The 57671-nt window shown below is 73.8% G+C and carries 50 protein-coding genes and 1 tRNA gene (2 of these 51 only partly in view); 39 read left to right on the forward strand and 12 right to left on the reverse strand.

Going from position 1 to position 57671, the window contains the following annotated elements; translation table 11 throughout:
* From F1C76_18665 to F1C76_18680, 4 genes are all read left to right on the forward strand, one after another.
* Positions 1 to 259: the 3' portion of a cell division protein SepF gene (locus F1C76_18665; GenBank protein ID QNG38321.1), read on the forward strand. Its footprint begins 470 nt before the window's first position; the window shows 259 of its 729 coding nt (coding positions 471-729); the start codon falls outside the window, past its left edge; it ends in the stop codon at positions 257 to 259.
* A 56-nt stretch (positions 260 to 315) separates the two neighbouring features.
* Entirely contained in the window at positions 316 to 615 is a 300-nt protein-coding gene (locus F1C76_18670) for a YggT family protein (GenBank protein QNG38322.1), read from the forward strand.
* A gap of 99 nt (positions 616 to 714) precedes the next feature.
* Positions 715 to 1452, forward strand: a complete 738-nt coding sequence (locus F1C76_18675) for a DivIVA domain-containing protein (protein QNG38323.1) — start codon at positions 715 to 717, stop codon at positions 1450 to 1452.
* A gap of 84 nt (positions 1453 to 1536) precedes the next feature.
* A complete protein-coding gene (locus tag F1C76_18680) occupies positions 1537 to 2148 on the forward strand; it encodes a hypothetical protein (protein ID QNG38324.1) in 612 nt (203 codons plus the stop codon).
* Here the strand turns inward: F1C76_18680 and F1C76_18685 are convergent.
* Positions 2145 to 5315, reverse strand: coding sequence for an isoleucine--tRNA ligase (locus F1C76_18685; protein QNG38325.1), 3171 nt, complete (start codon positions 5313 to 5315; stop codon positions 2145 to 2147). The genes F1C76_18680 and F1C76_18685 overlap by 4 nt on opposite strands.
* Before the next feature lie 77 nt (positions 5316 to 5392).
* On the opposite strand from F1C76_18685, the gene F1C76_18690 reads away from it, so the two are divergent.
* Positions 5393 to 6904 carry a potassium/proton antiporter gene (locus tag F1C76_18690; protein QNG38326.1) on the forward strand — a complete coding sequence of 504 codons (1512 nt, stop codon included), beginning with the start codon at positions 5393 to 5395 and terminating at the stop codon, positions 6902 to 6904.
* Here the strand turns inward: F1C76_18690 and F1C76_18695 are convergent.
* Entirely contained in the window at positions 6892 to 7755 is an 864-nt protein-coding gene (locus F1C76_18695; GenBank protein ID QNG38327.1) for a class I SAM-dependent methyltransferase, read from the reverse strand. The genes F1C76_18690 and F1C76_18695 overlap by 13 nt on opposite strands.
* A 68-nt stretch (positions 7756 to 7823) precedes the next feature.
* Between F1C76_18695 and F1C76_18700 the strand changes: the two genes are divergently transcribed.
* Both F1C76_18700 and F1C76_18705 read left to right on the forward strand, forming a co-directional pair.
* Complete coding sequence (locus F1C76_18700) at positions 7824 to 8705, forward strand: class I SAM-dependent methyltransferase (protein ID QNG38328.1); 882 nt, start codon at positions 7824 to 7826, stop codon at positions 8703 to 8705.
* Positions 8702 to 9661, forward strand: a complete 960-nt coding sequence (locus F1C76_18705; protein QNG38329.1) for a phytanoyl-CoA dioxygenase family protein — start codon at positions 8702 to 8704, stop codon at positions 9659 to 9661. The genes F1C76_18700 and F1C76_18705 overlap by 4 nt, the downstream gene beginning before the upstream one ends.
* Before the next feature lie 68 nt (positions 9662 to 9729).
* On the opposite strand, the gene F1C76_18710 is transcribed toward F1C76_18705, so the two are convergent.
* Positions 9730 to 11367, reverse strand: a complete 1638-nt coding sequence (locus F1C76_18710) for a malate:quinone oxidoreductase (protein ID QNG38330.1) — start codon at positions 11365 to 11367, stop codon at positions 9730 to 9732.
* A 181-nt stretch (positions 11368 to 11548) separates the two neighbouring features.
* On the opposite strand from F1C76_18710, the gene lspA reads away from it, so the two are divergent.
* The 6 genes from lspA (at position 11549) to F1C76_18740 (ending at position 18636) form a co-directional block, all read left to right on the forward strand.
* Positions 11549 to 12064 (forward strand): signal peptidase II, encoded by a 516-nt coding sequence (gene lspA, locus F1C76_18715; GenBank protein ID QNG39366.1) that lies wholly within the window; start codon positions 11549 to 11551, stop codon positions 12062 to 12064.
* Between the two features lie 32 nt (positions 12065 to 12096).
* Positions 12097 to 13017 (forward strand): RluA family pseudouridine synthase, encoded by a 921-nt coding sequence (locus F1C76_18720; protein ID QNG39367.1) that lies wholly within the window; start codon positions 12097 to 12099, stop codon positions 13015 to 13017.
* 16 nt (positions 13018 to 13033) lie between these two features.
* A complete protein-coding gene (locus F1C76_18725; protein QNG38331.1) occupies positions 13034 to 13819 on the forward strand; it encodes a CPBP family intramembrane metalloprotease in 786 nt (261 codons plus the stop codon).
* Complete coding sequence (locus F1C76_18730) at positions 13816 to 14241, forward strand: GNAT family N-acetyltransferase (GenBank protein ID QNG38332.1); 426 nt, start codon at positions 13816 to 13818, stop codon at positions 14239 to 14241. Before F1C76_18725 ends, F1C76_18730 begins: the two co-directional genes overlap by 4 nt.
* 241 nt (positions 14242 to 14482) lie before the next feature.
* Positions 14483 to 18013: a DNA polymerase III subunit alpha gene (dnaE, locus tag F1C76_18735; GenBank protein ID QNG39368.1), complete on the forward strand. Its 3531-nt coding sequence runs from the start codon at positions 14483 to 14485 to the stop codon at positions 18011 to 18013.
* Positions 18010 to 18636 carry a DUF2567 domain-containing protein gene (locus F1C76_18740; GenBank protein ID QNG38333.1) on the forward strand — a complete coding sequence of 209 codons (627 nt, stop codon included), beginning with the start codon at positions 18010 to 18012 and terminating at the stop codon, positions 18634 to 18636. Before dnaE ends, F1C76_18740 begins: the two co-directional genes overlap by 4 nt.
* Positions 18637 to 18704: 68 nt before the next feature.
* Here F1C76_18740 and F1C76_18745 read toward each other — a convergent pair whose 3' ends face one another.
* Positions 18705 to 19547, reverse strand: coding sequence for a peptidase S16 (locus tag F1C76_18745; protein QNG38334.1), 843 nt, complete (start codon positions 19545 to 19547; stop codon positions 18705 to 18707).
* A gap of 102 nt (positions 19548 to 19649) precedes the next feature.
* Here F1C76_18745 and hisD point away from each other — a divergent pair, with 102 nt between their 5' ends.
* The 5 genes from hisD (at position 19650) to F1C76_18770 (ending at position 25789) form a co-directional block, all read left to right on the forward strand.
* A complete protein-coding gene (gene hisD / locus F1C76_18750; GenBank protein ID QNG38335.1) occupies positions 19650 to 20951 on the forward strand; it encodes a histidinol dehydrogenase in 1302 nt (433 codons plus the stop codon).
* On the forward strand, positions 20948 to 22069 hold the full coding sequence (locus tag F1C76_18755; GenBank protein ID QNG38336.1) for a histidinol-phosphate transaminase: 1122 nt from the start codon (positions 20948 to 20950) through the stop codon (positions 22067 to 22069). The genes hisD and F1C76_18755 overlap by 4 nt, the downstream gene beginning before the upstream one ends.
* Entirely contained in the window at positions 22066 to 22662 is a 597-nt protein-coding gene (hisB, locus tag F1C76_18760; protein QNG38337.1) for an imidazoleglycerol-phosphate dehydratase HisB, read from the forward strand. The genes F1C76_18755 and hisB overlap by 4 nt, the downstream gene beginning before the upstream one ends.
* A gap of 195 nt (positions 22663 to 22857) precedes the next feature.
* Entirely contained in the window at positions 22858 to 23493 is a 636-nt protein-coding gene (gene hisH / locus F1C76_18765) for an imidazole glycerol phosphate synthase subunit HisH (GenBank protein ID QNG38338.1), read from the forward strand.
* Between the two features lie 10 nt (positions 23494 to 23503).
* Positions 23504 to 25789: a M28 family peptidase gene (locus F1C76_18770; protein QNG38339.1), complete on the forward strand. Its 2286-nt coding sequence runs from the start codon at positions 23504 to 23506 to the stop codon at positions 25787 to 25789.
* A gap of 3 nt (positions 25790 to 25792) precedes the next feature.
* Here F1C76_18770 and F1C76_18775 read toward each other — a convergent pair whose 3' ends face one another.
* Positions 25793 to 26872 (reverse strand): molybdopterin-dependent oxidoreductase, encoded by a 1080-nt coding sequence (locus F1C76_18775; GenBank protein QNG38340.1) that lies wholly within the window; start codon positions 26870 to 26872, stop codon positions 25793 to 25795.
* A gap of 20 nt (positions 26873 to 26892) precedes the next feature.
* The gene (locus F1C76_18780; protein QNG38341.1) at positions 26893 to 27492 is read right to left on the reverse strand and encodes a nitroreductase family protein; all 600 of its coding nucleotides are present in this window, start codon (positions 27490 to 27492) and stop codon (positions 26893 to 26895) included.
* Positions 27493 to 27532: 40 nt separating this feature from the next.
* Here F1C76_18780 and priA point away from each other — a divergent pair, with 40 nt between their 5' ends.
* Genes priA through hisF form a run of 3 tightly spaced genes read left to right on the forward strand, consistent with a single transcriptional unit; the run spans position 27533 to position 29441 of the window.
* Positions 27533 to 28267 carry a bifunctional 1-(5-phosphoribosyl)-5-((5-phosphoribosylamino)methylideneamino)imidazole-4-carboxamide isomerase/phosphoribosylanthranilate isomerase PriA gene (priA, locus tag F1C76_18785; GenBank protein QNG38342.1) on the forward strand — a complete coding sequence of 245 codons (735 nt, stop codon included), beginning with the start codon at positions 27533 to 27535 and terminating at the stop codon, positions 28265 to 28267.
* Complete coding sequence (locus tag F1C76_18790) at positions 28264 to 28647, forward strand: RidA family protein (GenBank protein ID QNG38343.1); 384 nt, start codon at positions 28264 to 28266, stop codon at positions 28645 to 28647. The genes priA and F1C76_18790 overlap by 4 nt, the downstream gene beginning before the upstream one ends.
* Positions 28644 to 29441 (forward strand): imidazole glycerol phosphate synthase subunit HisF, encoded by a 798-nt coding sequence (gene hisF, locus F1C76_18795; GenBank protein ID QNG38344.1) that lies wholly within the window; start codon positions 28644 to 28646, stop codon positions 29439 to 29441. Before F1C76_18790 ends, hisF begins: the two co-directional genes overlap by 4 nt.
* 10 nt (positions 29442 to 29451) lie before the next feature.
* Here hisF and F1C76_18800 read toward each other — a convergent pair whose 3' ends face one another.
* A complete protein-coding gene (locus tag F1C76_18800) occupies positions 29452 to 30066 on the reverse strand; it encodes a TIGR03085 family protein (protein QNG38345.1) in 615 nt (204 codons plus the stop codon).
* Between the two features lie 219 nt (positions 30067 to 30285).
* Here F1C76_18800 and F1C76_18805 point away from each other — a divergent pair, with 219 nt between their 5' ends.
* From F1C76_18805 to F1C76_18815, 3 genes are read left to right on the forward strand one after another with little or no spacing between them, the layout of a single operon-like run.
* Positions 30286 to 32079, forward strand: a complete 1794-nt coding sequence (locus F1C76_18805; protein ID QNG39369.1) for an ABC transporter ATP-binding protein — start codon at positions 30286 to 30288, stop codon at positions 32077 to 32079.
* Positions 32080 to 32111: 32 nt separating this feature from the next.
* Positions 32112 to 33902, forward strand: coding sequence for an ABC transporter ATP-binding protein (locus F1C76_18810; protein ID QNG39370.1), 1791 nt, complete (start codon positions 32112 to 32114; stop codon positions 33900 to 33902).
* Positions 33899 to 34309 (forward strand): hypothetical protein, encoded by a 411-nt coding sequence (locus F1C76_18815; GenBank protein ID QNG38346.1) that lies wholly within the window; start codon positions 33899 to 33901, stop codon positions 34307 to 34309. The genes F1C76_18810 and F1C76_18815 overlap by 4 nt, the downstream gene beginning before the upstream one ends.
* Positions 34310 to 34345: 36 nt before the next feature.
* On the opposite strand, the gene F1C76_18820 is transcribed toward F1C76_18815, so the two are convergent.
* On the reverse strand, positions 34346 to 34738 hold the full coding sequence (locus tag F1C76_18820) for a cupin domain-containing protein (GenBank protein ID QNG39371.1): 393 nt from the start codon (positions 34736 to 34738) through the stop codon (positions 34346 to 34348).
* 115 nt (positions 34739 to 34853) lie between these two features.
* On the opposite strand from F1C76_18820, the gene F1C76_18825 reads away from it, so the two are divergent.
* On the forward strand, positions 34854 to 35324 hold the full coding sequence (locus F1C76_18825) for a hypothetical protein (GenBank protein ID QNG38347.1): 471 nt from the start codon (positions 34854 to 34856) through the stop codon (positions 35322 to 35324).
* A 9-nt stretch (positions 35325 to 35333) separates the two neighbouring features.
* On the forward strand, positions 35334 to 36998 hold the full coding sequence (locus F1C76_18830; protein QNG38348.1) for an FAD-binding dehydrogenase: 1665 nt from the start codon (positions 35334 to 35336) through the stop codon (positions 36996 to 36998).
* A 7-nt stretch (positions 36999 to 37005) separates the two neighbouring features.
* Here F1C76_18830 and F1C76_18835 read toward each other — a convergent pair whose 3' ends face one another.
* Positions 37006 to 38118, reverse strand: coding sequence for a GGDEF domain-containing protein (locus F1C76_18835; protein ID QNG38349.1), 1113 nt, complete (start codon positions 38116 to 38118; stop codon positions 37006 to 37008).
* Positions 38119 to 38158: 40 nt separating this feature from the next.
* Between F1C76_18835 and hisI the strand changes: the two genes are divergently transcribed.
* From hisI to F1C76_18890, 11 genes are all read left to right on the forward strand, one after another.
* Positions 38159 to 38542, forward strand: coding sequence for a phosphoribosyl-AMP cyclohydrolase (gene hisI, locus F1C76_18840; protein QNG38350.1), 384 nt, complete (start codon positions 38159 to 38161; stop codon positions 38540 to 38542).
* Positions 38529 to 40028: an anthranilate synthase component I gene (locus F1C76_18845; protein ID QNG38351.1), complete on the forward strand. Its 1500-nt coding sequence runs from the start codon at positions 38529 to 38531 to the stop codon at positions 40026 to 40028. Before hisI ends, F1C76_18845 begins: the two co-directional genes overlap by 14 nt.
* Positions 40025 to 40675, forward strand: a complete 651-nt coding sequence (locus F1C76_18850) for a TIGR02234 family membrane protein (protein ID QNG38352.1) — start codon at positions 40025 to 40027, stop codon at positions 40673 to 40675. The genes F1C76_18845 and F1C76_18850 overlap by 4 nt, the downstream gene beginning before the upstream one ends.
* Positions 40676 to 40791: 116 nt before the next feature.
* The gene (gene trpC / locus F1C76_18855) at positions 40792 to 41601 is read left to right on the forward strand and encodes an indole-3-glycerol phosphate synthase TrpC (protein QNG38353.1); all 810 of its coding nucleotides are present in this window, start codon (positions 40792 to 40794) and stop codon (positions 41599 to 41601) included.
* A gap of 22 nt (positions 41602 to 41623) precedes the next feature.
* Positions 41624 to 42985, forward strand: a complete 1362-nt coding sequence (gene trpB / locus F1C76_18860; GenBank protein QNG38354.1) for a tryptophan synthase subunit beta — start codon at positions 41624 to 41626, stop codon at positions 42983 to 42985.
* The gene (locus F1C76_18865; protein ID QNG38355.1) at positions 42982 to 43776 is read left to right on the forward strand and encodes a tryptophan synthase subunit alpha; all 795 of its coding nucleotides are present in this window, start codon (positions 42982 to 42984) and stop codon (positions 43774 to 43776) included. The genes trpB and F1C76_18865 overlap by 4 nt, the downstream gene beginning before the upstream one ends.
* On the forward strand, positions 43773 to 44765 hold the full coding sequence (locus tag F1C76_18870) for a prolipoprotein diacylglyceryl transferase (protein ID QNG38356.1): 993 nt from the start codon (positions 43773 to 43775) through the stop codon (positions 44763 to 44765). Before F1C76_18865 ends, F1C76_18870 begins: the two co-directional genes overlap by 4 nt.
* A gap of 299 nt (positions 44766 to 45064) precedes the next feature.
* Positions 45065 to 49729 carry a glutamate synthase large subunit gene (gene gltB / locus F1C76_18875; protein ID QNG38357.1) on the forward strand — a complete coding sequence of 1555 codons (4665 nt, stop codon included), beginning with the start codon at positions 45065 to 45067 and terminating at the stop codon, positions 49727 to 49729.
* 35 nt (positions 49730 to 49764) lie between these two features.
* Positions 49765 to 51249, forward strand: a complete 1485-nt coding sequence (locus tag F1C76_18880) for a glutamate synthase subunit beta (protein ID QNG38358.1) — start codon at positions 49765 to 49767, stop codon at positions 51247 to 51249.
* Positions 51250 to 51371: 122 nt separating this feature from the next.
* A complete protein-coding gene (gene pyk, locus F1C76_18885; protein QNG38359.1) occupies positions 51372 to 52787 on the forward strand; it encodes a pyruvate kinase in 1416 nt (471 codons plus the stop codon).
* 30 nt (positions 52788 to 52817) lie between these two features.
* Entirely contained in the window at positions 52818 to 53687 is an 870-nt protein-coding gene (locus tag F1C76_18890) for an acyl-CoA thioesterase II (protein ID QNG38360.1), read from the forward strand.
* Here the strand turns inward: F1C76_18890 and F1C76_18895 are convergent.
* Positions 53676 to 55256 (reverse strand): aminotransferase class V-fold PLP-dependent enzyme, encoded by a 1581-nt coding sequence (locus F1C76_18895; GenBank protein ID QNG38361.1) that lies wholly within the window; start codon positions 55254 to 55256, stop codon positions 53676 to 53678. The two genes, F1C76_18890 and F1C76_18895, sit on opposite strands and share 12 nt — an antisense overlap.
* A gap of 13 nt (positions 55257 to 55269) precedes the next feature.
* A tRNA-Leu gene (locus F1C76_18900) sits at positions 55270 to 55343 on the reverse strand.
* 51 nt (positions 55344 to 55394) lie between these two features.
* On the opposite strand from F1C76_18900, the gene F1C76_18905 reads away from it, so the two are divergent.
* On the forward strand, positions 55395 to 55997 hold the full coding sequence (locus F1C76_18905) for a response regulator (protein ID QNG38362.1): 603 nt from the start codon (positions 55395 to 55397) through the stop codon (positions 55995 to 55997).
* Positions 55998 to 56245: 248 nt separating this feature from the next.
* The gene (locus F1C76_18910) at positions 56246 to 57586 is read left to right on the forward strand and encodes an ABC transporter substrate-binding protein (GenBank protein QNG38363.1); all 1341 of its coding nucleotides are present in this window, start codon (positions 56246 to 56248) and stop codon (positions 57584 to 57586) included.
* A 71-nt stretch (positions 57587 to 57657) separates the two neighbouring features.
* Here F1C76_18910 and F1C76_18915 read toward each other — a convergent pair whose 3' ends face one another.
* On the reverse strand, positions 57658 to 57671 hold the 3' portion of the coding sequence (locus F1C76_18915) for a ferredoxin family protein (protein ID QNG38364.1). The gene runs 316 nt beyond the window's last position; the window shows 14 of its 330 coding nt (coding positions 317-330); its start codon lies off the right edge, out of view; the stop codon is at positions 57658 to 57660.

Raw genomic sequence — 57671 nt, forward strand, 5'->3', positions numbered from 1 at the left:
GCACCCCCGCACGTACAACGAGGCCCGCACCATCGGTGAGCGCTTCCGCGACGGCCAGCCGGTCATCATGAACCTCAGCGACATGGACGACGCGGACGCCAAGCGCCTGGTCGACTTCGCCGCGGGTCTGTCGTTCGGGCTGCACGGTAGTATCGAGCGAGTCACGGCCAAGGTGTTCCTGATCAGTCCGCAGGGCACCGACGTGACGGCTGAGGACAAGGCCCGCATCCGTGAGGGCGGCTTCTTCAACCAGTCCTGACCCCCCGTGGGGCTGGTGACCACCGGTCACGGCCCCACCCTGAGCGAGCGAGGACCGTGTCCCTTCTCCTGCAGATCGTGTCATCGGTGCTGCTCGTGTTCCTGATCCTGCTGTTCGCCCGCTTCGTGGTGGACTGGGTGATGGTCCTGGCCCGCAGTTGGCGCCCCGCCGGCGTCGTCGCCGCGGGCCTCGAGGTCGTGTACGCGGTGACCGACCCGCCGCTCAAGGCGATCCGCAAGGTCATCCCGCCGTTGAACCTGGGCACCATCAGGTTGGACCTCGGGTTTATGGTGCTCCTGATCGCCGTGTTCATCCTGCGCGGCATCGTGGACTCCTTGGCCTTCCAGTTCGCGTGATCCCCGTTCCGCGGAACGGGCTCGCCAGACCTGGGTGGCCGATGGACGCCGCCCGTCTGACACAGTCCCTGTTCCTCCCGTCCGACCCGAGGTGACCCGATGCCACTCACGCCCGCCGACGTGCACAACGTCGTCTTCAAGAAGCCGCCGATCGGCAAGCGTGGCTACGACGAGGACGAGGTCGATGCCTTCCTCGACGTCGTCGAGGCCGAGCTCGCCCGGCTGATCGAGGAGAACAACGAGCTGCGCACCAGCAGCGGTGGTTCCTCCGCGAAGGACGAGCGTCCGGCCGAGCGGCCCGAGCCCGTCCAGGCCGCTGCCGCCCCGCCGCCGCCCCCGCCCGCTGCCTCGCCGTCCCGCGAGGACGACGGCGTGCGCGCCTCCCGGATGCTGACCCTGGCCACCGAGACGGCCGACCGGTACGTCAACGAGGCCAAGCAGCAGGCCGACCAGCTGGTCGGCACCGCCAAGACCAACAGCGACCGGATGCTCACCGACGCCCGCACCAAGAGCGAGGCGCAGCTGGCCGAGGCCAAGCAGCGTGCCGACTCGATGGTGGGCGACGCCCGCACCCGCGCCGACACCATGGAGCGCGAGGCCCGCGCCAAGGCCACGGCCCTGGACCAGGAGGCCGAGCGCAAGCACGTCGAGGTCATGGGTTCGCTGGAGGAGAAGCGCAGCAGCCTGGAGCGCAAGATCGAGGAGCTGCGCACCTTCGAGCGCGAGTACCGCACCCGGCTGCGCTCCTACCTCGAGTCGCACCTGCGTGACCTGGACAGCCGCGGTTCCGCGGAGCCGGCGTCCAACGCCCGGCAGAACCAGCACGCCGGCGCCTGAGAGAAGGCACCAGCACCGCGAGAGCCCCCACCGACAGCTGTCGGTGGGGGCTCTCGCGCGTGTGGGCCCGGTTACGCTCCCCGGGTGATCGCGCTGGCTGGGCTGCTCGTCCTCGTCGCCGTCGCCCTGCTGGTGGGCGGCCTGTCCGGCGGCGACACCGTCCTGCTGTGGTCCGCGGTGGGGGTCAGCGGGCTGGCGGCGGTCGTGCTGACCGTGCAGACGGTCCGCCGCAACCGCGCCACGGCAGCGAAGGCCGCGGCAGCGAAGGCCGCGGCGGCCCCTGAGCCCGTGGTCGCCGGCAAGCCGGTGGTCGTCGCCGAGGAACCGGCGGTCGTCGAGGAGCCGGTGGTCGCCGCCGAGACCCCGGGGGCGGTGGAGCCGGTCGTCGGGAAGCGCGCCACGCGGCCCGCCGCCACCCGTGCGACCTCCTCGGACGGGGAGCCGGCAGAGGAGGAGGTCGAGGTGACCGACCTGCTGCTGGTCATCGACCTGACCGACGAGGTCGTCGTCGTCGACGAGCACCCGCGCTACCACCTGGCCGGCTGCTCGCAGACCGCCGGTGCGGAGGAGATCCCGCTCCCGCTGGTGGAGGCCCGCCAGGACGGCTTCACCGCGTGCGGCGTGTGCTGCCCCGACCAGCACCTCGCGGCGGCCGAGCGTTCCCGCCGGGCCGCCGCGAAGAGCCAGACCGCCTAGCCGGCGGCCCGGGCCAGCCAGAAGCGGGAGCCGTCCGGGCCCTCGGTGCCCTCGCCGGCGCCTGCGGTCTCGGCGTGCACGGTCGTGGCCAGGACCTCGCCGGACAGCGCGGGCGCGGCCTCGGTGAGCGCCTGCGCCAGCTGGCCGTCGGCGGTCCACCAGAGCTCGATCCGGTCGCTGACCTCCAGGCCGGAGGACTTCCGCAGGTCCTGGACCAGCCGCACGGCCTCGCGGACCAGTCCGGCCCGTTCCAGCTCGGGGGTGAGCGTCAGGTCCAGGGCCACGGTCAGGCCACCGGCCGAGGCCACCGTCCAGCCCTCGCGCGGGGTCTCGGTGACCACGAGGTCGCCGTCCTCCAGCGGGACGTCGACACCGTCCACCGGCACGGTCGCCGTGCCGGCCCGGTAGGCCGCGACCAGGGTCGCGGCGTCCTGCGCCGCGACCGCCTTCGCCACCGCCTGCACCTGCTTGCCCATCCGCCGTCCGACGGCGCGGAAGTCGACCTTGAGGCTGACGTCGACGAGGTCGCCCTCCACGGCGGACAGCTCGGTCAGCTCGGCGACGTTCAGCTCGTCGGCCACCTCGGCGACCAGGTCCCGCGGCAGCGAGGACCAGCCCGAGGCCGCGACCAGCGCGCGGGCCAGCGGCTGCCGGGTGCGCACCTTGGAGGCGGTGCGGGCCGAGCGGCCGAGCTCGACCAGCCGGCGGACCAGCGCCACCTGGGCGACCAGGGTGTCGTCCCGGGCCGCCTCGTCCACGGTCGGCCAGGTGCTCAGGTGCACCGAGTCGACCGGCCCGGGGAGACCGGGGGCGACGACCTCGTGCCACACCCGCTCGGTGACGAACGGGGTGAACGGGGCCATCAGCCGGGTCAGCCCGTCGAGCACCTCGTGCAGGGTGCCCAGCGCGGCCGGGTCGCCCTCCCAGAAGCGCCGGCGGGAGCGTCGGACGTACCAGTTGGAGAGGTCGTCGACGAAGCCGGCGATCAGCCGGCCCGCGGTCTGGGTGTCGAAGGCCTCCAGGGCGTCGGTGACGCCGGCGGTGACCTGGGCCAGCTCGGCCAGCGCCCAGCGATCCAGCAGCGGCCGCTCGGCGGCCGCGGGGGCGGGGGAGGCGGCCGGGTCCCAGTCGTTGGTGCTGGCGTAGAGGCTGAAGAAGCTGGCGGTGTTCCAGTAGGTCAGCAGCACCTTGCGGACGACCTCGGACAGCGTGGTGTGCCCGACCCGGCGGGCCTGCCACGGCGAGCCGCCGGCCAGCATGAACCAGCGGACGGCGTCGGCCCCGTGCTGGTCCATCAGCGGGATGGGCTCGATGGTGTTGCCCAGGTGCTTGCTCATCTTCCGGCCGTCCTCGGCCAGGATGTGGCCCAGGCAGAGGACGTCCTCGTAGGAGCTCTTCCCGAACACCAGGGTGCCCACGGCCATGAGCGTGTAGAACCAGCCGCGGGTCTGGTCGATGGCCTCGGCGATGAACTGTGCCGGGTAGGCGGCCTCGAACTGCTCCTGGTTGCGGTGCGGGGCACCCCACTGCGCGAAGGGCATCGACCCGGAGTCGTACCAGGCGTCGATGACCTGGCGGACCCGCCGGAAGGTGCCCTCCTCCCCGGGCAGGGTGAAGGTGACGTCGTCGATGAAGGGCCGGTGCGGGTCGAGGTCGGCGAGGTCGCGGCCGGTGAGCTCGGACAGCTCGGCCAGCGACCCGATCGCCACCATCCGCGAGGGGTCCAGCTCGTTGCGCCAGATCGGCAGGGGGGTGCCCCAGTACCGGTCGCGGGACAGCGCCCAGTCGACGTTGTTGCGCAGCCAGTCGCCGTAGCGGCCCCACTGCACGTTCTCCGGGTGCCAGGTGGTACCGGCGTTCTCGGCCAGCAGCTGGTCCTTGATCTCGCTGGTGCGGATGTACCAGGAGGGCTGGGCGTAGTTGATCAGCGGCGTGTGGCAGCGCCAGCAGTGCGGGTAGGTGTGCTCGTAGCGGTACTCCCGCCACAGCACGCCCCGGTCGGCCAGCGCCTGCACCAGCGTGGGGTCCGCGGCCTTGAAGAAGTGCCCGCCGACCAGCGGCACGTCGGCGTGGAAGTGGCCGGTGGAGTCGATCGGGTTGACCACCGGCAGGCCGTAGGACCGGCAGGTGGCGAGGTCCTCGGCGCCGAAGGCGGGGGACTGGTGCACCAGGCCGGTGCCGTCGTCGAAGGTCACGTAGTCGGCCAGCAGCACGTAGTGCGCGTCGCCCTCGGGGAACTCCACCAGGTCGAACGGGCGCTGGTAGTGCACCCGCTCCCAGTCCCGGCCCACGGTCGTGGCCAGCACCTCGTAGGGCACGTCGGCGCCGAGGACGGCGGCGACCAGCGGCTCGGCGATGACGACGGTGCGCTCGCGGCCCTCGTGCTCGGCGCGCACCACCAGGTAGGTGACGTCGGGGTTGACCGCGACCGCGGTGTTGCTCGGCAGCGTCCAGGGCGTCGTCGTCCAGACCAGCAGGTCGGCCTTGCCGGCCCACTCGCCGCTGGTGACCGGCAGCGAGACGTAGACCGAGGGGTCGGTGACCGTCTCGTAGCCCTGGGCCACCTCGTGGTCGCTCAACCCGGTGCCGCAGCGCGGGCAGTAGGGGGCGACCCGGTGGTCCTCGGTGAGCAGGCCCTTGTCGAAGACGGTCTTGAGCGACCACCAGACGCTCTCGATGTAGGCCGGGTCCATCGTCCAGTAGGCGGTGGACATGTCCACCCAGTAGCCCATCCGGTCCGTCAGCTCGCTGAAGGCGTCCACGTGCCGCTCCACCGAGGCCCGGCAACGAGCGTTGAACTCGGCGATGCCGTACCGCTCGATGTCGGGCTTGCCGGCGAAGCCGAGCTCCTGCTCCACGGCGATCTCCACCGGCAGGCCGTGGCAGTCCCAGCCGGCCCGGCGGGGCACGTGGAAGCCCTGCATCGTCTTGAACCGGGGGAAGACGTCCTTGAACGCCCGGGCCTCGATGTGGTGGGTGCCCGGCCGGCCGTTCGCCGTCGGCGGGCCCTCGTAGAAGTTCCACTGCGGGCGGCCCGCGGACTGGGCCAGCGAGCGGGCGAAGACGTCGTCCCCGGCCCACTGGTCGAGGACCTCGTGCTCGAGCGCGGGCAGGTCGACCTGCGGGGGGAGGGCACGGAACGGGGAGGACGGGCTCACACGTCCCATCCTCCCAGCCCCCGCCAAGCCGCCTGCGCGGGATCGTCACACCGGTACGGGACACTGCGCACCGTGGGGGTGAGCCGATGGACACGACGGTGACCATCGCACTCGCCGTCGGTGCCCTCGTCGTGCTCGTCGCGGCCGTGGCGCTGCGGCTGTCCGACCGCCTCGGGCTGCCCTCGCTGCTCATCTACCTGCTGCTCGGGGTGGCGCTGGGGGAGGCCGGGTTCGGCGTCCAGTTCGAGGACGTCGGGCTCACCCAGACCCTCGGTGTGGCGGCGCTGGTGGTGATCCTCGCCGAGGGCGGGTTGACCACCCGGTGGTCCGACGTCCGGCGCGCCGTGGGCCCCGGGCTGACCCTGGCGACCGTCGGGGTGCTGGTCTCGATCGTGGTGACCGCCGCGATCGCCGTCTGGCTGCTGGACTTCTCCTGGGAGTTCGCGCTGCTGCTGGGCGCCGTGGTCAGCTCCACCGACGCCGCCGCGGTCTTCGCTACGCTGCGCCGGCTGCCGCTGCCCCGCCGGATGGCCGCCTCCCTGGAGATGGAGTCCGGCCTCAACGACGCCCCGGTCATCCTCCTGGTCCTCGTCCTGTCCGAGCGGCTCGTCGGCGGGGAGACCGCCAGCTGGTGGATCACCGCGGTGGAGGTGGTCGGTGAGCTGGCCGGCGGCTCGGTGCTCGGCGTCGCGATCGGCTTCGGCGGGGCGTGGCTGCTGCGCCGGGCGGCGCTGCCCCTGGTCGGTTTCTACCCGCTGGCCACCCTGGCGCTGTGCGTGCTGGCCTTCGCCTCGGCCGACCTGGTGCACACCTCGGGCTTCGTCGCGGTCTACCTGTGCGGTCTGGTGCTGGGCAACTCCTCGCTGCCGCACCGTGCCGGCACCATCGGGTTCGCCGAGGGGATGGCGAGCCTGGCCCAGATCGGGCTCTTCGTGCTGCTGGGCCTCCTGGTCAGCCCGGGCCGGCTGCCCGAGGCGGTGCTGCCCGCGCTGCTCATCGGCGGGGCGCTGCTGCTCGTCGCCCGGCCGCTGTCGGTGGTGGCCAGCCTGGCCTGGTTCAAGGTGCCGTGGGCCCAGCAGGCGTTCATCTCCTGGGCCGGGCTGCGCGGGGCGGTGCCGATCGTGCTGGCCACGTTCCCGATCGCCGCGCAGGTGCCGGGGGCGACCCGGGTCTTCGACATCGTGTTCGTGCTGGTCGTCGTCTTCACCGTCGTGCAGGGCGGGTCGCTGCCGGCCGTCGCCCGCTGGCTGCGGATCGCCACGCCGATCACCCCGCGCGACATCGACGTGGAGTCCGCCCCGCTGGACGAGCTGGGCGCCGAGCTGATGCAGCTGAGGGTGCCCGAGGGCTCCCGGCTGCACGGTGTCTACCTGCCCGAGCTGCGACTGCCCGAGGACGCCGCGGTGGTGCTCGTCGTCCGCGACGGCAAGCCGTTCGTGCCCTCGGCCCAGACCCGGCTGATGCGCGGGGACCAGGCGCTGCTGGTGTCGGCCCGGGGCTCGCGCGCCGAGGCCGAGCGTCGGCTGCGGGCGGTGAGCCGGGCCGGCCGGTTGGCCAGCTGGCGCGGCGAGGCCGGCGCGCCCACTCAGGAGGACTGAGCGACCGCCACGACGACGTCCACCGGGTGCGGCGCGTACCGGCGGTCGCCCTCGGTGGTGGTGATCGCGTCGAGGGCGTCCAGCAGCGCGGCCCGCGCCGGGACGGCGAGGTCCGAGCAGTCGGCACCGACCAGGAAGTCCAGCACGTCCGCGCCGTCGGCCGAGGTGGGGTCGGAGCAGTCGGTCACGTCGAGGCGACCGGCGACCCGGGTCACCTGCGCGGTCAGACCGGCCTCGGGCAGCGCGGCCAGCAGGTCCGCGCTCCACCACCGGTGGCTCGCCGCGTCGACGGTGGTGGTCAGCAGGCACAGGTCCTCGAGCGGGGCCAGGGCCACGAGCAGCGCCCCGCCGGGCGCCAGGCGGCGGCGGGCCGCGGTGAGCGCCTCGCCGAGGTCGGGCACGTAGTAGAGGGAGTGCACCGCCAGCACCACGTCGGCGACGTCGTCGCCCACGGTCTCCCCGAGGGTCTGGAAGGTGCCCGGGTGCAGGACCGCGGACCCGCCACTGCCGGCCAGCGCCGCCCCCACCCGCTCCTGGGCGCGGGTGCCCACCGCGGCCGGTTCGGCGGCGATCCAGCGCACCGGGCCGCGGCCCGGTGCGAGGCCGGTCGCCAGGGGCGCGTCCACGCTGCCGTCGCCGGGGCCGATGCTGAGCACCGTGCGGGGCGCCGGGCCGGGCAGCAGGGCGTCGAGGGTCGCGGCGAGGCTCTCGGTGAGCAGGGCCCGCTGGTCGCTGTGCGCCTCGTAGGTGGCGTGCGCGCGGGCGTACCCGGCCATGTCCAGCGGGCGTGGACCACCGTGCTCGGCCAGGGCGCTGCGCAGGAGGTCCAGGGAGCCGACGACGGTGGTCACGCGGCCAGCGTAAGCGGCACTGACACCCGGGGTGGACAGGTCGTCGGGCCGGGGCGCACGCTTCGGTGGTGCCCCCTCCCGCTCCTGACACCACCCTGAACCCCACCTCCCAGGCGAGCCTCGCGCACTGGTCGGAGGCCGGCCGCCGCGGCATGGAGGCCTTCTACGCCCTGGCCACCGAGGACTACCGCCAGCTCGCCGGCGCCCGCGACTGGGCCGGCACGCTGACCGGGCTCGCCGCCGGCGGCGACACCGTCTCGGTGCTCGACGTGGCCTGCGGCAGCGGCAAGTTCCCCGCCGCCCTGCTCGCCACCCCCGAGGTCGCCGAGCTGGCCGGCCGGCTGACCGTCGAGACCGACCTGCTCGACCCGTCCCCGTTCAGCCTCACCGAGGCCCGCGGGAAGCTCGCGCCCCCGTTCGTGGGCGCCGCCGACCACGAGTGCACCCTGCAGGACCTCGTCGTCCGGCCCGGTGGCTGGGACCTGGTCTGGTCCACCCACGGGCTGTACGCGCTGGCCCCCGAGGACGTCGCGGCCGGGATGACCCGGTTCGTCGAGGCCATCGCCCCCGGCGGTCTCGGCGTCGTCGCCCAGGCCACCAGCGCCTCGCACTACCTCGTCGTCGACGAGGCCTTCCGCCGCTCCTTCGACCCGCAGGGCCTGCGCACGCCGTACACCTCGGCCGAGCAGGTCGTCGCCGCCCTGGCCGACCTGCCGGTGACGGTGGACCAGCAGCTGCTCACCTACCGCACCTCGGTCGCCCAGGACGACCGGGAGACCGCCGAGGGCTTCCTGCAGCGCTGCGTCTTCGACGACTCGGTCTCCCTGGACCAGATGACCGCCGACCCGGTCGTGGGTGCCTACCTGTCCTCCTGCGAGTCCGAGGGCCGCTGGGTCTTCGACCACCAGGTCGCCCTGATCACCGTCACCCCCGGAGGAGACCGCACGTGAGCGGCAACGTCAGCCAGACCCACGCCGCCCGGGACGGGCTGGACACCGCGTGGACCGGGGACAACAACGAGTGGTGGGACTGGTACCTGACGCTGGCCGACAACGGCGGCGACGACAGCCCCCTGCTGGAGCTCGTCGAGCCCCCGGCGCTGCCCGAGCCGACGGCCGACGAGCTGGAGGCGCTGCTCGCCGAGGCCTACCCGGTCACCCCCGAGCAGGTGGCGGCCTTCGCCCGCGACGGCTTCGTCAAGCTGCAGGGCGTCCTGCCCCCGGCCGCGGTCTCCCGGCTGCGCCGACTGCTCACCGAGCACCTGGCCGCCGGTGGCCGTGACCGGCCCGCGGGCCGGTTCACCAGCGACGAGCTGATGTGGACGCAGTCGGCCGACATCGCCGCGTTCGTGCTCAGCCGGCGGCTGGGCCGCATCGTCGCCGACCTGCTGGGTGCGGCCGACGTGCGGGTCTACCACGACAACGTGCTGGCCAAGGAGCCCGCGTGCGGGCGCACGCCCTGGCACTTCGACGACCACCACTTCCCGATCGACAGCCAGCAGGTCGCCACCGTGTGGATGCCCCTGCAGCAGACGCCGCGCCAGATGGGGCCACTGTCCTTCGCCCGGGGGGTGGACCTGCACCAGCTGGTGGACGACGTGCCGTTCTCCACGAAGGACGCCAGCTACGACCGGGCGGTCTCCGGCGCCTTCGCCGACGCGCAGGTGTCGGTCGAGGACGGGCCGTTCGAGCTGGGCGAGATCTCGGTGCACTCCAGCCTGTGCTTCCACACCGCCGGCCCGAACCGGACGACGGCGCCACGCATGGTGCTGGCCACCACCTACTTCGCCGACGGGGCGAAGGTGGTGCCCAGCCCGACGCTGGTGTCGGGGGAGTGGCAGCAGTTCCTGCCCGGCGCACAGCCCGGCGAGGTCATCGACACCCCGATGAACCCGATCGTCTCCTGAACGCCACCACCTGAACGCGACGGAGCCCCCGACCACCTGGTGGTCGGGGGCTCCGTCGTGCCCAGGGGCTACCGCGCGGCGGCGAGCTCCACGGGACCGGTCAGCTCGAGGGTCTTCGTCGTCTCGGCCCGGACCTCGCGGAGCAGGTCGGGCTCGTCGGCCAGCTGGTGGCCGTAGGACGGGATCGCCTCGGTGAGCTTGGGCGCCCACGCGGCGGCCTGGCCGGGGAAGGCCCGGCGCAGCAGGTCCAGCATCGCGGCCACGGCGGTGGAGGCGCCCGGCGAGGCGCCGAGCAGGCCCGCGATGGACCCCTCCGCACCGACGATCAGCTCGGTGCCGAACTGGAGCACCCCGTGGCCCTTGGCGTCCTGTTTGATGACCTGCACCCGCTGGCCGGCGGTGATCATCTCCCAGTCGTCGCCGTCGGCGGTGGGCACGAACTCCTCGAGGGCCTCGATGCGGTCCGAGGGGCGCTGGAGCACCTGGCCGATGAGGTAGCGGGTGAGCGCGGTCTGGGTGCGGGCGACACCGAGCATGGAGCCGATGTTGCCCAGCCGTACCGAGCGCGGCAGGTCCAGCCAGGACCCGGCCTTGAGGAACTTGGGGGAGAAGCCGGCGTAGGGGCCGAACAGCAGCGACTGGTCGCCGTCGATGGCGCGCAGGTCCAGGTGCGGCACCGACATGGGCGGGGCGCCGACGGCGGCCTGGCCGTAGACCTTGGCCTGGTGCCGGGAGACCAGCGCGGGGTTGCGGGTGCGCAGGAAGAGCCCGGAGACCGGGAACCCGCCGAACCCCTTGATCTCGGGGATGTCGGCACGCTGCAGCAGCGGCAGGGCGCCACCGCCGGCCCCGACGAAGACGAAGCCCGCGCTGACGGTGAACTCCTGCCCGCTGGCGTGGTGCCGGGCGGTGACGTCCCAGCGGCCGTCGGAGGTGCGCTTGAGGTCCTGCACGCTGGTGCCGGTGTGCACGGCCAGGCCGCGGTCGCTGCCCTGGCGCAGCAGCAGCCGGGTGAGCGAGCCGAAGTCGACGTCGGTGCCGGCGGTGGAGCGGGTCGCGGCGACGGGCTGGGCCGGATCGCGGCCCTCCATCATCAGCGGCACCCAGTCGGCCAGCTCGGCGCCGTCGGTGGTGAGCTCGAGCTCCTCGAACAGCGGCGAGGCGACCAGCGCCTGGTGGCGGGCCCGCATGTACTCCTGGCCCTCGGTGCCGTGCACGAAGCTGATGTGCGGCACCGGGGTGATGAAGGACTTGGGCGAAGGGGTCAGCCCGGAGCGGACCAGGTGCGACCAGAACTGGCGCGAGACCTGGAACTGCTCGTTGATCGTGATCGCCTTGCTGGGGTCGACCACGCCGTCCTTGCCGGCGGGGGTGTAGTTCAACTCGCAGAGCGCGGAGTGCCCGGTGCCGGCGTTGTTCCAGCCGTCCGAGCTCTCCCCGGCGACGTGGTCCCCGGCCTCGAAGAGGGTCACCGACCAGTGCGGGGCGACGATGCCCAGCAGCGCAGCCAGGGTCGCGCTCATCACCCCACCGCCCACCAGGACGACGTCGGGACGCCGCGCGTCGGGGATGACCGGGCTGGTCTCCTGGGGTTCGGTCGAGGGGGTCGTCACGGGGTTCGTCACGGGGCCTTCCTGGGAGCTCGCTGCTGCGTCTGTGCAGCGTCGGTGCGGTGCAGGGGGCGGGATCGTCCGCCTGCCCGCCATGGTCGTCGGTCCTCGCGTCGATCTCGTCCCCAGCCGGTGTGACCCTCGCCATGCCCGCGAGCGCGCCTGCGCGAACACCGGGCCCGCGGCAGGTGGTCGGTACCGTCCTGGCGTGGCCGACGAACCCAGCGACAGCGCAGCCCCCGTGGTGCCGGCCGCCGGCCGCCGCTCCCGCACCCGGCTGCTGGCCCTGATCGCCGTCACGGTGTTCGCCCTGGACCTGGTCACCAAGCTCGTCGTGGTGGCCACCATCGAGCCCGCGGAGAACATCCGCACCCTCGGCGGGCTGCTCTACCTGACCAACTACCGCAACACCGGTGCGGCCTTCTCCTTCGCCGAGGGCGCCACCGTGGTGTTCAGCCTGATCGCGGTGGTGATCGCGGTGGTCATCGTCCGGGTCGCCCGCCGGCTGTTCTCCCTGGGCTGGGCGGTCGCGCTGGGCCTGGTGCTCGGCGGCGCGCTGGGCAACCTGGTCGACCGGGTCTTCCGCGACCCCGGGTTCCTGCGCGGCGGGGTGGTGGACTTCCTGTCGGTCTTCGGCCCGAACGGGCAGGTCTGGCCGATCTTCAACGTCGCGGACTCCTCCATCGTCTGCGGCGGCATCCTGGGCGCGGTGCTGGCGATCCGCGGCATCGAGTTCGACGGCAGCCGCGGCAAGGACCCCCGCACGGACGACGACGGTCCCGAGCCCGCCTGATCGTCGGTCACAATGGGCCGGTGACCGCCAGCCTGCACCGTGAGCTCCCGGTGCCCGACGGCCTGGAGGGCTCCCGGGTCGACCAGGCGCTGACCCGGTTGTTCGGGCTCACCCGCACCGCCGCCGCCGACCTCGCCGACGCCGGTTCCGTGCTGGTCGACGGCCGGGTGAAGGGCAAGGGCGACCGGCTCGTCGCCGGCAGCTGGCTCGAGGTCGAGCTGCCCCCGCCGCCGGGGGAGCCCGCCGCGCCGCAGCCCGTCGTGGGCATGACCGTCGTGCACGACGACGACGACATCGTGGTCGTCGACAAGCCCGTCGGGGTCGCCGCGCACGGCAGCCCCGGGTGGGAGGGCCCCACCGTCGTCGGCGGCCTCGCCGCCGCCGGCTACCGGATCTCCACCAGCGGGGCCGAGGAGCGTCGCGGGATCGTGCACCGCCTGGACGCCGCCACGACCGGGCTGATGGTGGTCGCCAAGAGCGAACGGGCCTACACCCTGCTCAAGGCCGCGTTCAAGGAGCGCACCGTGGACAAGGGCTACCACGCCCTGGTGCAGGGCCACCCCGACCCCAGCCGCGGCACCATCGACGCCCCCATCGACCGGCACCCCAAGCACGACTGGCGCTTCGCCGTGGTCAGCACCGGGCGGCCCTCGGTCACCCACTACGACACCCAGGAGGCCTTCGCGGCCGCCTCGCTGGTCTCGGTCAAGCTCGAGACCGGTCGCACCCACCAGATCCGGGTCCACTTCTCCGCCATGCGCCACCCGCTGGTCGGCGACATGGCCTACGGCGCCGACCCCACGCTGGCCGCCCGGCTCGGGGTCTCCCGGCAGTGGCTGCACGCGATGCGGCTGGGCTTCGCCCACCCCGCCGACGGCCGGTGGGTCGAGTTCACCAGCACCTACCCCGACGACCTCGCCGGCGCGCTGGGCCGCCTCCGCGACGAGGCCTGAGCGCACTGTCCCGCCCGTGACCGGTCTGCCCGACACCCTCGCCGACTTCGGCCCGGCCCAGCTGGCCGCGGTCGTCATCGCCGGGTACCTCGTCGTCGGGGAGCCCTTCGTCGGGCACGTGCTGCACCGCCGCTTCGAGCACCGGATGCGCGCCGACGGCGGCGCCCGCCGCTCGTTCTACCGCCGCCTGCTCGTCCTGGAGTGGGGGCTGGCGGCGCTGGTGTTCGTGGTCTTCCTGGCCAGCCCGGACGTCGACGCCGGCCAGCTGGGGCTGCGCTGGCCCCAGGCCTGGCCCGGGCTGCTGACCGCCGCCGCCTGCCTGCTCCTGGTGGCCTTCGTGGTGGTGTCCACCCGCGCGCTGCGGGCCGGTGTGCTGGCGCAGACCGGGCCCAGCGGGCCCCGGCCGGGGGAGGGCCGGCACAGCGAGCCCCCGGTGCAGTCCACCGTCGCCCTGCTGCCCCGCACCGGTCCGGAACGGCGGCTGTTCGCCCTCGTCGGGGTCACCGCCGGGGTGTGCGAGGAGTGGCTGTACCGCGGCTTCTTCCTGGCCGTCGTCGCCGCGCTGGCCCCCGGGCTGCCCACCGGGGTGCTGGTCGTCGTCGCGGCGGTGGCGTTCGGCCTGGCGCACGCCTACCAGGGCGTCTCGGGGGTGCTGACCACCGGCGTGCTCGGCGGCGTGCTCGCCGCGCTCTACCTGCAGACCGGCTCGTTGCTCCTCCCGGTGCTGCTGCACGCGGTGATCGACCTGCGGTTCCTGCTGGTCCCGGCCACCGCCCTGCCCGCCGTCCGGACGGCGCGGTGAGCGCCCGGGTCGCCGGTCGCGACGACTGGCCCGAGGTCGCGGCGCTGCGGCACCGGGTCTTCGTCCTCGAGCAGGGCGTGCCGGCCGAGCTGGAGTCCGACGCCGCCGACGCCTCCGCCGTGCACGCCCTCGCCCGGGACGACGCCGGGACGGTGGTCGCGGTGGGTCGGCTGATCGAGCGCGACGGGCGGGCGGTGATCGGGCGGATGGCCGCCGACCGCTCGGTCCGGGGCCGGGGCCACGGGGCCGCCGTGCTCGAGGTGCTGCACGCCGAGGCGGTCGGCCGGGGGTTCACCGAGGTCGAGCTGCACGCCCAGCTGACGGCCCGCCGGTTCTACGAGCGGGCCGGCTACGAGCCGGTCGGCGGGGTCTACACCGAGGCCGGCATCGAGCACGTCACGATGCGCCGGCAACTGGTGTGACGGAGTGGTCACAGCCACCTCGACACGTTCTGTCAGACCCTCGGCGTAGACCTCCGGGGGTGCGAGGATCGGGAGACCGGTCACCGCGCGAGCGAACCCGTTGGACGGCCTTCCCCGCCGGTCATGAGAACCACCCGTCGACCCTGCCCGCACGCCCCCCGCGTGCCGGCGGCAGGGCCGGCGCGACCCGTGAGGAGCACACCGCACCGTGAGCAGCAGCACCGCCCAGTCCGAGAACTTCGTGCACCTGCACGTGCACACCGAGTACTCGATGCTCGACGGGGCGGCGAAGCTGCCGGAGCTGACCAAGGCGGCGGCCGCGCAGGGGATGCCGGCGCTGGCGATGACCGACCACGGCAACGTTTTCGGCGCCTACGACTTCTACAAGCAGTCCACCGCCGCCGGGGTCAAGCCGATCATCGGCATGGAGGGCTACTACACGCCCGGGTCCCGGTTCGACCGCGCCCCGTTCGAGTTCGGCGTGGTCACCGACGAGGACGGCGAGGGGGCCTCGTCCAAGGGCAAGGCCGCCTACACCCACATGACCCTGCTGGCCCGCACCACCGAGGGCATGCACAACCTGTTCCGGCTGTCCTCGCTGGCCAGCCTGGAGGGCCAGTACCGCAAGCCGCGCTTCGACCGCGACCTGCTGGAGCGGTTCGGCAAGGGCCTCATCGCCACCACCGGCTGCCCGTCGGGCGAGGTCAACATGTGGCTGCGCGCGGGCAAGGTCGAGCGGGCCCGGCAGGCCGCGGCGGACTTCCAGGACATCTTCGGGAAGGACAACTTCTACGCCGAGGTCATGGACCACGGGCTGTCCATCGAGAAGCGCACCAAGCCCGCGCTGCTGGAGATCGCCAAGGACCTCGGCATCCCGCTGCTGGGCACCAACGACCTGCACTACACCCACCAGGAGGACAGCGAGGCCCACGACGCCCTGCTGTGCATCCAGACCGGGTCGCGGCTCAACGAGCCCAACCGCTTCAAGTTCAACGGCGACGGCTACTACCTCAAGACCGCCGCGGAGATGCGGGCGCTGTTCTCCGAGCACCCCGAGGCCTGCGACAACACGCTGCTGGTGGCCGAGCAGTGCGAGGTCACCTTCACCGAGGGCGCCGACCTCATGCCGCGCTTCCCGCTGCCCGACGGGGAGGACGAGACCTCCTGGTTCGTCAAGGAGGTCGAGCGCGGGCTGCACAAGCGCTGGCCAGGCGGCACCATCCCCGACCACGTGCGCAAGCAGGCCGACTACGAGGTCGGGATCATCGTCCAGATGGGCTTCCCGGGGTACTTCCTCGTGGTCGCCGACTTCATCAACTGGGCCAAGGACCAGGGCATCCGGGTCGGCCCGGGCCGTGGCTCGGCCGCCGGGTCGCTGGCCGCCTACGCGATGGGCATCACCGACCTCGACCCGCTGGCGCACGGGCTGATCTTCGAGCGCTTCCTCAACCCCGAGCGCGTCTCCATGCCCGACGTCGACATCGACTTCGACGAGCGCCGGCGCGGTGAGGTGATCCGCTACGTCTCGGACAAGTACGGCGAGGAGCGGGTCAGCCAGATCGTCACCTACGGCACGATCAAGGCCAAGGCCGCGATCAAGGACGCCGCCCGGGTGCTCGACCGGCCCTACTCCGTCGGTGACGAGCTCACCAAGCTGATGCCCCCGGGCGTCATGGGCAAGGACATCCCGCTGTCGGGGATCTTCGACCCGGCCCACCCCCGCTACAAGGAGGCCTCGGAGTTCCGGGCCCGCTACGAGTCCGACCCCGGTGCCGCCGAGGTCGTCGACCAGGCCCGCAAGCTCGAGGGGCTCAAGCGCCAGTGGGGCGTGCACGCCGCCGGGGTCATCATCGGCCGCTTCCCGCTGATCGACAGCGTGCCGATCATGCGCCGGGAGTCCGACGGCGCGGTCATCACCCAGTTCGACTACCCGACCTGCGAGACGCTCGGGCTGCTCAAGATGGACTTCCTGGGCCTGCGCAACCTCACCGTCATCGACGACGCGCTGCGCAACATCGTCACCAACGGCAAGGCCCCGGTCGACCTCGACGAGATCAGCAAGGACCTCACCGACCCCGAGACCTACGCGCTGCTGGCCCGGGGCGACACCCTGGGGGTCTTCCAGTTCGACGGCGGTCCGATGCGCGCGCTGCTGCGCCTCATGCGCCCGGACAACTTCGAGGACATCTCCGCCGTCGGTGCGCTCTACCGACCGGGCCCGATGGGCGCCAACTCGCACACCAACTACGCGCTGCGCAAGAACGGCCAGCAGGAGATCGTCCCGATCCACCCGGAGCTCGCGGAGTCCCTGGAGGAGATCCTCGGCCAGACCTACGGCCTGATCGTCTACCAGGAGCAGGTCATGGCCATCGCGCAGAAGGTCGCCGGGTACTCCCTGGGCACCGCGGACCTGCTGCGCCGGGCGATGGGCAAGAAGAAGAAGTCCGTGCTGGACGCCGAGTACGTCGGCTTCGAGGCCGGGATGAAGGCCAACGGCTACTCCGCGGCCGCGGTGAAGACGCTGTGGGACATCCTGGTGCCCTTCGCCGACTACGCCTTCAACAAGGCCCACTCGGCGGCCTACGGGCTGGTCTCCTACTGGACGGCCTACCTCAAGGCCAACTACCCGGCCGAGTACATGGCCGGCCTGCTCACCAGCGTCGGCGACGACAAGGACCGTCGACCGGTCTACCTGGCCGAGTGCCGCCGGATGGGCATCAAGGTGCTCCCGCCCGACGTCAACGAGTCCTCCTGGGACTTCACCGCCGTCGGCAACGACGTCCGGTTCGGGCTGGCCTCGGTGCGCAACGTCGGGCACAACGTCGTGGACTCGATCCGCCGGGCCCGGGAGGAGAAGGGCGCCTTCCGCGACTTCGCCGACTTCATGCGCAAGATCGACACCGTGGCCTGCAACAAGAAGGTCATCGAGTCCCTGGCCAAGGCCGGCGCCTTCGACTCCATGGGCCACTCCCGGCAGGGCATCGCCGCCATCCACGTCCAGGCGGTGGACTCGGCGATGGGTCTCAAGCGCCGTGAGGCCGAGGGCCAGTTCGACCTGTTCGGTGGCGGGGAGGACCTCGGTGCCGACGACCCGCTGGCCGCCGCCATGGACATCGCCATCCCCACCGTGGACTGGTCGAAGTCCGAGCGGCTGGTCTTCGAGCGCGACATGCTCGGCCTCTACGTCTCCGACCACCCGCTGCACGGGGTGGAGCACGTGCTCACCAGCCACGCCGACACCTCGCTGGCCGAGATCCTCTCCGGCGGGGTGGAGGACGGCGCCAACGTGACCGTCGCCGGCATCCTCACCTCCGTCTCCCCGCGCACCAACAAGCAGGGCGCGCCCTGGGCGATCGCCACCATCGAGGACCTCGAGGCCGGCATCGAGGTGCTGTTCTTCCCCAAGACGTGGGCCGAGGTGCAGGACAAGGTCGCCCGCGACCAGATCGTCGCGGTCAAGGGCCGGATCTCCCGGCGGGACGACACCCCGTCGCTGTTCGGCTCCGAGGTGACCGTGCCCGAGCTCACCGAGGGCCCGCGCGGCCCGGTGCTGGTCTCGATGCCGGCCACCCGGTGCACCCCGCCGGTGGTCGAACGCCTCCGCGAGGTGCTCGGCAGCCACCCGGGCACCACCGAGGTGCAGCTCAAGCTGATCAACGGCCAGCGGGAGACGGTGCTCCGGCTGGACCAGGGCCTGCGGGTGCGCCCCAGCACTGCGCTGATGGGCGACATCAAGGCGCTGCTCGGCCCGACCAGCGTGGCCCTGCTGTGACGCTCTTCGATCCCGGCGCGGAGAGCTCCCCGCCGGACCCGCGCCCCGCGGCGGTGCCCGCCGGGGTGCCCGGGCTGCACGGCAGCCGGACCGATCTGCGCAGCGGCGTGCTGCTGGCCGTGGTCCTCGGGCTCGCCGGCCTGGTCACCGGCGGGCTGTGGGTGTGGCTGGCGCCCCGGGCAGACTTCCGGGTCACCGACACCCAGGGCTCGGTCGAGGTCGTCGGCGGGGGACTGGTCTCCCCCGAGCTGTTCATGAGCGACGACGGGGTCTACGTCCTGCTGCTGGCCGGGCTCGGGCTCGTCGCCGGGCTGGCCGCCTGGGCCCTGCGGTCCCGCCGCGGCGTCGTCACCCTGGCCGCCACCGCGGTCGGCATGCTGCTGGCCTCGCTGGTCACCTGGCAGCTCGGCGCGCTGCTGGGCCGGGGCCCCAGCCAGGAGCAGCTGTCCACCCCGGGCACGCAGGTCACCACCGCCCTGGACCTCGGTGCCCTCGCGGCGCTGGCCGTCGGCCCGTTCGTCGCCGTCTTCGTCTACCTGGTCGCCACCGTGCTCACCAGCCGCGACGACCTCGGCCGCGCCGACACCACCGTGGGCCCACACCAGGAGCTGTCAGCCCCCTGACCCCGGCCCCCGGCCTCGTCCCAGGGGCCCGCGCTGAGCGTGCAAAGCGTGGGGAGGGACGAGGTCCTTCAATTGGGGGTGAGCGGGCCCGCGAACTGCTGCAGGGGCACCGGCACGGCGCCCAGCTCGCGCAGCAGGGTGAGCTCCCGACGGAGCAGCCGGGACTCCGCGGCCAGCCGGCGCCGGGTCGCGGACTCCGCAAGCAGCGACTGCCGGTCCTCGGTGGTCAGCAGCGCCGCCGAGGCCACCAGGTAGGACAACCCGCGCGCGTCGTCCCCGACCTGACGCAGCAGGGCTGCGGCCTCGCCGTCGCCACCGGGGTCACCGGGTTCGTCCAGACCGAGGTCGGCGAGCAGCTCGGCGTCCTCCTCGTCGTCGGCGTCCAACCCGCCGCGCAGCGCCGCCACCTCGGTGACGTAGCGGGCGAACAGGTCCGAGACGCTGCGCACCAGCAGGCCCAGCGACCCGCGGGCCACCGAGGACAGCACCTCGTCGGCGCCCTCGGTGAGCCCGTCGGCGTTGCCGGCGGCCTCCTCGGCCGCCTCCTCCTCGCCCAGCCACTCGACCTCGGCCTGCAGGTAGGGCGGGTCGTCACCGACGACCACGTCGAGCAGCCGGAACCGGTCGGCCCCGACGGTGACGATCCGGTAGCCGCCGTCGGCCTGCGGGGTGACGGCCCGGACCACCGCGGTGCAGCCGACGTCGAAGAGCGCCTCGGCGGGGGAGACCCGCTCGACCTCCCAGCCCTGGCGGATGGCGACCACGCCGAAGGAGCGCGGACCAGCACCGTCGGGCCGGTCGACGAGGTCGGAGACCAGCCGCCGGTAGCGCGGCTCGAAGATCTGCAGGGGCAGCACGACGCCGGGGAACAGCGGGCTCCCCAACGGGAACAACGGGATCAGCTCGCCCACGACGGTGACCCTACGGGTGGGCGCCACATCGGGGGCTGCGGTGCGGTCGGCGCGCGCACCTATCCTGGGGGCGTTCCCCGACCGTCCTCCCGGAGGTGCCCCGTGCTCGCCCGCATCGACCTGCGCGACGCCCCCCTGCCCGGCGTCCGCGAGCTGACCGGGCTGCTGCCCCGGGCGGCCACCGACATCGAGAGCGTGCTGGCCACCGTGCGCCCGGTCTGCGAGGACGTCCGGCTCCGCGGCGCCCAGGCGGTCCGCGAGATCACCCTGCGCTTCGACGGCGTGGACGCCGAGGACTTCGCCGTCCCGCAGTCCGCCCTCGACGAGGCACTGGCCAGCTGCGACCCGGCTCTGCGCGAGGCACTCGAGGAGGCGGTCTCCCGCGTCCGGAAGGTGCACGCCGACCAGCGCCGCACCGACGTCACCACCCAGGTCGTGCCCGGCGGCACCGTCACCGAGCGGTGGGTCCCGGTCCGCCGGGTCGGCCTGTACGTGCCCGGCGGTCTGGCGCCCCTGCTGTCCAGCGTGGTCATGAACGTGGTGCCCGCCCAGATCGCCGGGGTCGAGTCCATCGCCGTGGCCACCCCGCCCCAGCGGGACAACGGCGGGCTGCCCGACCCGGGCGTGCTCGCCGCGTGCGCGCTGCTGGGCGTCACCGAGGTCTACGCCGTGGGCGGTGCCCAGGCGATCGCCGTCTTCGGCTACGGCGCCGGGTCCTGCGAGCCGGTCGACCTGGTCACCGGTCCGGGCAACGTCTACGTGACGGCGGCCAAGCGGCTGTTGCGCGGGCTGATCGGCATCGACAGCGAGGCCGGCCCCACCGAGGTCGCCGTGCTCGCCGACGACACCGCCGACCCGGTGCACGTGGCGGCGGACCTGATCAGCCAGGCCGAGCACGACCCGCTGGCCGGTGCCGTGCTGGTCACCACCAGCGAGGAGCTCGCCGACGCCGTCCTGGCGCTCGTGCCCGAACAGGTCGCGGCCACCAAGCACTCCGACCGGATCACCACCGCCCTGGGCGGCAGCCAGTCCGGCATCGTGCTGGTCGACGACCTCGACGCCGGTCTGGCCGTGGTCGACGCCTACGCCGCCGAGCACCTGGAGATCCAGACCCGGGACGCCCGCGCGGTGGCCATGCGGGTGCGCAACGCCGGTGCGGTCTTCGTCGGTCCGTGGTCACCGGTGTCGCTGGGTGACTACGCGGCCGGCTCCAACCACGTGCTGCCCACCGGCGGGTGCGCCCGGCACTCCAGCGGGCTGAGCGTGCAGACCTTCCTGCGCGGCATCCACCTCATCGACTACGACGAGGCCGCGCTGGCCGACGTCGCCCGGCACGTCGACGTGCTCGCCCACGCCGAGGACCTGCCCGCCCACGCGGCTGCGGTGGCGGTGCGGCAGAAGTGACGTCCCTGGACGACCTGCCGCTGCGTCCGGAGCTGCGGGGGAAGTCCCCCTACGGCGCCCCGCAGGTGCCGGCGCAGCACCGGCTGAACACCAACGAGAACCCGCACCCGCTGCCCGACGGGCTGCTCGCCGACCTCGGCGCGGCCCTCGGCGCGGCGGCGCTGGAGCTCAACCGCTACCCCGACCGGGACGCCATCGCGTTGCGCACGGACCTCGCCGGCTACCTGACCCGGGTCTCCGGGGAGCAGGTCGCGGTGCCGCAGGTGTGGGCGGCCAACGGCTCCAACGAGGTGCTGCAGCAGGTGCTGCAGACCTTCGGCGGCGCCGGCCGCACCGCGCTGGGCTTCACGCCGTCCTACTCGATGCACCCGATCATCACCGCCTCGACCGGCGGCGCCTGGGTCGACGGACACCGGCGGGCGGACTTCACCATCGACCCCGAGCGGGCGGTCGCGCAGGTGCGCGAGGTGCGCCCCGACGTCGTCTTCGTGACCAGCCCGAACAACCCGACCGGGACGGCGGTCGACCTCGCGACGATCACCGCGCTGTACGAGGCGACCGACGGGGTGCTGGTCGTCGACGAGGCCTACGCCGAGTTCGCCCGCCCCGGCACCCCGTCGGCGCTGAGCCTGCTGGCCGGCCGTCCGCGGCTGGTGGTCAGCCGGACGATGAGCAAGGCGTTCGGGATGGCCGGGCTGCGCCTGGGCTACCTGGTCGCCGACCCGGCCGTGGTCGACGCGCTGCAGCTGGTGCGGCTGCCCTACCACCTGTCCAGCCTCACCCAGGCCGCCGCGCGGGCGGCGCTGGCGCACACCGACGAGCTGCTGGCCACCGTGGACGCGGTCAAGCACGAGCGGGACAGGATCGTCGACGCGCTGCCCGGCCTGGGGCTGACCAGCGTGCCCAGCGACGCCAACTTCGTGCTCTTCGGCGGCTTCGACGACGCCCCGTCGGTGTGGCAGGCGATGCTCGACCGCGGGGTGCTGGTGCGCGACGTCGGCCTGCCCGGCTGGCTGCGGGTCACCGCCGGCACGGCCGAGGAGACCGACGCGTTCCTCACCGTCCTGGGTGAGGTGGTCGGGGTCACCCGGGCGCCTGGGGGAGGATCACCGGCATGAACCGCACGGCTCGGGTGGAGCGCACGACGTCGGAGACGACCCTGACGGTCGAGGTCGACCTGGACGGCACGGGGGCGGCCGACATCGCCACCGGTGTCGGCTTCTACGACCACATGCTGACCTCGCTGTCCAAGCACAGCGGCATCGACCTCACCGTGCGCGCCGACGGCGACCTGCACATCGACGCCCACCACACCGTCGAGGACGTCGCGATCGCGCTGGGCCAGGCGTTCGCCGAGGCCCTGGGCGACAAGCGCGGGATCACCCGCTACGGCGACGCCACGATCCCGATGGACGAGGTGCTGGTGCAGGCCGCGGTCGACCTGTCGGGCCGGCCGTACTTCGTGCACGCCGAGCCCGCCGACATGACCCCGATGATCGGCCCGGACTACCCGACGTCGCTGACCCGGCACGTGCTGGAGAGCTTCGCCTTCCACGCCCGGATCGCGCTGCACGTGCGGGTGCTCTACGCCGGCCGGGACGCCCACCACATCGTGGAGTGCCAGTTCAAGGCCCTGGCCCGGGCGCTGCGTGCGGCCGTGGCGCTGGACCCGCGGATCACCGGCATCCCCTCCACGAAGGGCGCCCTCTAGGTGGGGTTCGCCTCCGGGCTGATCGTCATCGGCTGCTTCCTGCTCGGTGGCGCCTGGTCGATCTTCCGGGCCGACGACCCGGAGAAGGGCCGCACCCCCGCGCAGTGGTTCTTCGTCGGGGTCCTGCTCCTCGCCGCGGCGCTGGCCATCACCTCGGGCGTCCTGCGGTACTGATCGCTGGGTAGCGTGGTCGGGGTGAAGAAGGTCGTCGTCCTGGACTACGGATCGGGCAACCTCCGCTCCGCCGAACGTGCGCTGACCCGGGTGGGCGCCGACGTCGAGGTCACCGCCGACCCGCACGCCGCGCTGGCCGCCGACGGTCTCGTCGTCCCCGGGGTGGGCGCCTACGCGGCCTGCATGGCCGGGCTGCGCGCGGTCGGGGGTCCGCGGGTGATCGGCAAGCGGTTGGCCGGGGGCCGCCCGGTGCTGGGCATCTGCGTGGGCATGCAGGTGCTCTTCGAGCGCGGTGTCGAGCACGGCCAGGACACCGAGGGCTGCGGGGAGTGGCCGGGCACCGTCGAGGCGCTGCAGGCCCCGGTGCTGCCGCACATGGGCTGGAACACCGTGCAGGCCCCGGCCGGGTCCACGCTGTTCGCCGGCATCCAGGACCAGCGCTTCTACTTCGTGCACTCCTACGGCGTGCGGGAGTTCCCGCTCGAGCACGCCGGCACCGGGCCGCTCACCCCGCCGTCGGTCACCTGGGCCGAGCACGGCGACCGGTTCGTCGCCGGGGTGGAGAACGCCGCGCTCAGCGCCACCCAGTTCCACCCCGAGAAGTCCGGGGACGCCGGGGCCGCGCTGCTGACCAACTGGCTGGCCACGCTCTCCTAGGGTCTCGCGCATGCGCCCCGCAGGTCGGCTCGGATCCCGTCCCACCGGGCTGCTCGCCCTGGCGCTGGTCGCCGTCCTGCCCTGGTTCGCGGTGCTCGCCGTCCAGCCCCCGGAGCCGGTGGCCGCCGATGCCCCGGCCGACGTGTTCAGCGCCGAGCGGGCCCACGAGCAGGTGCAGTGGATCGCCGCCGAGACGCACGTGACCGGCAGTGCGGCCAACGACCGGGTGCGCGAGCGGCTGGTGGACACCCTCACCGGCCTGGGTCTGGAGACCCGGGTGCAGGACACGATCGGGATGAACCCGGGCGGGCCGGGTGAGGTCGAGGCCGCCCGGGTGCGCACCGTCGTCGGGCTGCTGCCGGGCAGCGACCCCACCGGCCGGCTGTTCCTGGTCGCCCACCACGACTCGGTGGAGACCGGGCCCGGCGGCAACGACGACGCCGCGGGGGTGTCCTCGGTGCTGGAGACGCTGCGGGCCCTGACCGCCGGGCCGCAGCTGCGCAACGACGTCGTCGTGGTGTTCACCGACGCCGAGGAGGCCTGCCTCTGCGGCGCCGAGGCCTTCGTCGACCAGGACGAGCTGGCCGCGGACGGTGGCGTGGTGCTGAACCTGGAGGCCCGCGGCACGTCCGGGCCGCCGGTCACCTTCGAGACGTCGCTGGGCAACGCCGGGGTGGCGGCGGCCTACGCCGCCGCGGCCGTGCACCCGGTGGCCACCAGCTTCGCCGTGGAGGTCTACCGGCTGCTGCCCAACGACACCGACTTCTCCCCGTTCCTGGACGCGGGCAGCTTCACCGGGCTCAACACCGCCTACATCGACGGGTCCGCGGCGTACCACACCCCGGAGGACACCCCGTCCCGGATGGACCGCGGCAGCCTGCAGGCGATGGGCGACAACGCCCTGGCACTGACCCGGTCGCTGGGGGCAGCGGACCTGGCGGGGCTGAGCACTCCGTCGGCCTCGGACGCCACCTACTTCCCGGTGCTGGGCGCGCTGGTCACGCTCCCGGGCTGGACGGTCTGGCCGCTGGCCGGGCTCGCCGCGCTGACCGTGCTCGGGCTGGCGGTCGCCGCCCGCCACCGGGGGACGACGACGGTGCCCCGGCTGCTGGCCGGGCTGGGCGCCGGGCTGCTGCCCCTGGTGCTGGCCCCGCTCGCCGCCCAGGGCCTGTGGGCGCTGCTGGTGCTGGTGCGCCCGGACTACGCCGGGATGACCGACCCGTGGCAGCCGGGCTGGTACCGGGCGGGGGTCGTCGCGCTGGTCCTCCTGGTGCTGCTGGGCTGGTACGCCCTGCTGCGTCGCCGGGTGGGGGCGGTGGCGCTGGCGGTGGGTGGCCTGGCCTGGCTCGCCGTCCTCGGGCTGGTGCTGGCCGCTTTCGCCCCGGGCGGCTCCTACCTGGCCGCGCTGCCCGCCCTGGTCGCCGCGGTGACCGGCACGGTGGCCGTGCTGGTCGGGTCCCCGGTCGTCCGGCTGGTGGCCGCCCTGGTGGGTGCGGCGGTCGCCGTGGTGGTGCTCGCGCCCACCGTGGTGCTCTTCTTCCCCGCGCTGGGGCTGGCCACCGGCGGGGCGCCGGCGCTGTTCGCGGTGTTCCTCGGGCTGGCCGCGCTGCCGGTGCTGGAGCTGCTGTTCCCGGCCGAGGGGCGGGGCTCGTGGCCGGTGCCCGCCGTCGCCGGGGTGCTCGCCGTGGCGCTGGTCGGCACCGGGCTGGTGGTCGACCGGTTCGACGCCGACCACCCGGTGCCCACCCAGCTGATGTACGCCCTGGACGCCGACACCGGCGACGCCTGGTGGGTGTCGACCGAGGACGCCCCGGTCGACTGGACGCAGCAGTACCTGGACGGTGACCCCGTGGAGCTGAGCGAGGTCTTCCCGGTGCTGCCCGAGGGCGCCCGCACCGGCCCCGCGGAGCCCGCCGACCTGCCCGCACCCGAGGTCACCGCGACCCGGGAGGACGACACCGTGACCGTCCGGGTGGAGCCCCGGCGCGACGCCCGGCTGGTCGTGGTCGAGGTGCGCGGGGTGACCGTGACCGGCGCCGAGGTGGAGGGCCGGGAGGTGCCGGGCGAGGTGCTGGGGGAGGGCCGGCTGACCGTCACGGTGCACGCCCCGCCCGCCGACGGCGTCGACCTGGCGTTCATCGTCACCGGTGACGGTCCGGTCGACGTCCGGGTCGTGGACGGCAGCGACGGCCTGGCCGACCTGCCCGGCTTCGTGCCCCGCCCGGACGACGTCGGCGTGGCCGGCACGCACACCTCGGACCTGCTCGTGGTCGGCACCACCGTCCGGGTCGACTGAGGGCTACTGCAGCGGGAACGGCGGCTGCAGCCACGCGGGGGAGTCCAGCACCTCGACCCGGGCGACCCACTTGACCCACCACACCCCGCGCCGGTCGGGGGCGACCAGCCGGACCGGGGCGCCGTGCCCGGCCGACAGCGGCTCGCCGCCGGCGTGGGTGGCCAGCAGCACCCGGGAGGCATCGGCGATCGGCAGCCGGCGGCGGTAGCCGGTCACCGAGACCAGCTCGATGCTCTGGGCCCGGTCGGTGAGCGCGGTGGGCCCGAACTGCTCGGTGAGCAGCCGGTCCAGCCGCACCCCGCGCCAGTCCTGCTCGGCGTACCAGCCGCCGGTGCAGTCCAGCAGTGCGCGCAGCTCGTCGCCGCGGTCCAGGTCGGTGACGGCGACCCGGGCCCGACCGGCCGCGGCGACCACCTCGACGGTGGTGGCAGTGGTCTCCGGGACGGTGTCGCTGGCCCACTGGGTGACCGGCATGGCGGTGGGGTCGTCGGTGCCGCGCTCCAGCGACCCGGTGCCGCGGCGGTCGGCGCCCGGGGTGCCGGTGGCCCTCCAGATGCCCTCGGTGAGCCCCCACAGCGCCAGCGAGCCACCGGCCAGGGCCCCGGTGGCGAGCACCGTCCGCCGGTTCACGTCCACCGCCCGGGGGCGCTGCCGGCGGCCCCACACGTGGGCCACCAGCACCACGACCAGGCCGATGGTGGCGCCGACGTGCACCTGCAGCGCCGCGATCGGGGTGCCCGAGGTGGCCCAGATGCCGGCGGCCCCGGCGGCGTGCAGCACGCCGGAGACCAGCACGACGGCGGTGAGACCGGTGAGCCAGTACGCGGCGCTGGGTGCCCGGCGGGCGGCGGGGCGACGCCGGGCCCGGCGGACGACGACGGTCTTCCACGGCACCAGCAGGAGCAGGCCCAGCCCGGCGGCCCCGTGCGCGACCGCGATCACCCGGCCGGCCACCGGTGTGCCGACGGCGAAGCCCAGCACCCCGGTGCCCCCGGCGACCAGCAGCAGGGCCAGCAGCGCCAGGTTGGACCGTCGTCCGGCCCGCCGGGGGAGGAGGCGGGAGGCCTGCTCGTCGAGTGCCACCCGCCGAGTGTGCCCAGGTCTCACCACCGGCCGCGGTGCACGACCTCCCCGGTGCCTCGTCGTCCGCGGCGCAGCGAGGGCGAGCGGCGGTCCTCGGTGCCCGGGTACCCGATCGACAGCACCCCGACCGGGCGGTGGTCGGCGGGCACCCCGAAGGCCTCCCGCAGCGCGTCGACCCGCTCCGGGGGGACGCCGAAGAAGCAGGCACCCAGGCCCTCGTCGACGGCGGTGAGCAGCATCATCAGCGACGCCATCCCGGTGTCGACGTCCCAGTACGGGACCGGCCAGCGGCTCTCGTCCCGGTCGGTCCAGCCCTTGTCGGGCTCGGCGTAGCGGTCCAGGTAGGCCGCCTTGTGGCTGAACGGGACGACCAGCAGCGGCGCCCGGCGCATCCGGGTCAGCCAGCCGTCCGGGGTGCCCGGGCCGGTGGTCGCCGTCCAGAAGGCCGCGCGTTCGGCCGCCGTCTCCAGCACCAGGAACGCCCAGCCCTGGCTGAACCCGGCGCTGGGGGCCCGGATCGCGTGCTCGAGCAGCCGGTCGCGCACCTCGGGCGGCACCGGACGGTCCGGGTCGTAGTCCCGGACCATCCGCCGGCGCCGGACCACCTCGCTGAACTCCACCCCGCGAGCCTGCCAGTCGGGCCCTCCTAGGCTGTGGCCCGTGCCGAAGCTGCAGCTGCTCCCCGCCGTCGACGTCGCCGACGGCCTCGCCGTCCGTCTGGTCCAGGGGGAGGCCGGCAGCGAGACCTCCTACGGCGACCCGCTCGAGGCCGCGCGCACCTGGCAGCGGGACGGCGCCGAGTGGGTGCACCTGGTCGACCTCGACGCCGCCTTCGGCCGCGGCTCCAACCGTGAGCTGCTCGCCCGGGTGGTCGGTGAGCTCGACGTGGACGTGGAGCTCTCCGGCGGCATCCGGGACGACGCCTCGCTGGAGGCGGCGCTGGCCACCGGCTGCCGGCGGGTCAACCTGGGCACCGCGGCGCTGGAGTCCCCCGAGTGGTGTGCCGCCGCGATCGCCGAGCACGGCGACCGGATCGCCGTCGGCCTGGACGTGCGCGGCACCAAGCTCGCCGCCCGCGGCTGGACGCGCGAGGGCGGGGAGCTCTACGAGACCCTGGCCCGCCTGGACGCCGAGGGCTGTGCCCGCTACGTGGTCACCGACATCACCAAGGACGGCACCCTGAAGGGCCCGAACCTGGAGCTGCTGCGCGAGGTCTGCGCCGCCACCGACCGCCCGGTGATCGCATCCGGCGGGGTCTCCTCGCTGGCCGACATCCGCGCGCTGGCCGGGCTGGCCGACATCGGCGTCGAGGGTGCGATCGTCGGCAAGGCGCTGTACGCCGGCCAGTTCACCCTCCCCGAGGCCCTCGCGCTGACCGTCGAGGTCGCCGGGTGACGGTGCAGCGGGTGGGCTCGGGCGCGCCCTGGGAGGACGTCGTCGGCTACTGCCGCGTCGTCCGGGCGGGGCAGCAGGTCTTCGTCAGCGGCACCACCGGCACCCGCGACGGGGTCGTCGTCGACGGCGGCGCGGCGGCGCAGACCCGGCAAGCGCTGCAGAACGTCGTGGCCGCATTGGAGTCCGTCGGCGCGACCGCGGCCGACGTCGTCCGCACCCGGGTGTACGTCACCGACATCGCGCAGTGGGAGGCCGTCGGACGAGTGCACGGGGAGTTCTTCGGCGCCGCCCGCCCGGCCAGCGCGATGGTCGAGGTCTCCGGCCTGATCGACCCGGCGATGCTGGTCGAGGTCGAGGCCGACGCGGTGGTGGGCGCGTGAGCCTGGCCGTGCGGGTCATCCCGTGCCTGGACGTCGACGGTGGCCGGGTGGTCAAGGGCGTGAACTTCGTCGACCTGCGCGACGCCGGCGACCCGGTGGAGATGGCCCGGGTCTACGACGCCGAGGGCGCCGACGAGCTGACGTTCCTGGACATCACCGCCTCCTCCGGGGACCGGGAGACCACCTACGACGTCGTCCGGCGCACCGCGGAGAGCGTGTTCATCCCGCTCACCGTCGGCGGCGGGGTGCGGGCCGTGGAGGACGTGGACAAGCTGCTGCGGGCCGGCGCGGACAAGGTCGCGGTGAACACCGCGGCCGTCGCCCGCCCCGAGCTGATCGCCGAGATCGCCGATCGCTACGGCAACCAGGTGCTGGTGCTGTCCCTGGACGCCCGGCGGTGCCAGGACGGCGCGGTCACCGACTCCGGCTTCGAGATCACCACCCACGGCGGCCGCCGGGGCACCGGCCGGGACGCCGTGGAGTGGGTCGTCGAGGCCGCCCGGCTCGGGGTCGGCGAGGTGCTGCTCAACTCGATGGACGCCGACGGCACCCGCGCGGGCTTCGACACCGAGCTGATCCGCGCCGTCCGCCGCGAGGTCACCGTGCCGGTGATCGCCAGCGGGGGAGCGGGTGCCGTGGCGCACTTCGCCCCCGCCGTCGCCGCCGGTGCCGACGCGGTGCTGGCCGCCAGCGTCTTCCACTTCGGCGACATGCGGATCGGGGACGTCAAGGCCGCGCTCGGCGGGGCCGGCGTGCCGGTGCGGCGGGAGACCGACCACCCGCTGCCCGGCTGAGACCCCGGGGTCAGCCGCGGGTGGTCTCCACCCGGGCGACGTCCTCCCGGCCACCGGCCCACAGCAGCAGCTCCAACGGCTCACCGGCCACCGTGGTCAGCGGCTGACCCGAGCGCAGCGTGCGGGTGGCGCCGGTGTCGGTGCGGCGCAGCTCCAGGCCCCCGTCCAGGCCGCGCGCCTTGCCGCGGGCCAGCAGCGGCACCTGCTTCCACAGGGCGTCCTGGGCGGCGCGGGGCAGCTCGCGCGGCTCCCAGCCGGGCTGGGCGCGGCGGACGTCCTCGTGGTGCACGGCCATCTCCGCCCCGTTGACCAGGGCGTCCACCGCCGGCAGCGCGGTGGGGAAGAAGGCGGGCGGGCCCTGGCGCACCTTCTCCACCAGCTCGGGCCACGGGGTCTCCAGCAGCACCCGGCTCTGCACCCGCCGGGTCCACCACCCCAGCGGCCCGCCGAGGACCGCCCCGGGGGCGGTGTCCGGGCGGCGGTCGCGGACGACCAGGTGCGCGGCCAGGTCGCCGGTCTGCCAGCCCTCGCAGCGGGTCGGCCGGTCGGGCCCCAGCTCGGTCAGCAGGTCGGCCAGCGCGGTGCGCTCGGTCTGGGACAGGGAGGCGCTGGGCGAGTCGGTCACCCGCTGGTCCTACCGTCCCCCGCGGCTGCGGAAACGAGAGGTCCGCCGCGGCCGCAAAGCGCTTATCCCCGGTAACGACCGCGGGTACGCTCAGCCGACACCCAGCAGCACCACCCGAGGAGACGCGTGCCCCCGCGCAGCAGCAGCTCCGCCCGTTCCACCCGCGACACGAACCCCGAGAACGTCACCCAGCGCAGCGAGCGCGAGCAGAAGAAGGTCATGCGCCGCGGGTTCGCCCACGTCGGCCTGGCCGTCCGCGAGCAGCCCGGCATCTTCACCCTCGCCTTCCTGGGCAGCAGCCTCTACGGCGCGATGACCGTGGCCAGCGCCTTCGTCATCGGCGGCATCACCGACCGGCTCATCACCCCGAGCTTCGAGCGCGGCTCGGTCACCGCCGGCGCCCTCGGGCTGGCCGCGCTGGCGATCATCGTGGTCGCCGTGCTCAAGATCGTCGGCATCATCGGCCGGCGGCTCTTCGCCGGGATCATGTCCTACCGGCTGCAGGCCGACTACCGCCGCCGGGTCACCAGCCAGTACCTGCGGCTGCCGCTGTCCTGGCACCAGCGCCACCCCACCGGCCAGCTGCTGTCCAACGCCAACTCCGACGTCGAGGCCGCCTGGTTCTTCGTCGCCCCGCTGCCCTTCGCCTGCGGGGCGATCGTCATGGTCGTCATCACCGTGGTCGCCCTCTTCCTCACCGACCCGCTGCTCGCCCTGGTCGGGCTCGTCGTCTTCCCCCTGGTGTTCATCGCCAACGCCGTCTACTCCCAGGTCATGAGCCCGCGGATGGCGCGCGCGCAGCAGCTGCGCGCCGAGGTCTCCGAGATCGCCCACGAGTCCTTCGACGCCGCCCTGGTCGTCAAGACCCTGGGCCGGGAGACCGAGGAGACCCGCCGCTTCGCCGGCAGCGCCGACGAGCTGCGGGACGGGCTGATCGCCGTCGGCCGGGTCCGGGGCCTCTTCGACCCGATGATGGAGGCGCTGCCCAACCTGGGCACCCTCGCGGTGCTGCTCATCGGTGCCCAGCAGGTCGCCGCCGGGGCCACCGATGCCGGCGCCCTGGTCTCCATCGCCTACCTGTTCACCCTGCTCGCCTTGCCCATCCGGGCGATCGGCTGGGTGCTGGCCGACCTGCCGCGGGCGATGGCCGGCTTCGACCGGGTCGCCCCGGTGCTGTCGGCCCGGGGTGAGACCCCGCACGGCCCGGACGCCGCCGCCGGCGGTGACACCGGTGCCGGGGTCGGCGTCCGGTCGGTCGACTTCGGGCACGTGGACGCCGAGGGACGCGCCACCCAGGTGCTGCACGGGGTCACCTTCGACGTGCAGGCCGGTAGGACCATCGCCGTCGTCGGACCCACCGGGTCGGGCAAGTCCACCCTGGCCGGGCTGCTGGTGCGCCTGGTCGACCCGCACGACGGCAGCGTGCTGCTCGACGGCGTCGACCTGCGCAGCCTGCGCGAGGGCGAGGTGGCCACCCAGGCCGCGTTCGTCGCCCAGGGCACCTTCCTCTTCGACGACACCGTCCGCGGCAACGTCACCCTCGGCGCCGACTTCACCGACGACGAGGTGCACGCCGCTCTCCGCACCGCCGCCGCCGAGGACTTCGTGGCCCAGCTGCCCGAGGGCCTGGACACCAAGGTCGGCGAGCGCGGGGCCAGCCTGTCCGGCGGTCAGCGCCAGCGCCTCGCGCTGGCCCGGGCCGTCGTCCGCCGGCCCCGGCTGCTGGTCATGGACGACGCCACCAGCGCCGTGGACCCCAGCATCGAGGCCCGCATCCTGGATGCGCTGCGCAGCACCGACCGCCCGGCCACCGTGGTCGTCGTCGCCTACCGGCAGGCCACGATCTCGCTGGCCGACGAGGTCGTCTGGATCGACCGGGGCCGGCTCGTGGCCCGGGGCAGCCACGCCGAGCTGCTGGCGCAGGTGCCCGGGTACGCCCGGCTGGTCCAGGCCTACCAACCGCCCGACGCCGTCACCGCCGCCGAGCCCGAGCCCGCCGGGGCGCAGGCGTGAGCGCCGCCGTGACCGACGAGCCGGTGACCGGGATGCACGACCGGCCCACCGAGTCCGCCACCGCGACGCTGCGGCGCGGCTTGCGGATGATGCCGGAGTTCCGCCGCGGGCTGCCCGCGACCTTCTCCCTGGCCCTGGTCGCCACCGCCGGGCGCGTCGTCGTCCCCATCGCGGTGCAGCAGACCCTCGACCGCGGCCTGGGCGCCGCCGGTGGACCCGACATCCCGCTGGTCCGCGAGCTCGTCGCGATCTGCGCGCTGGTCGTGCTGGTCACCGCCGTCGCGGTCTACCGGATGAACGTCCGGCTCTTCCGGACGACGGAGACCGCGCTGGCGAACCTGCGGGTGCGCGCCTTCCGGCACGTGCACGACCTGTCGGTGCTGCACCAGCAGGGCGAACGCCGCGGCAACCTGGTCTCCCGGGTCACCAGCGACGTCGACCAGCTGTCGGTGTTCATGCAGTGGGGCGGGGTGCTCGGGCTGGTCAGCCTGGGCCAGCTCGTCGTCGCCACCGTCGTGATGGCCGTCTACTCCTGGCAGCTGACCCTGCTGGTCCTCGTCTGCTTCATCCCGCTGGGTTACGCGGTGAAGTGGTTCGCGAAGCGGCTGGCCGAGGTCTACGGCGTGGTCCGCGAGCGGGTCGGCGACGTGCTGGCCGCGGTCGGGGAGTCCGTCGTCGGCGCCCCCACCGTGCGCGCCTACGGCGTCCGGGGGCGCACCGCGGCGCGCATCGACGCCGCCATCGACCGGCACTACCGGGCCTCGGTGCAGGCCCAGCGCACCACCGCCGGGGTGTACGTGAGCGGTGAGTTCGTCGCCGCGGTCGCGAACGCCGCGGTCGTCGTGGTGGGTGTGCTGCTCGGCGTCGGCGGGCAGATCTCGGCCGGCACGCTGGTCGCGTTCCTGTTCCTGGTCACCCTGTTCGTCGCCCCGGTGCAGACTGCCAGCGAGGTGCTCAACGAGGCCCAGAACGCCGTCGCCGGGTTCCGCCGGGTGCTCGACGTGCTGGACACCGAGCCCGACGTGCAGGACCCCGTCGACGGCCAGGTGCTGCCCGCAGGGCCGCTGGGCGTGCGGTTCGACCACGTGGGCTTCCGGTACTCCCCGGGTGCCCGCCCGGCCCTGGCCGACGTCGACCTGGAGATCGCCGCCCGCACCCGCGTCGCGGTCGTCGGGGAGACCGGGTCGGGGAAGACCACCTTCGCCAAGCTGCTCACCCGGCTGATGGACCCCACCGAGGGCCGGGTGCTGGTCGGCGGGGTGCCGCTGGACCGGATCGCGTTCAGCTCGCTGCGCGAGCGGGTCGTGATGGTGCCCCAGGACGGGTTCCTCTTCGACGCCTCGGTCGCGGACAACGTGCGCTACGGCAAGCCCGGGATGACCGACGCGCACGTCGCGGCGGCCTTCGACGAGCTGGGGCTCGGCGGGTGGGTCGAGGGCCTGTCCGACGGCGTGCGGACGCCGGTCGGCCAGCGGGGGGAGTCGCTGTCGGCGGGGGAGCGGCAGCTGGTGGCCGTCGCCCGTGCCTACGTCGCCGACCCCGACCTGCTGGTGCTCGACGAGGCCACCAGCGCGGTCGACCCGGCCACCGAGGCCCGGCTCACCCGGGCCCTGGACACCCTCACCACCGGCCGGACGACGATCACCATCGCCCACCGGCTGTCCACCGCCGAGCGGGCCGACGAGATCCTGGTCGTCGACGCCGGCCGGGTCGCCCAGCGCGGCACGCACGCGGAGCTGGTCGACGCACCCGGGGTCTACGCGGGGCTGCACGCCTCGTGGCGGCGGTCGTCCGGGGGGCTCACCACCCCGCCCGCCCGGTGACCCTCCCCGACTGGCGCCGCCGGCCGGGGACCGCCACCGGCGCGATGGTGCTGGGCGTGCTGAGCGCGGTGTCCCTGGGGCCGCTGGGTGCGCTGATCGGCTTCGCGTCCCAGGGTCTCCAGGATCTCGCCGGGGCGGTCGGGGGGTACCTCGCGGCGCTGGCCGCCGTGGTGGTCCTGGTGGGGGTCGGGCTGCTCCGCGGTGCGCGGGCCTGGTGGCCGCTGATCGCCGGCTGCGCGGTGCTCGTCGCCGTGGTCGCGGCGTGGGTCGTCCACAACGTGTCCGAGGGTGACGGCGGGGAGCTGCTGGCGCTGTTCGCCGTCTGCCCGCTGGGCGCCGCCGCTCTGGGGGCGACGCCCGAGGTGCGGGTCTGGGTGGGACAGACGAGGGCCGCCGGTCCGGGCTGAGTGCCCGGCCCGACGGCCCTGGTCGTGCGAGGGAGGTCAGCTCGTCGGCGGCTCGTCCTTGCCCGACTCCTCGAGCTCGTCGGCCTCCTCCTTGGTGTGGTGCACCGCGCCGTCGGCGTGGTCGGCCGGGCCGTACACGGTGTAGAGGACCCACGGGTTCGGGCCGTCGTTGACGAAGTTGTGCAGCGTGCCGGCCGGGACGACGACGATGTCACCGGGCTTGACGCTCTTGCTCGAGCCCTCGATGACGGCCTTGCCGACGCCGCTCACGAAGCTCAGGATCTGGTCGTTCTCGTCGTGGGTCTCCTCGCCGATCTCCCCACCCGGCGGGATCGTCATGATCACCAGCTGGGAGTGCTCGCCGGTCCAGAGCACGCGTCGGAAGTCCGCGCTCTTCTCGGCCACGGTCGCGATGTCGAAGTGCACGATGTCCTTGGCTGCCATGGGCCTCTCATGCCCCGCCCGGATGTGGATCACGCACGGACCGTCCACGGATACGGCGGGGACCAGGCCCCGGCGGGGTGCGGGCCCTACTCTCCCGGCCATGGCCCAGCAGTCCCCCCGGCGGCCCGCCCCGGTGCGCCGCTCGCCCAAGGCGGCCCGGCCGGCCCCGGCGCGCCCGGCCCCCGAGGCCCTCGTCCGCCCGGTCCAGGTGCCCTTCGCCGCGGTGTTCGGGGTGCTCGTCGCCCTCGAGACGACGTACCTGGCCTGGCTGCTGTTCGACGCCGACGCCGGGGCCGACGACGTGCCGCGCTGGCCCGAGGTCGCCCTGGTCGTGCTGGCGGTCTGGGCGCTGGTCGGAGCGGCGCTGGTGTTCCTGGGCCGCGGCCGGGGCTGGCTCGTGCTCGCCGCCGGCAGCGTGCTCCCGCTGCTGGGCCTGCTGGGGGTCACGGTGCTCTTCGGCAGCCTGGGCGGGGGCAGCGCGACCTGGTGGGCGGTCCTGCTGACCGTCGGTCCGATCGGGTCGCTGGTGCTGGCCTGTCAGCGTCCGGTGCGGGAGTGGACCACTCGCTAGGTTGACGTGGTGCAGCTCACCGGGAGTCAGGCCGACGTCGTCGTGGTGGGGGCCGGCCTGGCCGGGCTGGTGGCCACCGCCGAGCTCGCCGACGCCGGCAAGCGGGTGCTGCTGCTGGACTCCGAACCCGAGGCGAACCTCGGTGGGCAGGCGTTCTGGAGCTTCGGCGGCCTCTTCCTGGTCGACTCACCCGAGCAGCGCCGCCTCCGGGTGAAGGACTCCCTGGAGCTGGCCCGGCAGGACTGGGCCGGCACCGCGTCCTTCGACCGGCCCGAGGACCACTGGCCCCGGCAGTGGGCCGAGGCCTACCTGCAGTTCGCCGCGGGGGAGAAGCGCTCCTGGCTGCACCAGCAGGGCGTGCGGTTCTTCCCGGTCGTCGGCTGGGCCGAGCGCGGCGGCTACGGGGCGACCGGGCACGGCAACTCGGTGCCCCGGTTCCACGTCGTCTGGGGCACCGGTCCCGGCATCGTCGAGCCCTTCGCCCGCCGCGTGCGGGCGGCCGCCGAGCGTGGGCTGGTCGAGCTGCGGTTCCGGCACCGGGTCACCGGGCTCGTGGTGGACGGCGGCGCGGTGACCGGCGTGCGCGGGGACGTGCTCGAGCCCAGCGCGGCCGCCCGCGGCGAGGCCACCTCGCGCACGCCGGTCGCCGACTTCGAGATCGGTGCGCAGGCCGTGGTGGTCACCGCCGGCGGCATCGGGGCCAACCACGACCTGGTGCGGGCGAACTGGCCGGCCCGGCTGGGCCCGGCGCCGCGGCGGCTGCTGTCCGGCGTCCCGGCGCACGTGGACGGCGCGATGTTGCAGGCCACCGAGGCCGCCGGCGCCAGCGTGGTCAACCCCGACCGGATGTGGCACTACACCGAGGGCATCACCAACTGGGACCCGGTCTGGGCCCGGCACGGCATCCGGATCCTGCCCGGGCCCTCCTCGCTGTGGCTCGACGCCACCGGGAAGCGGCTGCCCGGGCCGCTGTACCCCGGGTTCGACACCCTGGGCACGCTCGCGCACATCGGGGGCACCGGCCACGAGCACACCTGGTTCGTGCTCAACCAGAAGATCGTGGAGAAGGAGTTCACCCTCTCCGGGTCCGAGCAGAACCCCGACCTGACGAACAAGGACCTGAAGCTCCTGCTCACCCGGGTGCGCGGCGGCCCGGCGGCCCCGGTGCAGGCCTTCCTGGACCACGGCGAGGACTTCGTCACCGCCCCCACCGTCGCCGAGCTGGTGGCCGGGATGAACCGGGTCATCGGCGGCACCCCGCACCTGGACGCCGCGGCGGTCGAGGCCGAGATCGTCGCGCGGGACCGGGAGACCGAGAACGGCTTCAGCAAGGACGGCCAGGTCAACGCCATCCGTGCGGCGCGGGCGTTCCTCGGCGACAAGCTGATCCGGGTGGTGCCGCCGCACCGGCTGCTCGACCCGGCGGCCGGCCCGCTGATCGCCGTCCGGCTCAACCTGCTGACCCGCAAGACCCTCGGCGGGCTGGAGACCGACCTGTCGGGACGGGTGCTGCAGCCCGGCGGCGCGGTGTTCCCGGGGCTGTACGCGGCCGGGGAGATCGCCGGGTTCGGTGGCGGTGGGATGCACGGGTACCGCTCGCTGGAGGGCACCTTCCTCGGCGGTTGCCTCTTCTCCGGCCGGGTCGCCGGCCGAGCGGTCGCCGCCGCCCTCTGACCGCGGCTCAGCCCGCGACGGCCACCTGGTCGCGGCCGCCGGCCTTCGCCCGGTAGAGGGCGGCGTCCGCGGCGGAGAACGCCTCGGCGCTCTCCCCGGGGCCCGGGCTCGTCGGGCGGGCTGCGTGCACGCCCACGCTCACGGTGAGCCCGGCCTCCGCGGTGTCGGCGGGTGCCTGGGCGCGGGCCCCGCGGGCGTCGGTGAGGAGCCGGGTCGCGATGGACGCCGCGCCCTCGGCGTCGGTCCCCGGGAGCAGCAGGCCGAACTCGTCCCCACCCAGCCGCGCCGCGAGGTCACCGGGACGACGCAGCGCCGCGCTCAGCAGCCCGGCGACCACGACCAGGGCACGGTCCCCGGCGGCGTGGCCGAAGGTGTCGTTGACCTGCTTGAAGTGGTCGACGTCCACCACCACCAGGCCCAGCGGGGTGCCCTCGCGCGCGCAGCGCTCCCACTCCCGCTGCAGCGCCTCCTCCCACCCGCGCCGGTTCGGCAGCCCGGTCACCGGGTCCAGCGTGGTCAGCCGCTCCAGGGCCTCGGTCTGGGCGAACAGCAACCGGGCCTGGGCGGCCACGCGGTAGGCCGCGGCCAGGCCGACGAGGACGACCGTGCCGACCAGGGCCGTGGCGGTGGCGAGGTCCCGGCCGGTGACGTCGGCGGTGGTGGCGGCCAGCAGGCTGACCACCGACCAGACCGGGACCAGGGTGGCGGTCACCGGGAAGGGCAGCCGGGCGTGCAGGCACAGGATCGCCGCGGTGTGCAGGCTCAGCAGCAGCCAGCCGGTGGGCGTGCGGTCCCCGCCCAGGGCCAGCGCGACCACCGCGTAGACGCCGAAGCCCGCGACCAGCACCCGGGCGGTCGTGCGGTACGTGGTCGTGCGCCGGACCAGCAGGATCAGCACGACGGCGGCCGCCCCCACCAGCACGTGGTCGCTGAGGGCCATCGGGCCCCCGGCCGGCCCGCGGCGCAGGTTGACCACGAAGAAGACCACGTTGTAGGCCAGGACCAGGCCGGCCACCAGCGCCACGTCCCGGCGCAGGCCGCGCAGCTGGGTGGCCAGGAAACGGTCCTCCTGCGCGGGGTCGGACAGCCGGGCTGACCAGGGGTTCAGCGCAGCGGGCACGGCACATCATGAGCACGACCGCCCGGCGTCGCCTCCCGGGGTGCCCGCCACGGCTGAGAGACTGGTGGGCGTGCCCGATCTCGACCCTGCCGTCTCCGACCTCCTGCGCCGCACCCCGGACGGCCTGGTCGCCGCCGTCGCCCAGCAGCACGACACCGGTGAGGTGCTGATGCTGGCCTGGATGGACGACGAGGCACTGCGCCGCACGCTGGCCACCGGCGAGGCCACCTACTGGTCCCGCAGCCGCAACGAGTACTGGGTCAAGGGCGCCACCTCCGGCCACCACCAGGCCGTGCACGAGGTCCGGGTCGACTGCGACGGCGACGCGCTGCTGCTGCTGGTCGACCAGACCGGTCCCGCCTGCCACACCGGCGAGCGCTCCTGCTTCCACCGCCCCCTGGAGGTCACCCGTGCGACTCGGTGAGACCCTCCCGACCGCGGCCGACCTCGCCACCTCCACCGGCCCCGTCGTGCCGGTGACCCGCCGGCTGCTGGCCGACTCCGAGACCGCGGTCGGCGTCTACCGCAAGCTGGCCGGCAACCGGCCGGGCACCGTGCTGCTGGAGTCCGCCGAGCAGGGCAAGCAGTGGTCCCGGTACAGCTTCGTCGGCGTCCGCAGCGCCGGGGTGCTCACCGAGCGCGAGGGGGTCACCCAGTGGCTGGGGGAGGACCTCCCGGGGCTGACCGACGACCTGCCCACCGACCCCCTGGACGCCGTCCGCACGCTGGCCCGGCGGCTGCGCACCCCGCGGGCACCCGGGCTGCCCCCGCTGACCGGCGGGCTGGTCGGCTACCTGGGCTACGACGTCGTCCGGCGACTGGAGCGGCTGCCCGACACCGCGACCGACGACCTGGGCATGCCCGAGCTGGCGATGACCCTGGTGACCGACCTGGCGGTGCTGGACCACCACGACGGCACCGTGCTGCTCATCGCCAACGCCTTCGGCACGACGGCCGAGCACCACGCCGACGCCGTCGCCCGGCTGGACGCGATGGCCGCCGCGCTGGTGGGCGCCGCCCCGCCCGGGGTGGCCACGATGGAGACCACCGAGTCGCCCGAGGTCACCTCGAACATGGCCCCGGGGCAGTTCCAGGCCGGCGTCGAGGCCGTCCGCGAGCACGTGCGGGCCGGGGACGTGTTCCAGGCCGTGCTGTCCCAGCGCTTCTCCCGGCGCACGGACGTCGACGCGCTGGACCTGTACCGGGTGCTGCGCGCCAGCAACCCCTCGCCGTACATGTACCTGCTGCGGTTCGCCGGTCGGGAGTCGCCCTTCGACGTCGTCGGGTCCTCCCCGGAGGCGCTGGTCACCGTCACCGGCGACCACGCCGTCGTCCACCCGCCGGCCGGCACCCGCCCGCGCGGGGGCTCCCCGGAGGAGGACGCCCGGTTCACCGAGGAGCTGCTGGCCGACCCCAAGGAACGCGCCGAGCACGTGATGCTGGTCGACCTGGCCCGCAACGACCTGGGCCGGGTCTGCGTGCCGGGCACCGTCGAGGTCGCGGACTTCATGCGGGTCGAGCGGTACAGCCACGTCATGCACCTGGTGTCCACCGTCGCCGGGCGGGTCACCCCGGGCCGGGACGCCCTGGACGTGTTCGACGCGACCTTCCCCGCCGGGACGGTGTCCGGGGCGCCCAAGCCGCGCGCGATGGAGGTCATCGAGTCCCTCGAGCCCACCCGCCGCGCGCTCTACGCCGGCACCGTCGGCTACCTGGACACCAGCGGCGACATGGACATGGCCATCGCCATCCGGACGGCGGTGCTGCACGAGGGCACCGCGTACGTGCAGGCCGGTGCGGGGGTCGTGGCCGACAGCGACGCCGCGCTGGAGGAGGCCGAGACCCGGCACAAGGCGCGGGCGGTGCTGTCGGCGATCGCCACCGCCGAGGGGCTGCGGGAGCTGTCGTGAGCAGCCCCCGCCCGGCTGCCCGCCGCGAGCTCACCGTCGCCGTGCTCGCCGCGGCCGCCGCCGGTGGGCTGGCGCTGTCGGCGGGCGGTCAGGGCTGGGCCGACGTCACCGTGACCCGCCAGCCCCCGCTGCCCCCCGTCGAGCAGGTGCTGACCGGCAGCCAGCTGGCCCCGCTGGTCCCGGCGACCGGTCTGCTGCTGCTCGCCGGCGCGGTCGCGCTGTTCGCCGTCCGGGGGTGGGGGCGGGTGGTGCTGGGCCTGGTGCTGGCCGTCGCGGGGGGAGTGCTGGTGGCCTCGGGCGTCGGTGCCCTCACCGGCTCGGTCGAGGTCACCCCCGACGACCTGGGGGACCAGATCGGGTTGGGGCAGGCCACGATCAGCTCGCAGGTCGCCGCCGGGTGGCCGGTGCTCGCCGTCGTCGCCGGGGTGCTCGGGCTGCTGGCCGGGGGCCTCGTCGTGCTCCGCGGACGGCGGTGGCCCGGGCTGGGTCAGCGGTACGAGCGGCCCGCCGGGTCCGGTCCCGCACCGGCGGCAGCACCGCGCCGCCCGTCCCGCCCGGAGTCCCCGGAGGACCGGCACCAGGCCGCGTGGAAGGCCCTGGACCGCGGCGACGACCCGACCGACGAGCCTCCCGCACCCGGTCGCTGAGCGACGACCCCGTGCGGGGCGACCCCGTGCCGCATCTCTAGAGTGACGCCACCGAACCGACAGGCGAGGGGACGCAGGATGCAGCAGCGCACAGGAGAGCCGGGGGGCGCACGGGCATGAACGTGCTCATGGACATCGTGGCCGGCGTGCGCGAGGACGTCGCAGCCCGACAGCAGGCGACCCCGCTCGCCGAGGTCCAGGCCGCCGCCCGCGACGCGCGTCCCGCCCTGGACGCCCTGGCCGCGCTGCGTGCCCCCGGCGTCGGCGTCATCGCCGAGGTCAAGCGCAACAGCCCCTCCAAGGGCGCGCTGGCCACCATCGACGACCCCGCCTCGCTCGCCGTGCAGTACGCCGCCGGCGGCGCCCGGGTGATCAGCGTGCTCACCGAGCGCCGTCGCTTCCACGGCACCCAGGCCGACCTTGCCGCCGTCCGTGCCGCCGTCGACGTGCCGGTGCTGTGCAAGGACTTCGTCGTCTCCAGCTACCAGGTGCACGAGGCCCGGGCCCACGGCGCGGACGTCTGCCTGCTCATCGTCGGCGCCCTGGAGCAGAACGCCCTGGTCGGCCTGCTCGAGCGGATCGAGTCCCTGGGCATGACCGCCCTGGTCGAGGTGCACACCGAGGCCGAGGCCGACCGGGCGCTGGAGGCCGGTGCCTCGGTGATCGGCGTCAACGCCCGCGACCTCACCACCCTGGACGTCGACCGCAGCACCTTCGAGCGGATCGCCCCCGGGCTGCCCACCGAGGTCGTCAAGGTCGCCGCCTCCGGCGTCCGCGGGCCGCACGACCTGATCAGCTACGCCGGCGCCGGGGCGGACGCCGTCCTGGTGGGGGAGGGCCTGGTCACCGCCGCCGACCCGCGGCAGGCCGTCGCCGACCTGGTGACCGCCGGCTCGCACCCCGCGACCCCGCGCGCCACCCGCTAGGCACCACGGCGACAATGGGCGGGTGACTGCCACGACGCTCCCGCCCACCCCCGAAGCGAGCCTCACCCGGCCGCGACCGGAGTGGCCGGACGCGACCGGTCACTTCGGCCCCTACGGCGGCCGGTTCGTCCCCGAGGCGCTGATCGCGGCTCTCGACGAGCTGTCCGAGGCCTACGAGGCCATGCGGGTCGACCCGGTCTTCCTCGCCGAGTTCGAGCGGCTGCACCGCGACTACACCGGTCGGCCCTCCCCGATCACCGAGGTGCCCCGCTTCGCCGAGCACTGCGGCGGCGCCCGGGTGCTGCTCAAGCGGGAGGACCTCAACCACACCGGCTCGCACAAGATCAACAACGTGCTGGGCCAGGCGCTGCTCACCAAGCGGATCGGCAAGAAGCGGGTCATCGCCGAGACCGGGGCGGGCCAGCACGGGGTCGCCACCGCGACGGCTGCCGCCCTCATGGGCCTGGAGTGCACGGTCTACATGGGCGAGGAGGACACCCGCCGCCAGGCGCTCAACGTGGCCCGGATGCGGCTGCTCGGCGCCGAGGTGGTCCCGGTGACCACCGGCTCCAAGACCCTCAAGGACGCCATCAACGAGGCGTTCCGCGACTGGGTGACCAACGTGGAGACGACGAACTACGTCTTCGGCACCGTCGCCGGCCCGCACCCGTTCCCGGCCATGGTCCGGGACTTCCAGCGGGTCATCGGCGACGAGGCCCGCGCCCAGGTGCTCGACCGGGAGGGCCGGCTGCCCGACGCGGTGCTGGCCTGCGTGGGGGGCGGCTCGAATGCGATCGGCATCTTCACCGCCTTCGTGCCCGACGCCGGCGTCCGGCTGGTCGGCCTGGAGGCCGGTGGCGACGGCGTGGAGACCGGCCGGCACGCCTCCTCCATCACCGGGGGCCAGCCGGGCGTGCTGCACGGCGCCCGCTCCTACCTGCTCCAGGACGAGAACGGCCAGACCGTCGAGTCGCACTCGATCTCGGCCGGCCTGGACTACCCCGGTGTCGGCCCCGAGCACAGCTACCTCAGCGACATGGGCCGCGCGGAGTACCGCCCGGTGACCGACAGCCAGGCCATGGAGGCCTTCGCGCTGCTGTGCCGCACCGAGGGCATCATCCCGGCGATCGAGAGCGCGCACGCCCTGGCCGGGGCGATCACCCTGGGCCGCGAGATGGGTCCGGACGCGCTGCTGCTGGTGAACCTCTCCGGCCGCGGGGACAAGGACGTCGAGACCGCCAGCGCGTGGTTCGGGCTGGGCGGCGGGTCCAGTGCCCCGACCGACGAGGACGAGCGCGCGGTCGAGGACGGCCGGGGTGCCGAGCCCGGCCCCGCGCTCGGCGACGCCGAGGACACCACCGTGCAGGACGGGGACGCGCTGTGAGCTCTGCGCTGGGCACCCGGATCGACGCGGCCAGGGCCGAGGGCCGGTCCGCGCTGATCGCCTACCTGCCGGTCGGCTACCCCGACGTCCCCGGGTCGATCGAGGCCATGGTGGCCGCGGTCGAGGGCGGCGCGGACGTCGTGGAGATCGGGGTGCCCTACTCCGACCCCGGCATGGACGGCCCGACCATCCAGGAGGCCGTCGAGGTGGCCGTCCGCGCCGGGGTCGGGATGAAGGACGTGCTGCAGGCGGTGGCCGCGGTGGCCGAGGCCGGTGCCGTACCGGTGGTGATGAGCTACTGGAACCCCGTCGAGCGCTACGGCGTGCAGCGCTTCGCCACCGACCTGGCCGCCGCCGGGGGAGCCGGGGCGATCACCCCGGACCTGGTGCCCGACGAGGCCGCGGCCTGGATCGCGGCCAGCGACGAGGCCGGCCTGGACCGGGTCTTCCTGGTCGCGCCGTCCTCCACGCCGGCCCGGCTGGCCAGCACGACCGCCGCCTGCCGGGGGTTCGTCTACGCCGCCTCGACCATGGGCGTCACCGGCACCCGCGCCACCGTGGGCGACACCGCCGAGGTGCTGGTCACCCGCACCCGGGAGGCCGCGCCCGCCGACCTCGCCGTCTGCGTGGGCCTCGGGGTCAGCAACGGGGACCAGGCGGCGGAGGTGGCGGCCTTCGCCGACGGCGTCATCGTCGGCTCGGCCTACGTCCGCCAGCTGATCGACGGGCACGGCGCCGACGGCGTCCGCGCGCTGTCGGCCGACCTGGCCGCCGGGGTGCGCCGCCGGTGAGCACCGAGCTGCTGGCGGCGATCCCGAGCCCCACGCAGGGCGTCTGGGACATCGGGCCCTTCCCGCTGCGGGCCTACGCGCTGTGCATCATCGCCGGCATCGTGATCGCCGCCTGGATGACCGAGAAGCGCTGGGTCGCCCGCGGGGGAGCCCCCGGCGACTCGTTGGACATCGCCGTCTGGGCGGTGCCCTTCGGCATCGTCGGCGGCCGCGTCTACCACGTGATCACCACCCCCGAGCCCTACTGGGGGGAGAACGGCGACCCGGTGCGGGCGCTCTACATCTGGGAGGGCGGCCTGGGCATCTGGGGCGCCATCGCCCTGGGTGGCGTCGGCGCCTGGATCGCCTGCCGGCGCCGCGGCATCCCCCTGCCGGCCTACGCCGACGCCCTGGCCCCGGGCCTGCTCGTCGCCCAGGCGGTCGGCCGGCTGGGCAACTGGTTCAACAACGAGCTGTACGGGCGGGCCACCGACCTCCCGTGGGGGCTGACGATCCACGAGTGGGACCAGTCGGCGGGCCGGGCGGTCACCGACGCCGCCGGCAACCCGGTCGTGCTGGGCACCTTCCAGCCGACCTTCCTCTACGAGCTGCTGTGGAACCTGGCCGTCGCCGCGGTCGTCATCTGGGCCGACCGGCGCTTCCAGCTCTCGCACGGGCGTGCCTTCGCCCTCTACGTGGCCGGCTATTGCCTGGGCCGCGGGTGGATCGAGACGCTGCGCATCGACGAGGCCGAGCGCTTCTTCGGCGTGCGGCTCAACGTCTTCACCGCCGTGGTGGTCGGGCTGGCCGCCGTGGCGTACCTGGTCTGGCAGCGCGGCCGCCCGCGCGAGGTGATCACCCGCGGCGAGGAGTTCCGGGCCAGCGAGGCCGCCGAGAAGAGCGCGGACGACGACGCGGACGAGACCGCCGCGGAGCCGGCAGACGCGCCGCTGACCAGCGCGAAGGACCCTGACGACCCACCTGCACCACGTGCGGGGACGACGACCTGACGGAGACGTTCGCCACCCTGCGCGAGCGTGTCGCGAGTGTGTCCACTCTGTGTACGCTCCCGATGAGGCCACCCAGCGATCCTGGGGTGGACGACCACGTCGGAACCGGGCCAGCGACGCCCCGCGCACGACACCCCGCGGAGACCCGCCCGTGGGTGCGCGAGAGCCCTGCCGGGCCCTGCACCACCTGATCCACCTCCCCCCGCCCGCCCCTGACCACCCGGCCGGGCCCCACCGGGCCCCCCGCGAGCATCCGGCTCCTCCCGGACGACGCGGGTCTCGCCGTCGACGGGAGTGACATGTCTTCCTCCACCACGCCGACCACCACGCCGGCTCCTGCCTCGCGGGTCCCCTTCTCCGCGGTCCCGGCAGCCTCTGGGCTGTACGACCCGCGCAACGAGCACGACGCCTGCGGCGTGGCCTTCGTGGCCGACGCGCAGGGCCGGCGCTCGCGGAAGATCGTCGCGATGGGCCTCACCGCCCTGCACAACCTGGACCACCGCGGTGCCGCGGGCTCCGAGCCCAACTCCGGGGACGGCGCCGGCATCCTGACCCAGGTGCCCGACGCGCTGCTGCGCGCCGTCGTGGACTTCGACCTGCCCCCGGTGGGCGAGTACGCCGTCGGCGTGGGCTTCCTGCCCCGCGACGAGACCGAGCGGGCCGCCCGGGTCGCCGACGTCGCCCGGCTCGCCGCCGAGGAGGGCCTGGTCGTCCTGGGCTGGCGCGAGCTGCCCATCGCCCCCGAGGCCGCCGACATCGGCCCCACCGCGCTGGCCGTCATGCCGCACTTCGCCCAGCTGTTCGTGGCCGAGGGCACCGCGGCCCGCGCCGACGCCACCGCCTTCGGCGGCACCTCCACCAACCACGGCGTCACCCGGCTCGAGCGCCGCGCGTTCGTGCTCCGCAAGCGGGCCGAGCGCGCCGCCGAGGCCGACGGCAGCTCGCTGTACTTCGCCTCGCTGAGCTCCCGCACGGTCACCTACAAGGGGATGCTGACCACCGACCAGCTCCCGGCGTTCTTCCCCGACCTCACCGACGACCGGTACGAGTCGGCGATCGCGCTGGTGCACAGCCGGTTCTCCACCAACACCTTCCCGAGCTGGCCGCTGGCCCACCCGTTCCGGGTCATCGCGCACAACGGCGAGATCAACACCATCAAGGGCAACCGCAACCGCATGCGGGCCCGTGAGGCCAAGCTCGACACCCACCTGTTCGACGGCCCGGCCGGCCCCGCCTCCGAGCTCGGCCTGGAGCGCGTCTTCCCGGTCACCGCCGCCGACTTCAGCGACTCGGCCACCTTCGACGAGGTGCTCGAGCTGCTGCACCTGTCAGGTCGCTCGCTCCCGCACGCGGTGCTGATGATGATCCCCGAGGCGTGGGAGAACCACGCCGAGATGGACGCCGCCCGCCGCGCGTTCTACCGCTTCCACTCCGCGGTCATGGAGCCCTGGGACGGCCCGGCCTGCGTCGCGTTCACCGACGGCACCCAGATCGGCGCCGTGCTGGACCGCAACGGCCTGCGCCCCGGGCGCTGGTGGCGCACCAAGGACGACGTCGTCGTCCTCGCCTCGGAGGTCGGCGTACTCGACATCCCCGCCGGGGACGTGGTGGCCAAGGGCCGGCTGCAGCCGGGCCGGATGTTCCTGCTGGACACCGCCCAGGGCCGGATCATCGCCGACGACGAGGTCAAGGGCGCCCTCGCCGCCGAGCACCCCTACGACGACTGGCTGCACGCCGGGCTGATCCACCTGCCCTCGCTGCCCGAGCGTCGCCGCTCGCGGCCCAGCCACGAGTCCGTCGTCCGCCGGCAGCTGCTGTTCGGCTACACCGAGGAGCAGCTGCGCATCCTGCTGCAGCCGATGGCCGCCAGCGGGGCCGAGCCGATCGGCTCGATGGGCACCGACACCCCGGTCGCCGCGCTGAGCGACCGCTCCCGGCTGCTCTACGACTACTTCGGGCAGCTGTTCGCCCAGGTGACCAACCCGCCGCTGGACGCCATCCGCGAGGAGCTGGTGACCAGCCTGGGCCGCACCTTCGGCCCCGAGGGCAACCTGCTCTCGGCCACCCCGGCGTCCTGCCGGCAGGTCGTGCTGCCGTTCCCGGTCATCGACAACGACGAGCTCGCCAAGATCCTGCACATCGACGACGACGGCGACCTGCCCGGCTTCGCCGCCGTGCGGATCACCGGCCACTTCGACGTCAACGGCGGCGGCGACGCCCTCGAGCAGGCCATCGCCGCCCTGCAGACCAAGGTCAGCAAGGCCATCTCGGCCGGCGCGCGGGTCATCGTGCTCTCCGACCGGGACTGCGACGAGCAGCGCGCCCCGATCCCCTCGCTGCTGATGACCGCCGCAGTCCACCACCACCTGGTGCGCGAGCGCACCCGGATGGAGGTCGGGCTGATCGTCGAGTCCGGCGACTGCCGCGAGGTGCACCACGTGGCCCTGCTGCTGGGCTACGGCGCGGCCGCGGTCAACCCCTACCTGGCCTTCGAGAGCGTCGAGGACCTGATCCGCGACGGTCTGCTCACCGGCGTGCAGCCGGCCCAGGCCGTGCGCAACGTGGTCAAGGCCATGGGCAAGGGCGTCCTGAAGGTCATGAGCAAGATGGGCATCAGCACCGTCGGCTCGTACACGATGGCGCAGATCTTCGAGGCCGTCGGGCTCTCCCAGGACCTGGTCGAGAAGTACTTCACCGGGACGTCGTCCACCCTCGGTGGCGTCGGGCTCGACGTGCTCGCCGAGGAGGTGGCCATGCGCCACCGCCGGGCCTACCCCTCCAACCCCACCGAGGTCGCGCACCGCAAGCTCACCGTGGGAGGGGAGTACCAGTGGCGCCGCGAGGGCGAGGTGCACCTGTTCAACCCCGAGACGGTGTTCCTGCTCCAGCACGCCACCCGGTCCCGGCAGTTCGACGTGTTCGAGAAGTACACCGACGCCGTCGACCAGCTCTCCCGCGAGGCCTCCACGCTGCGTGGCCTGTTCGCGTTCAAGGAGGGCCTGCGCCCGCCGGTGCCGATCGACGAGGTCGAGCCGGTCAGCGCGATCGTGAAGCGGTTCTCCACCGGTGCCATGAGCTACGGCTCGGTCTCCCAGGAGGCGCACCAGACCCTCGCTATCGCGATGAACCGCCTCGGCGGCAAGTCCAACACCGGCGAGGGCGGCGAGGACGCTGACCGCTTCACCCCCGACGAGAACGGCGACCTGCGCCGCTCGGCGATCAAGCAGGTGGCCAGCGGCCGCTTCGGCGTGACGAGTGAGTACCTGGTCAACGCCGACGACATCCAGATCAAGATGGCCCAGGGCGCCAAGCCCGGCGAGGGCGGTCAGCTCCCGGGGTCGAAGGTCTACCCGTGGATCGCCCGCACCCGGCACTCCACCCCCGGGGTCGGCCTGATCTCCCCGCCGCCGCACCACGACATCTACTCCATCGAGGACCTCAAGCAGCTCATCCACGACCTCAAGAACGCCAACAACGAGGCGCGGGTGCACGTCAAGCTGGTCTCCGAGGTCGGGGTCGGCACCGTCGCGGCCGGGGTCAGCAAGGCCCACGCCGACGTCGTGCTGATCTCCGGCCACGACGGTGGCACCGGTGCCGCGCCGCTGACCTCGCTCAAGCACGCCGGCTCCCCGTGGGAGCTCGGCCTGGCCGAGACCCAGCAGACCCTGCTGGTCAACGGCTTGCGCGACCGCATCACCGTGCAGGTCGACGGGCAGATGAAGACCGGTCGGGACGTCGTCGTCGCCGCACTGCTGGGCGCAGAGGAGTTCGGCTTCGCCACCGCACCCCTGGTGGTCAGCGGCTGCGTGATGATGCGCGTCTGCCACCTGGACACCTGCCCGGTCGGGGTCGCCACCCAGAACCCCGAGCTGCGCAAGCGGTTCACCGGCCAGCCCGAGTTCGTGGTCACCTTCTTCGAGTTCCTCGCCGAGCAGGTCCGTGCGCTGCTGGCGCAGCTGGGCTTCCGGAGCATCGAGGAGGCCGTCGGCCAGGTCGAGGTGCTCGAGACCCGGGGCGCCATCGACCACTGGAAGGCAGCCGGGCTCGACCTCGCGCCGATGCTCGCCGTGCCGGCACTGCCCGAGGGCACCCCCCGCCGCCGGGTGCGCGGTCAGGACCACGGCCTGGACGTCGCCCTGGACCAGACGCTGATCCAGCTCTGCGAGGGTGCGCTGCTCGACGCCCGCCCGGTGAGCCTGCAGCTGCCGGTGCGCAACGTGAACCGCACCGTCGGCACGATGCTGGGCGCCATGGTCACCCGCCGCTACGGCGGCGAGGGCCTGCCCGAGGGCACCATCGACCTCACGTTCGAGGGGTCCGCGGGCCAGTCCTTCGGCGCCTTCGTGCCCGCCGGCATCACCATGCGGCTGCTCGGGGACGCCAACGACTACGTCGGCAAGGGCCTGTCCGGCGGTCGGATCGTCGTCCGCCCGGCGCTGGAGGCCACCTTCCCGGCCGAGGACGCCGTCATCGCCGGCAACGTGATCGGCTACGGCGCCACCGGCGGGGAGATCTTCCTGCGCGGTCGGGTCGGCGAGCGCTTCTGCGTCCGCAACTCCGGCGCGCTGGCGATCGTCGAGGGCGTCGGCGACCACGCCTGCGAGTACATGACCGGCGGTCGCGCGGTCATCCTCGGCGAGACCGGGCGCAACGTGGCCGCCGGCATGAGCGGCGGCATCGCGTACGTGCTCGACCTGGCCGTCCACCGGGTCAACGGCGAGATGGTCGACGTCGAGTCGCTGTCCACCGAGGACTCGATGTGGCTGCGGGAGACCCTGACCCGCTACCGCGAGGAGACCGGCTCCACGGTCGCCACCGCACTGCTGGCCGACTGGGGCCGCTGGTCCGAGCGGTTCAGCGTGATCATGCCGCGGGACTACCGCCGCGCCATGGAGGCCAAGCGGGCCGCCGAGGCCGCCGGCTACGACGTCGACCGCGCCGTCATGGAGGCCGCTCGTGGCTGACCTCTCCTTCCCCTTCGTCGCCCTGGAGGCCCGCTGTGCCTGACTCCACCGGTTTCCTCAAGTTCGAGCGGGCCACCCCGCCGCGGCGTCCGGTCGACGTCCGGATCATGGACTGGAAGGAGGTCTACCTCGAGCGCGAGAAGGGCGGCGAGGAGGCCTTCGGCACCGCGGCGCTGCGCACCCAGGCGGCCCGCTGCATGGACTGCGGCATCCCGTTCTGCCACCACGGCTGCCCGCTGGGCAACCTGATCCCGGAGTGGAACGACCTCGTCCGCCGGGACGACTGGCGCGAGGCCACCGAGCGGCTGCACGCCACGAACAACTTCCCGGAGTTCACCGGGCGGCTGTGCCCGGCGCCCTGCGAGGGCTCCTGCGTGCTCAACCTGACCGAGTCCCCGGTGACCATCAAGCAGGTCGAGGTCGAGATCATCGACCGCGCCTTCGCCGAGGGCTGGGTCGAGCCGCAGCCGCCGGCCGAGCTGTCGGGCAAGAAGGTCGCCGTGGTCGGCTCCGGGCCGGCCGGGCTGGCCACCGCCCAGCAGCTGACCCGGGCCGGGCACGAGGTGACCGTCTTCGAGCGGGCCGACGCCATCGGCGGGCTCATGCGCTACGGCATCCCCGAGTTCAAGATGGAGAAGCGCCACCTGGACCGCCGGCTGGACCAGATGCGCGCCGAGGGCACCCGGTTCGTCACCGGCGTGGAGGTCGGGGCCGCGGGCTCCGACGTCACCGTCGAGCAGCTGCGGTCGGACTTCGACGCCGTGGTGCTCTCCGGTGGGGCGACCGTCGGCCGTGACCTGCCCGCCCCGGGCCGGGAGCTCGAGGGCATCCACCTGGCGATGGAGTTCCTGCCCGGCGGCAACCGGCAGGCCCTGGGCCAGGTCGAGCGCGCCCCGATCGACGCCCACGGCAAGCACGTGGTGATCATCGGCGGCGGTGACACCGGTGCCGACTGCCTGGGCACCTCGCACCGGCAGGGTGCGGCCTCGGTCGCGCAGCTGGAGATCATGCCCGAGCCGCCGTCGTCCCGGGGTGCGAAGAACCCCTGGCCGACCTACCCGATGGTGCTGCGGGTGTCCTCGGCGCACGAGGAGGGTGGCGACCGGATCTACTCGGTCAACACCGAGCGCTTCGTCGGCGACGAGGACGGTCACGTCCGCGCCATCGCCGTGCACGACGTGGAGATGGTCGACGGGAAGTTCACCAAGGTCGAGGGCACCGAGCGCGAGCTCCCCGCCGACCTGGTCTTCCTGGCCATGGGCTTCACCGGTGCGCAGAAGGAGGGCCTGGTCGAGAGCCTCGGCGTCGAGGTCGACGGGCGCGGCAACGTCGTCCGGGACGCCGACTTCATGTCCTCGGTGCCCGGCGTCTTCGTGGCCGGGGACATCGGCCGCGGCCAGTCGCTCATCGTCTGGGCCATCGCCGAGGGCCGGGCTGCCGCCGGTGCCGTCGACACCTGGCTGACCGGGGCCTCCATGCTGCCCCGGCCGATCACCCCCACGGCGGTCGCACTCCGATAAGGACCCCGCTGCCCCCCACGACACGCTTCGCGCGCCGCGGGTCCCTGCAGCGGGGCCAGACATCATGACGTTTCCGTGGGGCGGTCCGGGTTCTCCCGGGCCGCCCCACTAGGTTGAGCACCATGTCCCGTCGCGCCAAGATCGTCTGCACCCTGGGCCCCGCCGTGGGCACCGCCGAGCAGATCACCGCCCTCGTCGAGTCCGGCATGGACGTCGCCCGGCTGAACTTCAGCCACGGCGAGCACGCCGACCACGAGCGCAACTACCACCTCGTCCGCACCGCGTCGGACTCCGTCGGCCGCGCGGTCGCCGTGCTGGCCGACCTCCAGGGCCCCAAGATCCGGCTCGGCCGCTTCGTCGACGGTCCGGTCCTCTGGGCCACCGGCTCCCGCGTGTGCATCACCGTCGAGGACGTCGAGGGCACCGCCGAGCGGGTCGGCACCACGTACAAGAACCTGGCCAACGACGTCCGCGTCGGTGACCGGCTGCTCGTCGACGACGGCAACCTCTCCCTCACCGTGGTCGAGGTCGACGGGCCCGACGTGTGGTGCCTGGTCCTCGAGGGCGGCGTCGTCTCCAACAACAAGGGCCTGTCGCTGCCCGGGGTCGCGGTCAGCGTCCCGGCGATGAGCGAGAAGGACGAGGAGGACCTCCGGTTCGCCCTGGGCCTCGGGGTCGACTTCATCGCGCTGTCCTTCGTCCGCAAGGCCGAGGACGTCGAGCTGGTGCGCGAGATCATGCGCCAGATGGACGTCGACCTCCCGGTCATCGCCAAGCTGGAGAAGCCCGAGGCGGTGGAGAACCTCGAGGCCATCGTCGAGGCCTTCGACGGGATCATGGTCGCCCGCGGCGACCTGGGCGTGGAGCTGCCGCTGGAGCAGGTCCCGCTGGTGCAGAAGCGCGCCGTGCAGGCCGCCCGCGAGCGGAACAAGCCGGTCATCGTGGCCACCCAGATGCTCGAGTCGATGATCAACTCCTCCCGGCCCACCCGGGCCGAGGCCTCCGACGTCGCCAACGCCGTGCTCGACGGTGCCGACGCCGTGATGCTGTCGGGGGAGACCTCGGTCGGGAAGTTCCCCATCGCCGCGGTGCGCACCATGGAGCGGATCATCGACGCGGTCGAGTCCGACGCGGTGCGGGTGCCGGCCCTGCTGCGCCAGTCCCGCTCGCGCTCCGGTGCCATCGTCCGGGCCGCCCGCGAGGTGGGCGAGGCCCTCGAGGTCGACGCGCTGGCCGCGTTCACGATGACCGGGGACACCGTCCGCCGGCTCGCCGCGCTGCACACCACCCTGCCGATCCTGGCCTTCACCACCGACCCGCGGGTGCGCAGCCGGATGGCGCTGTCCTGGGGTGTGGAGACCTTCCTGGTGCCCGAGGTCGGGCACACCGACGACATGGTCGGGCAGGTCGACTTCTCGCTGCTGTCGATCGGCCGGCTCAAGGAGGGTGACCGGGTGGTCGTCGTCGCCGGCTCGCCGCCGAACATCTCCGGCTCCACGAACCTCATCCGGGTGCACGAGATCGGCCAGCATGCCTGACCCCGCACCGGGGCCACGAGGCAGCACGGGATGACGGACAAGCTCCCGGCGGCAGCGCTCCTCGAGGTCCTGGACCTCGAGGAGCGGTCACCGGACCTGTACGTGGGCCAGACCCCGTCCACCCCGCTGCAGCGGGTCTTCGGTGGTCAGGTCGCCGCCCAGGCGCTCACCGCGGCCACCCACACGGTCCCGGCCGGTCGGGGGGTGCACTCACTGCACGCGTACTTCCTCCGTCCAGGCGACCCGCACGAGGAGCTGCGCTACGAGGTCGACCGGATCCGCGAGGGCCGGTCCTTCTCCACCCGCCGGGTCGTCGGCCGGCAGACCCGCAAGGGCGAGGACGTCGCGGTCTTCGCGCTGACCGCGGACTTCACCGAGGGGGAGGCCGCCGTCGTCGAGCACTCGCTGCCGATGCCCGACGTGCCCGGTGCGGAGTCCCTGCCCGGCATCGAGGAGGTCAGCGCTGCCCACCCGGGCCGCTCCACCGGTGCCCGGGCCTTCGCCCGCGTGGTCGAGCAGCGCTTCCTCGAGGACCCGTTCGACCCGGCGCCCAAGACCCCGCCGCACACCCAGAACCACACCTGGTTCCGGGTCACCGGCCGGCTGCCCGACGACCCCGGCGTGCACGCGGCAGCGCTGACCTTCGTGTCCGACCTGACCCTGCTGTCGGCGGGCCTGGCCCGCATCGGCGGCGGCTGGGGCGGTGAGCACGTGGGTGCCTCGCTGGACCACGCCGTGTGGTTCCACCGGCCGGTGCGGGCCGACGACTGGTTCCTCTACGAGACCGACAGCCCGGCCGCCGCCTCGGGACGGGCGATGAACCTGGGCCAGATCTGGGCGGCCGACGGCACGCACGTGGCGACCGTCGCCCAGGAGGGCCTCATCCGCTCACTCGGCTGAGGTCTGCTCCACCTCGGTCTGTTCCACCTCGGCCACGGTCTGGTGCTCCACCGGCTGCGGCTCGGCCGCGGCCTGCTCGGCCGCCTCGCGCTCGGCGCGCTCCCGCTCGGTCTGCTCGCGCTGCTGCTCGGCGAAGTCGGCCGCCAGCCAGTCGTGGTGCTCGCCCAGCAGCGCCCACAGCCGCTCCACGTGCCGACGCTCGGTGGCCGGTGACCCGATGGACACCCGGACCACCACCTCGCCGGAGACCGTGGTGTGGGTCAGGAACACCTTCCCGCCGTCGGCCAGGCGCTCGAGCAGGGTCATGGTGGCGACGTCGCCGTCCACCCCGTGCGGCCAGCGCGGCTTGAGGCACACCAGCGACAGCGGGTGCGGGGCGACGACGGAGAACCGGTCGTCGGCGCGCGCCCAGCCGGCGAGCTCCTGGGCCAGCGCCACGTGCCCGCGCACGTGCTCGCGCAGCCCCTCGGCGCCGTACCAGCGGACGACGAACCACAGCTTGAGCGCCCGGAAGCGGCGGCCCAGCTCGATCTGCCAGTCCCGGTAGTCGACCACCGAGCCGCTGTCGGTCGCGGCGTTGCGCAGGTACTCGGGGAGGATCGCCAGCGCGCCGGTGAGCGCGGCCCGGTCGGCGGTGAAGAACAACGTGGCGTCGAAGCCGGTGAGCAGCCACTTGTGCGCGTCGGTGGTGTAGCTGTCGGCCCACTCGACGCCGGCCTGCAGGTGCCGCAGCTCGGGCGCCACGGCGGCGACCCCGGCCCAGGCGGCGTCGACGTGCAGCCACACGCCGCGGTCCCGGCAGATCGGCCCGATGGCCTCCAGCGGGTCGAAGGCACCCGTGGACGTCGTCCCCACCGTGGCGCAGACGAGCACGGGGGTGAAGCCGCGGGCCACGTCACGGTCGATCCGCGCGGCCAGGGCCTGCGGGCGCATCGCCAGGTCGCCGTCGACCTCGACGATGCGCACGGCGTCGGTGCCGAGGCCCGCGATCCGGGCCGCCTTCTCCATCGAGGAGTGCGTCTGGGCCGAGACGTAGACGGTCATGTCCTCCGGCCGGACGCCACCGCGCACGGTGGCGCCGCCCGTGGCCTTGTGCAGCGCGGCGAGCAGGGCGACCAGGTTGGCCCCGGAGCTGGAGTCCTGGACGACCCCGCCGCCGGTGCCGGCGTGGGTGAAGGACTCAGGCAGCCCGAGCAGTTCGACGAACCAGTCCATGACGTGCTGCTCGAGCTCGGTGCAGGCCGGGCTGGTCACCCAGGACATGCCCTGGACGCCGAGGGCGGAGCTGACCAGGTCACCGAGCACGGAGGGCCCGGAGGTGTTGGCCGGGAAGTAGCCGAAGAAACCGGGGTGCTGCCAGTGCGTGAGGCCGGGGACGACGACCCGCTCGAGGTCGGCGAGCACGTCGGCGATCGAGCCGCCCTGCTCCGGGGCGTGCGCGGGGAGCTGGGCCCGGACGTCGCCGGGGGACACCCGGGACCGCACCGGCAGCGACTCCACCCGCGCCATGTGGTCGGCCACCCAGTCCACGACCTCGTGCCCGTGCTGGCGGAACTGCTCAGGAGTCATGTGGCCGGTCACGTGCCCCCGGTCCGATTCGAACGGACACTGTGCGGGTTTTGAATCCGCTCCCTCTGCCAGTTGGGGTACGGGGGCCTCGGTGGAGCGTACGACGCACCGGGCTCGCGGCCTCGCTAGGGTGAGCCGGTGAGCAACGAGCCGACCCGGGTCCTCATCGCCGAGGACGAGGCACTGATCCGCCTCGACCTCAAGGAGATGTTGGAGGAGGAGGGGTACGTCGTCGTCGGCGAGGTCGGTGACGGCCAGGCCGCGGTCGACCAGGCGCGCGAGCTGCGGCCCGACCTCGTCGTCCTCGACGTGCAGATGCCGGTGCTGGACGGGTTGTCGGCCGCCGAGCAGATCGCGGCCTCGCGGATCGCCCCGGTGATCGTGCTGACGGCCTTCTCCCAGCGCGAGCTGGTCGAGCGGGCCCGAGACGCCGGCGCGATGGCGTACCTGGTCAAGCCGTTCTCCAAGGCCGACCTGGTGCCGGCCATCGAGGTGGCCCGGGCGCGGTTCGTCGAGATGACCGCGCTGGACGCCGAGGTCGGCGACCTCAAGGAGCGCCTGGAGGCCCGCAAGGTGGTCGAGCAGGCCAAGGGCAAGCTGATGACCGACCGCGGGATCAGCGAGGCCGAGGCCTTCCGGTGGATACAGCGCACGGCGATGAACGAGCGCACCTCGATGAAGGCACTGGCCCAGCTGGTTCTCACCGACGGTGTCGGCCCGGCGGAGACCCCCACCGCCTGATCGCCCGCAGGGACCCGTTCGGGTCCGTTCGGGACCGGGGTCGCCCGGGTGACGGGCGTGTTGCCCAGAACCACGCGTGTCACGGGTTCCGACCGATCAGGTCACGACCTCATCACGGTGCGGTCGAGAGGGCTCTCGGTGTCCCACCACACAGCTAGGTTCCCCCCACTGGTCGGACAGGCCCGGGTGCATCCGCGCCCTGGCCCGGGTCCGGCCGAGCGATGGAACACCTCACTGGGAGTCACTTGATGCGCACTGGCACCTTCGCCCGCGCTGTCGCCGTGTCCGGGGCCGTCCTGCTCGCTGCAACCGCCTGTGGCGGCGGCAGCGACAGCGACGACGCCGCGGCCACCAGCGGTGGCAGCGGGGACAGCGGTTCACGGCAGGTCAACGTCTACGGCACCGACGGCAACATGGGCAACGCCCTCGGCAACGACTTCTCCGAGCCGGGCGCCCTGGCTGGCATGCGGGGCACCACGCCGCTGACCGAGCTGTCGGGGGACTTCACCGACCGTCTGCTCGAGATCAACCCCGACCTGCAGGACTACAACTACGCGGGTGAGTCCTACGACGCGGTGATCATCACCGCGCTCGCCGCGCAGGCCGCCGGCACCAACCAGGCGACGACCTTCGGGCCGTACGTCAACGGCATCACCTTCGGTGGGGACGCCTGCTCGGACTTCCAGGCCTGCCTGGACATCATCACCGCCGGCGGGAACGTCGACTACGACGGCATCACCGGTCCGCTGAGCTTCGCCGATGCCGGCGAGCCGGCCGAGGCCAGCTTCGGCCTGCTGCAGTTCGGTGACGACAACCAGATCGACGACAGCCTGACCGAGTTCGCCCTCGCGGGCGACGAGGCCAACGCCGCCTCCGACGAGGGCCCGGCCTACGCCGCGGCCGGCGCCACGGGCGACCCGCTGATCATCGGCACGCTGCTGCCGCTGACCGGCAACCTGGCCTTCCTCGGGCCGCCGGAGGTCGCCGGCGTCCAGCTGGCGATCAACGACATCAACGCCGCCGGTGGCGTCCTGGGCCAGCCGGTCCAGCTCGTCGAGGGTGACTCCGGTGACGCCTCGACCGACACCGCCACCCAGACCGTGGACCGCCTCCTGCAGTCCGGCGTCAACGCGATCATCGGCGCTGCCTCCTCGGGCGTGAGCCTCACGGTCATCGACACCATCACCGGTGCCGGCGTCCTGGAGTTCTCCCCGGCGAACACCTCCGACCAGTTCACGACCTACGACGACTCGGGCCTGTACTTCCGTACCGCGCCCGCGGACACGCTGCAGGCCCGTGCGCTGGCCGACCTGATCGGTGCCGACGGCAACAACACGGTCGGGATCCTCGCGATCAACGACCCGTACGGCACCGGCCTGGCCGAGAACGCCCGCAACAACCTGATCAGCGACGGTCTGTCCGAGGACGACGTCGTCTCGATCACCTACGACCCGCAGGCTGCCAACTTCGACTCCGAGGTGCAGCAGATGGTCGACCTCAACCCCGACGCCATCGTGGTGATCGGCTTCGAGGAGTCCTCGCGGATCATCCAGGGTCTCAACGCCCAGGGCATCGGCCCGCAGCGCTGACCCCAGCACCACCTGTACGCACGAACGGCCCGGCCCCCGTCAGGGAGCCGGGCCGTTCTGCGTGCCGGGGGTCAGAGACCGGCCA

It is taken from the genome of Geodermatophilaceae bacterium NBWT11, assembly GCA_014218215.1.
GTDB lineage: Bacteria > Actinomycetota > Actinomycetes > Mycobacteriales > Geodermatophilaceae > Klenkia.

Bases quoted from the DNA above. Each gene is read 5' to 3' on its own strand.
- hisB (QNG38337.1), top strand. From the start codon at position 22,066: ATGAACCGCACGGCTCGGGTGGAGCGCACGACGTCGGAGACGACCCTG.
- F1C76_18805 (QNG39369.1), top strand. From the start codon at position 30,286: ATGCGCCGCGGGTTCGCCCACGTCGGCCTGGCCGTCCGCGAGCAGCCC.
- F1C76_18685 (QNG38325.1), bottom strand. From the start codon at position 5,315: ATGGGACGTGTGAGCCCGTCCTCCCCGTTCCGTGCCCTCCCCCCGCAG.
- F1C76_18710 (QNG38330.1), bottom strand. From the start codon at position 11,367: ATGGCGGGCAGGCGGACGATCCCGCCCCCTGCACCGCACCGACGCTGC.
- F1C76_18675 (QNG38323.1), top strand. From the start codon at position 715: ATGCCACTCACGCCCGCCGACGTGCACAACGTCGTCTTCAAGAAGCCG.
- gltB (QNG38357.1), top strand. From the start codon at position 45,065: ATGTCTTCCTCCACCACGCCGACCACCACGCCGGCTCCTGCCTCGCGG.
- F1C76_18690 (QNG38326.1), top strand. From the start codon at position 5,393: ATGGACACGACGGTGACCATCGCACTCGCCGTCGGTGCCCTCGTCGTG.
- trpC (QNG38353.1), top strand. From the start codon at position 40,792: ATGAACGTGCTCATGGACATCGTGGCCGGCGTGCGCGAGGACGTCGCA.
- pyk (QNG38359.1), top strand. From the start codon at position 51,372: ATGTCCCGTCGCGCCAAGATCGTCTGCACCCTGGGCCCCGCCGTGGGC.
- F1C76_18770 (QNG38339.1), top strand. From the start codon at position 23,504: ATGCGCCCCGCAGGTCGGCTCGGATCCCGTCCCACCGGGCTGCTCGCC.
- F1C76_18825 (QNG38347.1), top strand. From the start codon at position 34,854: ATGGCCCAGCAGTCCCCCCGGCGGCCCGCCCCGGTGCGCCGCTCGCCC.
- F1C76_18810 (QNG39370.1), top strand. From the start codon at position 32,112: ATGCACGACCGGCCCACCGAGTCCGCCACCGCGACGCTGCGGCGCGGC.
- F1C76_18910 (QNG38363.1), top strand. From the start codon at position 56,246: ATGCGCACTGGCACCTTCGCCCGCGCTGTCGCCGTGTCCGGGGCCGTC.
- F1C76_18895 (QNG38361.1), bottom strand. From the start codon at position 55,256: ATGACTCCTGAGCAGTTCCGCCAGCACGGGCACGAGGTCGTGGACTGG.
- F1C76_18890 (QNG38360.1), top strand. From the start codon at position 52,818: ATGACGGACAAGCTCCCGGCGGCAGCGCTCCTCGAGGTCCTGGACCTC.